Source organism: Bordetella petrii (assembly GCF_017356245.1).
GTDB lineage: Bacteria > Pseudomonadota > Gammaproteobacteria > Burkholderiales > Burkholderiaceae_B > Bordetella_A > Bordetella_A petrii_D.
Genome location: NZ_JAFMZZ010000001.1, coordinates 1,670,460 through 1,726,997 on the forward strand (window position 1 = coordinate 1,670,460; position 56,538 = coordinate 1,726,997).

Annotated in this window: 51 protein-coding genes (2 of these 51 running past the window's edge); 33 read left to right on the forward strand and 18 right to left on the reverse strand. The window is 66.8% G+C overall.

All coding sequences use genetic code 11. The features are described 5' to 3' along the window. The 16 genes from J2P76_RS08180 to J2P76_RS08255 form a co-directional block, all read left to right on the forward strand. Positions 1 to 189, forward strand: partial view of an NADH-quinone oxidoreductase subunit A gene (locus tag J2P76_RS08180; protein ID WP_207406090.1) — the 3' portion only. It extends 171 nt beyond the left edge of the window; only the last 189 of its 360 coding nucleotides appear in the window; its start codon lies beyond the left edge, outside the window; its stop codon occupies positions 187 to 189. A 29-nt stretch (positions 190 to 218) separates the two neighbouring features. Further along, positions 219 to 695 carry a NuoB/complex I 20 kDa subunit family protein gene (locus J2P76_RS08185; protein ID WP_006217960.1) on the forward strand — a complete coding sequence of 159 codons (477 nt, stop codon included), beginning with the start codon at positions 219 to 221 and terminating at the stop codon, positions 693 to 695. A gap of 67 nt (positions 696 to 762) precedes the next feature. Beyond that, positions 763 to 1,392: an NADH-quinone oxidoreductase subunit C gene (locus J2P76_RS08190; protein ID WP_207406092.1), complete on the forward strand. Its 630-nt coding sequence runs from the start codon at positions 763 to 765 to the stop codon at positions 1,390 to 1,392. Between the two features lie 3 nt (positions 1,393 to 1,395). Beyond that, positions 1,396 to 2,652 carry an NADH-quinone oxidoreductase subunit D gene (locus J2P76_RS08195; RefSeq protein WP_207406095.1) on the forward strand — a complete coding sequence of 419 codons (1,257 nt, stop codon included), beginning with the start codon at positions 1,396 to 1,398 and terminating at the stop codon, positions 2,650 to 2,652. 39 nt (positions 2,653 to 2,691) lie between these two features. Further along, the gene (gene nuoE, locus J2P76_RS08200) at positions 2,692 to 3,186 is read left to right on the forward strand and encodes an NADH-quinone oxidoreductase subunit NuoE (RefSeq protein WP_207406097.1); all 495 of its coding nucleotides are present in this window, start codon (positions 2,692 to 2,694) and stop codon (positions 3,184 to 3,186) included. Further along, a complete protein-coding gene (nuoF, locus tag J2P76_RS08205) occupies positions 3,183 to 4,550 on the forward strand; it encodes an NADH-quinone oxidoreductase subunit NuoF (RefSeq protein ID WP_207406099.1) in 1,368 nt (455 codons plus the stop codon). Before nuoE ends, nuoF begins: the two co-directional genes overlap by 4 nt. Positions 4,551 to 4,565: 15 nt before the next feature. Further along, positions 4,566 to 6,893: an NADH-quinone oxidoreductase subunit NuoG gene (gene nuoG / locus J2P76_RS08210; RefSeq protein WP_207406101.1), complete on the forward strand. Its 2,328-nt coding sequence runs from the start codon at positions 4,566 to 4,568 to the stop codon at positions 6,891 to 6,893. Between the two features lies 1 nt (position 6,894). Continuing rightward, positions 6,895 to 7,968 carry an NADH-quinone oxidoreductase subunit NuoH gene (gene nuoH / locus J2P76_RS08215; protein ID WP_207406102.1) on the forward strand — a complete coding sequence of 358 codons (1,074 nt, stop codon included), beginning with the start codon at positions 6,895 to 6,897 and terminating at the stop codon, positions 7,966 to 7,968. 21 nt (positions 7,969 to 7,989) lie between these two features. Beyond that, positions 7,990 to 8,478: an NADH-quinone oxidoreductase subunit NuoI gene (gene nuoI / locus J2P76_RS08220; RefSeq protein ID WP_026640288.1), complete on the forward strand. Its 489-nt coding sequence runs from the start codon at positions 7,990 to 7,992 to the stop codon at positions 8,476 to 8,478. Between the two features lie 17 nt (positions 8,479 to 8,495). After that, a complete protein-coding gene (locus J2P76_RS08225) occupies positions 8,496 to 9,143 on the forward strand; it encodes an NADH-quinone oxidoreductase subunit J (RefSeq protein ID WP_207406103.1) in 648 nt (215 codons plus the stop codon). Continuing rightward, positions 9,140 to 9,448: an NADH-quinone oxidoreductase subunit NuoK gene (gene nuoK, locus J2P76_RS08230; RefSeq protein WP_012248610.1), complete on the forward strand. Its 309-nt coding sequence runs from the start codon at positions 9,140 to 9,142 to the stop codon at positions 9,446 to 9,448. Before J2P76_RS08225 ends, nuoK begins: the two co-directional genes overlap by 4 nt. 17 nt (positions 9,449 to 9,465) lie before the next feature. After that, on the forward strand, positions 9,466 to 11,490 hold the full coding sequence (gene nuoL / locus J2P76_RS08235; RefSeq protein WP_207406105.1) for an NADH-quinone oxidoreductase subunit L: 2,025 nt from the start codon (positions 9,466 to 9,468) through the stop codon (positions 11,488 to 11,490). Further along, the gene (locus tag J2P76_RS08240) at positions 11,487 to 12,989 is read left to right on the forward strand and encodes an NADH-quinone oxidoreductase subunit M (protein ID WP_207406107.1); all 1,503 of its coding nucleotides are present in this window, start codon (positions 11,487 to 11,489) and stop codon (positions 12,987 to 12,989) included. Before nuoL ends, J2P76_RS08240 begins: the two co-directional genes overlap by 4 nt. 9 nt (positions 12,990 to 12,998) lie before the next feature. Next, a complete protein-coding gene (nuoN, locus tag J2P76_RS08245; RefSeq protein ID WP_207406109.1) occupies positions 12,999 to 14,483 on the forward strand; it encodes an NADH-quinone oxidoreductase subunit NuoN in 1,485 nt (494 codons plus the stop codon). Between the two features lie 13 nt (positions 14,484 to 14,496). Further along, the gene (locus J2P76_RS08250) at positions 14,497 to 14,820 is read left to right on the forward strand and encodes a DUF2818 family protein (protein ID WP_207406111.1); all 324 of its coding nucleotides are present in this window, start codon (positions 14,497 to 14,499) and stop codon (positions 14,818 to 14,820) included. A gap of 190 nt (positions 14,821 to 15,010) precedes the next feature. Continuing rightward, on the forward strand, positions 15,011 to 17,236 hold the full coding sequence (locus tag J2P76_RS08255; protein WP_207409152.1) for a TonB-dependent receptor: 2,226 nt from the start codon (positions 15,011 to 15,013) through the stop codon (positions 17,234 to 17,236). Here J2P76_RS08255 and serB read toward each other — a convergent pair whose 3' ends face one another. Beyond that, a complete protein-coding gene (gene serB, locus J2P76_RS08260) occupies positions 17,237 to 18,094 on the reverse strand; it encodes a phosphoserine phosphatase SerB (RefSeq protein ID WP_207406113.1) in 858 nt (285 codons plus the stop codon). It lies immediately after the preceding gene. Positions 18,095 to 18,131: 37 nt separating this feature from the next. Then, entirely contained in the window at positions 18,132 to 21,596 is a 3,465-nt protein-coding gene (mfd, locus tag J2P76_RS08265; RefSeq protein ID WP_207406115.1) for a transcription-repair coupling factor, read from the reverse strand. 29 nt (positions 21,597 to 21,625) lie between these two features. Between mfd and ispD the strand changes: the two genes are divergently transcribed. Next, positions 21,626 to 22,303 carry a 2-C-methyl-D-erythritol 4-phosphate cytidylyltransferase gene (ispD, locus tag J2P76_RS08270; protein ID WP_207406117.1) on the forward strand — a complete coding sequence of 226 codons (678 nt, stop codon included), beginning with the start codon at positions 21,626 to 21,628 and terminating at the stop codon, positions 22,301 to 22,303. Then, complete coding sequence (ispF, locus tag J2P76_RS08275; RefSeq protein ID WP_207406119.1) at positions 22,300 to 22,788, forward strand: 2-C-methyl-D-erythritol 2,4-cyclodiphosphate synthase; 489 nt, start codon at positions 22,300 to 22,302, stop codon at positions 22,786 to 22,788. The genes ispD and ispF overlap by 4 nt, the downstream gene beginning before the upstream one ends. Positions 22,789 to 22,873: 85 nt before the next feature. On the opposite strand, the gene J2P76_RS08280 is transcribed toward ispF, so the two are convergent. From J2P76_RS08280 to risA, 4 genes are read right to left on the reverse strand one after another with little or no spacing between them, the layout of a single operon-like run. Next, a complete protein-coding gene (locus J2P76_RS08280; protein WP_207406121.1) occupies positions 22,874 to 23,392 on the reverse strand; it encodes a carboxymuconolactone decarboxylase family protein in 519 nt (172 codons plus the stop codon). Between the two features lie 55 nt (positions 23,393 to 23,447). After that, on the reverse strand, positions 23,448 to 23,996 hold the full coding sequence (locus tag J2P76_RS08285; protein ID WP_012248621.1) for a peroxiredoxin: 549 nt from the start codon (positions 23,994 to 23,996) through the stop codon (positions 23,448 to 23,450). Between the two features lie 58 nt (positions 23,997 to 24,054). Continuing rightward, positions 24,055 to 25,449 (reverse strand): sensor histidine kinase RisS, encoded by a 1,395-nt coding sequence (gene risS / locus J2P76_RS08290; protein ID WP_431603385.1) that lies wholly within the window; start codon positions 25,447 to 25,449, stop codon positions 24,055 to 24,057. A gap of 34 nt (positions 25,450 to 25,483) precedes the next feature. Then, entirely contained in the window at positions 25,484 to 26,218 is a 735-nt protein-coding gene (gene risA, locus J2P76_RS08295) for a response regulator transcription factor RisA (protein ID WP_012248623.1), read from the reverse strand. A gap of 129 nt (positions 26,219 to 26,347) precedes the next feature. Between risA and tsaB the strand changes: the two genes are divergently transcribed. Further along, positions 26,348 to 27,583: a tRNA (adenosine(37)-N6)-threonylcarbamoyltransferase complex dimerization subunit type 1 TsaB gene (gene tsaB / locus J2P76_RS08300; RefSeq protein WP_207406124.1), complete on the forward strand. Its 1,236-nt coding sequence runs from the start codon at positions 26,348 to 26,350 to the stop codon at positions 27,581 to 27,583. A gap of 116 nt (positions 27,584 to 27,699) precedes the next feature. Next, positions 27,700 to 28,578 (forward strand): uracil-DNA glycosylase, encoded by an 879-nt coding sequence (locus J2P76_RS08305; protein ID WP_207406126.1) that lies wholly within the window; start codon positions 27,700 to 27,702, stop codon positions 28,576 to 28,578. 26 nt (positions 28,579 to 28,604) lie between these two features. Here J2P76_RS08305 and lplT read toward each other — a convergent pair whose 3' ends face one another. Then, positions 28,605 to 29,918, reverse strand: a complete 1,314-nt coding sequence (lplT, locus tag J2P76_RS08310) for a lysophospholipid transporter LplT (RefSeq protein WP_207406128.1) — start codon at positions 29,916 to 29,918, stop codon at positions 28,605 to 28,607. A gap of 262 nt (positions 29,919 to 30,180) precedes the next feature. On the opposite strand from lplT, the gene smc reads away from it, so the two are divergent. The 3 genes from smc to ligA are packed head-to-tail and all read left to right on the forward strand — an operon-like array spanning position 30,181 to position 36,911. Next, positions 30,181 to 33,711, forward strand: a complete 3,531-nt coding sequence (gene smc / locus J2P76_RS08315; RefSeq protein ID WP_207406130.1) for a chromosome segregation protein SMC — start codon at positions 30,181 to 30,183, stop codon at positions 33,709 to 33,711. Positions 33,712 to 33,768: 57 nt separating this feature from the next. Then, complete coding sequence (locus tag J2P76_RS08320) at positions 33,769 to 34,818, forward strand: cell division protein ZipA C-terminal FtsZ-binding domain-containing protein (protein WP_207406132.1); 1,050 nt, start codon at positions 33,769 to 33,771, stop codon at positions 34,816 to 34,818. Beyond that, entirely contained in the window at positions 34,818 to 36,911 is a 2,094-nt protein-coding gene (ligA, locus tag J2P76_RS08325) for an NAD-dependent DNA ligase LigA (protein WP_207406134.1), read from the forward strand. Before J2P76_RS08320 ends, ligA begins: the two co-directional genes overlap by 1 nt. 66 nt (positions 36,912 to 36,977) lie before the next feature. Here ligA and J2P76_RS08330 read toward each other — a convergent pair whose 3' ends face one another. The 4 genes from J2P76_RS08330 to msrB are packed head-to-tail and all read right to left on the reverse strand — an operon-like array spanning position 36,978 to position 39,042. Further along, positions 36,978 to 37,754 (reverse strand): peptidylprolyl isomerase, encoded by a 777-nt coding sequence (locus J2P76_RS08330; RefSeq protein ID WP_207406142.1) that lies wholly within the window; start codon positions 37,752 to 37,754, stop codon positions 36,978 to 36,980. A 9-nt stretch (positions 37,755 to 37,763) separates the two neighbouring features. Then, the gene (locus J2P76_RS08335; RefSeq protein ID WP_207406144.1) at positions 37,764 to 38,042 is read right to left on the reverse strand and encodes a BolA family protein; all 279 of its coding nucleotides are present in this window, start codon (positions 38,040 to 38,042) and stop codon (positions 37,764 to 37,766) included. Positions 38,043 to 38,067: 25 nt separating this feature from the next. Beyond that, on the reverse strand, positions 38,068 to 38,643 hold the full coding sequence (locus J2P76_RS08340; RefSeq protein ID WP_207406146.1) for a septation protein A: 576 nt from the start codon (positions 38,641 to 38,643) through the stop codon (positions 38,068 to 38,070). After that, complete coding sequence (gene msrB / locus J2P76_RS08345; protein ID WP_207406148.1) at positions 38,644 to 39,042, reverse strand: peptide-methionine (R)-S-oxide reductase MsrB; 399 nt, start codon at positions 39,040 to 39,042, stop codon at positions 38,644 to 38,646. Between the two features lie 52 nt (positions 39,043 to 39,094). On the opposite strand from msrB, the gene J2P76_RS08350 reads away from it, so the two are divergent. The 7 genes from J2P76_RS08350 to J2P76_RS08380 all read left to right on the forward strand — a co-directional run bounded on the left by J2P76_RS08350 (position 39,095) and on the right by J2P76_RS08380 (position 46,097). Next, complete coding sequence (locus J2P76_RS08350) at positions 39,095 to 39,772, forward strand: energy-coupling factor ABC transporter ATP-binding protein (RefSeq protein WP_207406150.1); 678 nt, start codon at positions 39,095 to 39,097, stop codon at positions 39,770 to 39,772. Then, complete coding sequence (locus tag J2P76_RS08355; protein ID WP_207409153.1) at positions 39,772 to 40,365, forward strand: energy-coupling factor transporter transmembrane component T; 594 nt, start codon at positions 39,772 to 39,774, stop codon at positions 40,363 to 40,365. Before J2P76_RS08350 ends, J2P76_RS08355 begins: the two co-directional genes overlap by 1 nt. 43 nt (positions 40,366 to 40,408) lie before the next feature. After that, complete coding sequence (locus tag J2P76_RS08360) at positions 40,409 to 40,972, forward strand: biotin transporter BioY (protein ID WP_207406152.1); 564 nt, start codon at positions 40,409 to 40,411, stop codon at positions 40,970 to 40,972. A 205-nt stretch (positions 40,973 to 41,177) separates the two neighbouring features. Further along, positions 41,178 to 42,344, forward strand: coding sequence for an ABC transporter substrate-binding protein (locus tag J2P76_RS08365; RefSeq protein WP_207406156.1), 1,167 nt, complete (start codon positions 41,178 to 41,180; stop codon positions 42,342 to 42,344). Between the two features lie 137 nt (positions 42,345 to 42,481). After that, positions 42,482 to 43,519: a branched-chain amino acid ABC transporter permease gene (locus J2P76_RS08370; protein ID WP_207406158.1), complete on the forward strand. Its 1,038-nt coding sequence runs from the start codon at positions 42,482 to 42,484 to the stop codon at positions 43,517 to 43,519. Between the two features lie 5 nt (positions 43,520 to 43,524). Next, entirely contained in the window at positions 43,525 to 45,354 is a 1,830-nt protein-coding gene (locus J2P76_RS08375) for a branched-chain amino acid ABC transporter ATP-binding protein/permease (protein WP_207406160.1), read from the forward strand. Then, the gene (locus tag J2P76_RS08380) at positions 45,351 to 46,097 is read left to right on the forward strand and encodes an ABC transporter ATP-binding protein (protein ID WP_207406162.1); all 747 of its coding nucleotides are present in this window, start codon (positions 45,351 to 45,353) and stop codon (positions 46,095 to 46,097) included. Before J2P76_RS08375 ends, J2P76_RS08380 begins: the two co-directional genes overlap by 4 nt. 51 nt (positions 46,098 to 46,148) lie before the next feature. Here the strand turns inward: J2P76_RS08380 and J2P76_RS08385 are convergent, their stop codons facing one another. The 5 genes from J2P76_RS08385 to J2P76_RS08405 form a co-directional block, all read right to left on the reverse strand. Next, the gene (locus J2P76_RS08385) at positions 46,149 to 46,868 is read right to left on the reverse strand and encodes an IclR family transcriptional regulator (RefSeq protein WP_207406164.1); all 720 of its coding nucleotides are present in this window, start codon (positions 46,866 to 46,868) and stop codon (positions 46,149 to 46,151) included. A gap of 15 nt (positions 46,869 to 46,883) precedes the next feature. Then, a complete protein-coding gene (locus J2P76_RS08390; RefSeq protein WP_207406166.1) occupies positions 46,884 to 47,783 on the reverse strand; it encodes an NAD(P)-dependent oxidoreductase in 900 nt (299 codons plus the stop codon). 27 nt (positions 47,784 to 47,810) lie between these two features. Then, on the reverse strand, positions 47,811 to 49,241 hold the full coding sequence (locus tag J2P76_RS08395) for an aldehyde dehydrogenase (protein ID WP_207406167.1): 1,431 nt from the start codon (positions 49,239 to 49,241) through the stop codon (positions 47,811 to 47,813). Between the two features lie 66 nt (positions 49,242 to 49,307). Then, the gene (locus tag J2P76_RS08400) at positions 49,308 to 50,288 is read right to left on the reverse strand and encodes a Bug family tripartite tricarboxylate transporter substrate binding protein (RefSeq protein ID WP_207406169.1); all 981 of its coding nucleotides are present in this window, start codon (positions 50,286 to 50,288) and stop codon (positions 49,308 to 49,310) included. Then, a complete protein-coding gene (locus J2P76_RS08405; RefSeq protein WP_207406171.1) occupies positions 50,281 to 51,075 on the reverse strand; it encodes an aspartate/glutamate racemase family protein in 795 nt (264 codons plus the stop codon). Before J2P76_RS08405 ends, J2P76_RS08400 begins: the two co-directional genes overlap by 8 nt. 350 nt (positions 51,076 to 51,425) lie before the next feature. Here J2P76_RS08405 and J2P76_RS08410 point away from each other — a divergent pair, with 350 nt between their 5' ends. Genes J2P76_RS08410 through J2P76_RS08420 form a run of 3 tightly spaced genes read left to right on the forward strand, consistent with a single transcriptional unit; the run spans position 51,426 to position 54,660 of the window. Further along, positions 51,426 to 52,787, forward strand: a complete 1,362-nt coding sequence (locus J2P76_RS08410; protein ID WP_207406179.1) for an MmgE/PrpD family protein — start codon at positions 51,426 to 51,428, stop codon at positions 52,785 to 52,787. Between the two features lie 34 nt (positions 52,788 to 52,821). After that, on the forward strand, positions 52,822 to 53,814 hold the full coding sequence (locus J2P76_RS08415; RefSeq protein WP_207406181.1) for a Bug family tripartite tricarboxylate transporter substrate binding protein: 993 nt from the start codon (positions 52,822 to 52,824) through the stop codon (positions 53,812 to 53,814). A gap of 36 nt (positions 53,815 to 53,850) precedes the next feature. Then, positions 53,851 to 54,660: an N-acyl homoserine lactonase family protein gene (locus J2P76_RS08420; RefSeq protein WP_431603386.1), complete on the forward strand. Its 810-nt coding sequence runs from the start codon at positions 53,851 to 53,853 to the stop codon at positions 54,658 to 54,660. Here J2P76_RS08420 and J2P76_RS08425 read toward each other — a convergent pair whose 3' ends face one another. Together J2P76_RS08425 and J2P76_RS08430 are read right to left on the reverse strand one after the other, a co-directional pair. After that, a complete protein-coding gene (locus J2P76_RS08425) occupies positions 54,661 to 55,500 on the reverse strand; it encodes a branched-chain amino acid aminotransferase (RefSeq protein ID WP_207406185.1) in 840 nt (279 codons plus the stop codon). Between the two features lie 68 nt (positions 55,501 to 55,568). Further along, positions 55,569 to 56,538 carry the 3' portion of an ABC transporter substrate-binding protein gene (locus tag J2P76_RS08430; RefSeq protein ID WP_431603387.1) on the reverse strand. It continues 32 nt past the right edge of the window, so 970 of the gene's 1,002 nt are visible here — the last part of the coding sequence; its start codon lies beyond the right edge, outside the window — the gene reads right to left on this strand; the stop codon is at positions 55,569 to 55,571.

Below are 56,538 nucleotides of genomic sequence, written 5' to 3' on the forward strand. Positions count from 1 at the left end.
GATGTGCGCTATTACCTGGTCGCCATCCTCTTCATTCTGTTCGACCTCGAAATCGCCTTCCTGTTCCCCTGGGCCATTGCCCACGGCACGGTCGGCCTGGTCGGCTTCTGGACCGTCATGGTCTTCCTGGCGGTCCTCACGGTCGGCTTCATCTACGAATGGAAAAAGGGCGCGCTGGACTGGGAATAACCCACGTCTTTCCGCTATCAGAGACCAATATGGCTATAGACGGCATCCTCAAGCAAGGTTTTATCACTACCAGTGCCGACAAGTTCCTCAACTGGGCAAAAACAGGCTCGATGTGGCCCATGACCTTCGGCCTGGCCTGTTGCGCGGTCGAAATGATGCACGCCGGCGCGGCGCGCTACGACCTCGACCAGTTCGGCATCATTTTCCGCCCCAGCCCGCGCCAGTCCGACCTGATGATCGTGGCCGGCACGCTGTGCAACAAAATGGCGCCGGCGCTGCGCAAGGTCTACGACCAGATGCCCGAGCCGCGCTGGGTCGTGTCCATGGGCTCGTGTGCCAACGGGGGCGGGTACTACCACTACTCGTATTCGGTGGTGCGCGGCTGCGATCGCATCGTGCCGGTCGATGTCTACGTGCCGGGCTGTCCGCCCACGGCCGAAGCGCTGGTCTATGGGCTGCTGCAAATGCAGAACAAGATCCGCCTGACCAACACCATTGCCCGCTGACCGCACCGGCGCCGGCAATACGTTTGGCCGGCGCCCCGCGTCAGCATATCGGTTTACCTAAGCGATCATGACGATGACCAGGCTCGAAACCCTGAAACACAACCTGCAGGCCGCGCTGGGGGCGGAAATCGCCCTGACCGAAGCGCTCGGCGAATTCACGCTGGAAGTGCCGGCCGACCAATGGCTGGCCGTCTGCAACAAACTGCGCGCCGATGCCAGCCTGAGCTTCGAAACCTGCATCGACCTGTGCGGCGTCGACTACCTCACCTGGGGCAATGGCAGCCGCCAGGCCGGTGAAGAAAAGGTCGCCGGCGTGCAGCGTTCGCGCTACGCCGTGGTGGTGCACCTGCTGTCCATCGCGCACAACTGGCGCCTGCGCGTGCGCACCTGGGCCCCCGACGACGACTTCCCCATGGTGGGCTCGCTGATCGATTGCTGGCCCGGCGTGAACTGGTTCGAACGCGAAGCCTTCGACCTGTACGGCATTGTCTTCGAAGGCCACCCCGACCTGCGCCGCATCCTTACCGACTACGGCTTCATCGGCCATCCGTTCCGCAAAGACTTCCCCCTGTCGGGCACGGTCGAAATGCGCTACGACCCCGAACAGAAGCGCGTCATCTACCAGCCGGTCACCATCGATCCGCGCGAAATCACCCCGCGCGTCGTGCGTGAAGACTCCTACGGCCTGGGGCGTTAAATCATGGCAGAAATCAAGAACTACACCCTGAACTTCGGCCCGCAGCACCCGGCCGCGCACGGTGTGCTGCGCCTGGTGCTCGAGCTCGACGGCGAAGTCATCCAGCGCGCCGACCCGCACATCGGCCTGCTGCACCGCGCCACCGAAAAACTGGCCGAGCACAAGACCTACATCCAGGCGCTGCCCTACATGGACCGCCTCGATTACGTCTCCATGATGTGCAACGAGCACGCGTACGTCATGGCCATCGAAAAGCTGCTGGGCATCGAGCCGCCGCTGCGCGCGCAATACATCCGCGTCATGTTCGACGAGATCACGCGCCTGCTCAACCACCTGATGTCGCTGGGCTCGCACGCGCTCGACGTGGGCGCCATGGCCGTGTTCCTGTATGCCTTCCGCGAACGCGAAGACCTGATGGACTGCTACGAAGCCGTCTCGGGCGCGCGAATGCACGCGGCCTACTACCGGCCGGGCGGCGTCTACCGCGACCTGCCCGACGCCATGCCGCAGTACGGCGAAAGCAGCAAGTACCGCGGCGAGAAAGACATGCGCATCATGAACGACGCGCGTTCGGGTTCGCTGCTCGATTTCATCGAAGATTTCACCAACCGGTTCCCGGCCTGCATCGACGAATACGAAACCCTGCTCACCGACAACCGCATCTGGAAGCAGCGCCTGGTCGGCATCGGCGTGGTCGACCCCGAACGCGCCAAGGCGCTGGGCTTCACCGGCCCCATGCTGCGCGGTTCCGGCGTGGCCTGGGACCTGCGCAAGATGCAGCCCTACGAAGTCTACGATCTGGTCGAATTCGACGTGCCCGTCGGCGTCAACGGCGACTGCTACGACCGCTACCTGGTGCGCATCGCCGAAATGCGCGAAAGCAACCGCATCATCCGCCAGTGCGTCGAATGGCTGCGCAACAACCCGGGTCCGGTCATGATCGAGAACCACAAGGTTGCGCCGCCCAGCCGCACCGGCATGAAAACCAACATGGAAGACCTGATCCACCATTTCAAGCTCTTCACTGAAGGTTTCCACGTGCCGCCGGGCGAAGCTTTCGCCTCGGTCGAACACCCGAAAGGCGAATTCGGCATCTACCTGGTGTCCGACGGCGCCAACAAGCCTTACCGCCTGAAGATTCGGGCGCCGGGCTTTGCCCACCTGCAATCGCTCGATGAAATGGCGCGCGGCCACATGATCGCCGACGCCGTCACCATCATCGGCACACAGGACATCGTTTTCGGCGAAATCGACCGCTGACCACCAGCCCGAACGCCCCGCATAACCCGGATTCAAACTATGCTGCTTTCCGAACAGGCCTACCAGAAAATCGATCGGGAACTCGCCAAGTTCCCGGCCGACCAGCGGCAGTCGGCCATCATGGCTTCGCTTGCCATCGCGCAAGAAGAAAAAGGCTGGCTGTCCCCCGAAGTCCTTGAAGACGTGGCCAACTACATCGGCGTGCCGCCCATCGCGGTGCAGGAAGTCGCCACGTTCTACAACATGTTCGATATCAAGCCGGTCGGCAAGCACAAGATCGCGGTTTGCACGAACCTGCCCTGTGCCTTGCGCGACGGCGAAAAAGCCGGCGACTTCCTCAAGCGCAAGCTCGGCGTCGACTATCGCGAAACCACGCCCGACGGCCTGTTCACGCTGGTCGAGGGCGAATGCATGGGCGCCTGCGGCGATTCCCCCGTGCTCATCGTCAACAACAAGCATATGTGCGTGCGCATGACCGAAGAAAAAATCGATGCGCTGGTTCAGGGCCTGAAGGCCCAGGGAGAGTCGGCATGAACGCGCCCGACCTGTACAAGACCCTGGCGCAGGGGCTCGATCCCAACCCCCTGAACGACCTGTCCAATTCCATGTGCCTGCACGGCCGGCACATCGGGCCGCAGATCCTGGCCGACCTCGACGGCAGCAACTGGCACCTGCAAGACTACGTGCAGCGCGGCGGCTACGAGGCCTTGCGCAAGATCCTGTCGTCCGGCATGAAGCCCGAAGACGTCATCGCCGAAGTCAAGGCCTCGGGCCTGCGCGGCCGCGGCGGCGCGGGCTTTCCCACCGGCCTGAAGTGGAGCTTCATGCCGCGCGCCTTCCCGGGCCAGAAGTACCTGGTGTGCAATTCCGACGAAGGCGAGCCCGGCACCTTCAAAGACCGCGACATCCTGCGCTTCAACCCGCACATCGTGATCGAAGGCATGGCCATCGCCGCCTACGCCATGGGCATCAGCGTCGGCTACAACTACATCCACGGCGAAATCTTCGAAGTGTACGAACGCTTCGAAGAAGCCCTGGAAGAAGCTCGCGCCGCCGGCTTCCTGGGCGACAAGATCCTGGGTTCCGAGTTCAGCTTCCAGCTGCATGCCTTCCACGGCTACGGCGCGTACATCTGCGGCGAGGAAACCGCGCTGCTCGAATCGCTGGAAGGCAAGAAGGGCCAGCCGCGCTTCAAGCCGCCGTTTCCCGCCAGCTTCGGCCTGTACGGCAAGCCCACCACCATCAACAACACCGAAACCTTCGCGGCGGTGCCCTGGATCATCCGCAACGGCGGCCAGGCCTATCTCGAAGTCGGCAAGCCCAACAACGGCGGCACCAAGGTGTTCTCGATCACGGGCGACGTCGAACGTCCGGGCAACTACGAAATCCCGCTGGGCACGCCGTTCGCCAAGCTGCTCGAGCTGGCCGGCGGCATGCGCGGCGGCAAGAAGCTCAAGGCCGTCATTCCGGGCGGCTCCAGCGCTCCGGTGCTGCCGGCCGACATCATGATGGACACCACCATGGACTACGACGCCATCGCCAAGGCGGGCTCCATGCTGGGGTCGGGCGCGGTCATCGTCATGGACGAAACCCGCTGCATGGTGAAGTCGCTGCTGCGGCTGTCGTATTTCTATTTCGAAGAAAGCTGCGGCCAGTGCACACCGTGCCGTGAAGGCACCGGCTGGCTCTACCGCATGGTCCATCGCATCGAACACGGCCAGGGTCGCCAGGAAGACCTCGACCTGCTCGACAGCGTGGCCGGCAACATCATGGGCCGCACGATCTGCGCCCTGGGCGATGCCGCCGCCATGCCGGTGCGCGGCTTCCTCAAGCACTATCGCGACGAATTCGCGCACCACATCGAACACAAGTCGTGTGTGGTCCCGCAATATCTGTAGGTCTCAGGAACAGCAATGGTTGAACTAACCGTCGACGGCAATCAGGTCGAAGTCCCCGAGGGCAGCATGGTGATGCATGCGGCCCAGAAGCTCGGCCTGTATGTGCCGCATTTCTGCTACCACAAGAAACTGTCCATCGCGGCCAACTGCCGCATGTGCCTGGTTGAAGTGGAAAAGGCGCCCAAGGCGCTGCCCGCCTGCGCCACGCCTGCCACCAATGGCATGGTGGTGCACACCTGCTCTGAAAAAGCCAAGGCCGCCCAGAAGTCGGTCATGGAATTCCTGCTGATCAACCACCCGCTCGATTGCCCCATCTGCGATCAGGGCGGCGAGTGCCAGCTGCAGGATCTGGCGGTGGGCTACGGCGGCTCGACTTCGCGCTATCGCGAAGAAAAGCGCGTGGTCTTCCACAAAGACCTCGGCCCGCTGGTGTCGGCCGAAGAAATGGCCCGCTGCATCCATTGCACGCGCTGCGTGCGCTTCGGCCAGGAAATCGGCGGCCTGATGGAACTGGGCATGCTGGGCCGCGGCGAGCATTCCGAGATCACCTCGTTCGTGGGCCGCTCGGTCGAGTCCGAACTGTCGGGCAACATGATCGACCTCTGTCCCGTGGGCGCGCTGACCTCCAAGCCGTTCCGCTACACGGCCCGCACCTGGGAACTGGCGCGCCGCCGCGCGGTCAGTCCGCACGACAGCCTGGGCGCCAACCTGGTCATCCAGGTCAAGGGCGACCGCGTCATGCGGGTGGTGCCGTTCGAAGACGAAGCGCTCAACGAGTGCTGGATCAGCGACCGCGACCGCTTCTCGTACGAAGGCCTCAACAGCGAAGACCGCCTGGCCGCGCCCATGATCAAGGGCGCCGACGGCCAATGGCAGGAAGCCTCGTGGGCCGACGCGCTGCAGGCCGTGGCGCAAGGCCTGTCGCGGGTGCGCGACAGCCATGGCGGCGGCCAGATCGGCGCCCTGGCGGCCGAATACGCCACCACCGAAGAATTCGCGCTGCTGGGCCGCCTGGTGCGCGCCCTGGGCTCCGAGAACATCGATTTCCGTCTGCGCCAAACCGATCCCGGCTTCGACGCGGCCCTGTCCGGCGCCCCCTGGCTGGGCATGCCGGTGGCCGATCTCGACGCGCTCGATCGCGTGCTGGTGGTGGGCTCGTTCCTGCGCAAAGACCATCCCCTGATGGCGCAGCGCCTGCGCCAGGCCGCCAAGCGCGGCACGCAGGTCCTGCTGGTCGACAGCGCGGCCGACGACCCCCTCATGCCGGTCGCTGCGCGCATCACCGTGGCGCCGTCCGGCCTGCCTCAGGCGCTGGCCCAGGTGGCCGTGGCGCTGGCCCAGGCCAAAGAACAGCCGGTGCCGGCCGAATTCGCCGGCGTCACGCCCGATGAAAACGCCAAGCTGGTTGCCGCCAGCCTGGCTTCGGGCTCGAACGTCGCCGTGCTGATGGGCAACATGGCCGTGGCCGCGCCGCAGGCCTCGCTGCTGGCCGCCAATGCGCGCAGCGTGGCCGACCTGGCCGGCGCGCGCTTCGGCTTCCTGACGTCGGGCGGCAATACGGTGGGCGGCTACCTGGCCGGCGCCGTGCCGGGGCAGGGCGGCAAAACCGCCGCCGCCATGCTGGCCGAGCCGCTCAAGGCCTACATCGTGCTGCACGCCGAGCCGTCCCTGGATGCCGACAACGGCCCGCAGGCCGTGGCCGCGCTGCGCGGCGCCGAGTTCGCCGTCGCCCTGACCCCGTACGCATCGGCCGCGCAAGACTGGGCCGACGTCATGCTGCCGGTTGCCCCGTTCACCGAAACCTCGGGCACCTTCGTCAATGCGCAGGGCCTGCCGCAGAGCTTCAAGGGCACGGTGGCGCCGCTGGGCCAGACCCGTCCGGGCTGGAAGGTGCTGCGCGTGCTGGGCAATGTGCTGCAGCTGCAGGGCTTCGAAGACGAAACTTCCGAATCGGTGCGCGATACCGCCCTGGCGGGCGGCGTCGAAAGCCGTCTGTCCAACGACATCAAGGCCGCGCGCGGGCTGGGGCAAGCCGCGGCGGGCCTCGAGCGCGTCGCCGACGTGCCCATCTACCGCAGCGATGCCATGGTGCGCCGCTCCGGGCCGTTGCAGGATGCGCCCGCCTCGCAGGCGCCCACCGCGCGCATGAACGGCGCCACGCTGGCCGGCCTGGGGCTGGCTGCCGGGGTCCGGGTGCGCGTTACCGGCCCGGCCGGCTCGGCCGAGCTCGAAACCGTGCAAGACGACGCCGTGGCCGACCGCGCGGTGCGCATTTCGGCGGCATTCGAGCAAACCGCCGCCCTGGGCGGCGCCTTCGGTGAAATCAGCGTGGAGCGTGCCTGACATGGAATGGCTCGATATTCTTGAAAGCCACGGTCAGGCCCTGCTGGGCCCGACGGTCTGGCTGGTGCTCTGGACGCTCGTCAAGATCGTCGTCATCGCGGTTCCCATCATCCTGTGCGTGGCCTATCTCACGTACTGGGAACGCAAGATGATCGGCTGGATGCACGTGCGCCTGGGCCCGACCCGCGTCGGCTTCCGCGGCCTGCTGCAGCCGTTCGCCGACGTGTTCAAGCTGCTCACCAAAGAAGTCGTGGTGCCCACGCAGGCCAACAAGGTGCTGTTCGTGGTGGCGCCGGTGGTCACCCTGATGCCGGCGCTGGCGGCCTGGGCGGTGGTGCCGTTCGGCCCCGAAGTCGTGCTGGCCAACGTCAATGCCGGCCTGCTGTACGTCATGGCCATCACCTCCATCGGCGTCTATGGCGTCATCGTGGCCGGCTGGGCGTCGAACTCCAAGTACGCGTTCCTGGGGGCGCTGCGCGCCTCGGCGCAGATGGTGTCGTACGAACTCGCCATCGGCTTCGTGCTGGTCACGGTGCTGCTGGTGTCGGGCAGCCTGAACATGTCCGAGATCGTGCTGGGCCAGACACGCGGCTGGTTCGCCGACCACGGCCTGACGTTCCTGTCCTGGAACTGGCTGCCGCTGCTGCCGCTGTTCGTCATCTACGTGATCTCGGCCGTGGCCGAAACCAACCGCCACCCGTTCGACGTGGTGGAAGGTGAATCCGAAATCGTGGCCGGCCACATGGTCGAATACTCGGGCATGGCCTTCGCGCTGTTCTTCCTGGGCGAATACGCCAACATGATCCTGCTGTCGTGCATGGCATCCATCATGTTCCTGGGCGGCTGGACTTCGCCGATCGACATCGCGCCGCTGAACTGGATCCCGGGCTGGATCTGGCTGGGCGTCAAGACATTCTTCGTGGTCTCGCTGTTCGTGTGGTTCCGTGCGTCGTTCCCGCGCTACCGCTACGACCAGATCATGCGTTTGGGCTGGAAGATATTCATCCCGCTGACCGGCGTGTGGCTGGTCGTGGTGGCGATCTGGATGCAGACGCCCTGGAACATTTGGCGCTGACGCGCCAAGCTGAGGCAGGATATGGAAGCGATCAAAGATTTCTTCGGCAGCCTGATGCTGGCCGAACTGCTCAAGGGCATGCGCCTGACGGGCAAGTACTTCTTCAAGCGCAAGGTCACCTTGCGCTACCCGATGGAAAAAACGCCGACCTCGGCGCGCTTCCGCGGGCTGCACGCATTGCGCCGCTACCCCAACGGGGAAGAGCGCTGCATCGCCTGCAAGCTGTGCGAAGCCGTCTGCCCGGCGCTGGCCATCACCATCGAATCGGACCAGCGCGACGACGGCACCCGCCGCACCACGCGCTACGACATCGATCTCACCAAGTGCATTTTCTGCGGCTTCTGTGAAGAAAGCTGCCCCGTGGACTCCATCGTGGAAACCCATATCCACGAATACCACGGTGAAAAGCGCGGCGACCTCTACTTCACCAAAGACATGCTGCTCGCCGTGGGCGACCGCTACGAAGCCGAAATCGCCCGCCGCCGGGCCGAAGACGCGCCATACCGCTGACGCCTAAGGTCTGATCCATGACATTTACCACTGTCCTGTTCTACATATTGGCCGCCGTCCTGGTGATCGCCGCGTTCCGCGTCATCACCGCGCGCAGTCCCGTCACCGCCGTCCTGCACCTGATCCTGGCCTTCGCCAACGCCGCCATGCTCTGGATGCTGCTGGGCGCCGAATTCCTGGCCCTGCTGCTGGTGCTGGTGTACGTGGGCGCCGTTATGGTGCTGTTCCTGTTCGTGGTCATGATGCTCGACATCCGCATCGACACGCTGCGCCACGGGCTCAAGACTTATCTGCCGCTGGGCCTCATCATCGGCGCCGTGCTGGTGGTCGAGATGTCGTTCGTGCTGGGCGCCACCTGGCACGGCGCCGGCCCGCAGGCGTCCATGGCCGCCGACTACAACAACACCCGCGCGCTGGGCGAGGCCATGTACACCCAGTACGTGTACGCCGTGGAAGTCGGCGCCGCGCTGCTGCTGGTGGGCATGATCGCCGCCATCTCGCTGACGCTGCGCCGCCGCCGCGACGCCAAGTACAACGATCCGGCCGCCGCGGTGCGCGTGCGCGCCAAAGACCGCTTCCGCCTGGTCAGCATGCCGGCGCAGAGCGACCGCGCCCAGGGCCGCGTGTCCACGCCGTCCGACGACGCCCAAGGAGAAAAAGAATGACGCTGACGCTGGCCCATTACCTGGTGCTGGGCGCGATCCTGTTCGCCATCGGCATCTTCGGCATCTTCCTGAACCGCCGCAACCTGATCATCCTGCTGATGTCCATCGAGCTCGTGCTGCTGGCCGTCAACATGAACTTCGTGGCGTTCTCCAGCTGGTTCGGCGACACCGCCGGCCAGGTGTTCGTGTTTTTCATCCTGACGGTGGCGGCCGCTGAAGCCGCCATCGGGCTGGCGATTCTGGTGCTGCTGTTCCGCAACCTGAACACGATCAACGTTGACGAACTCGATCGCCTGAAGGGCTGACGGGGTATTGGAAGAAAATGTCTAGCTCACCCAACCTGTACTTGCTGATCGCGCTGGCCCCGCTGGCCGGCGCGATTCTTGCCGGGCTGTTCGGCACCGGGTTCCTGGGCCGGCCGATCGGCCGCCGCGGCTCGCACGTCATCACCATCCTGGGGGTACTGATCTCCACGGTGGGGGCGGTCATCGTGCTGGGCGATGTGCTCAATGGCCACACCTACGACGGCACCGTCTACACCTGGAGCCTCATCGGCCAGACCAAGCTGGAAATCGGTTTCCTGATCGACCCGCTGTCGGCCATGATGATGGTGGTGGTCACCTCGGTGTCGCTGATGGTGCACATCTACACCATCGGCTACATGGCCGACGACCCCGGCTACCAGCGCTTCTTCGCGTACATCTCGCTGTTCACCTTCTCGATGCTGATGCTGGTCATGTCCAACAACATGGTTCAGCTGTTCTTCGGCTGGGAAGCGGTGGGCCTGGTGTCGTACCTGCTGATCGGCTTCTGGTACACGCGCCCCACGGCCATCTTCGCCAACATGAAGGCGTTCCTGATCAACCGCGTGGGCGACTTCGGCTTCGTGCTGGGCATCGGCCTGCTGTTCGCCTACGCCGGCACCATGCACTACGCCGACGTGTTCGCCCAGGCCGACAAGCTGGCCGGCGAAACCCTGCCGGGCACCGACTGGATGCTGCTGACCGTGGCCTGCATCTGCCTGTTCATCGGCGCCATGGGCAAATCGGCCCAGGTGCCGCTGCATGCCTGGCTGCCCGATTCCATGGAAGGCCCCACGCCGATCTCGGCGCTGATCCACGCGGCCACCATGGTGACCGCGGGCATCTTCATGGTGGCGCGCTTCTCGCCGCTGTTCGAGCTGTCCGACACCGCGCTGTCGTTCGTGATCGTCATCGGCGCCATCGGCGCGCTGTTCCTGGGCATCCTGGGCATCATCCAGAACGACATCAAGCGCGTGGTGGCGTATTCCACGCTGTCGCAGCTGGGCTACATGACCGTGGCGCTGGGCGCCTCGGCCTACTCGGTGGCCATTTTCCACCTGATGACGCACGCGTTCTTCAAGGCGCTGCTGTTCCTGGGCGCGGGCTCGGTGATCATCGGCATGCACCACGACCAGGACATCCGCAACATGGGCGGGCTGCGCAAGTACATGCCCATTACCTGGATCACGTTCCTGCTGGGCACGCTGGCCCTGGTGGGCACGCCGTTCTTCTCGGGCTTCTACTCGAAAGAGCACATCATCGAAGCCGCCGGCGCGGCCGATGTCTGGGGCGCCAGCTTCGCTTACTACGCCACGCTGATCGGCGTGTTCGTCACCTCGCTGTACTCGTTCCGCGTGTACTTCCTGGTGTTCCACGGCAAAGAGCGCTTCGACACCAGCGGCCACGGCCATGGCCACGACGACCATGCGCACGGCAGCCACGACGACCACGACCACCATGGCGGCACGCCGCACGAATCGCCCTGGGTCGTCACGCTGCCGCTGGTGCTGCTGGCCATTCCCTCGGTGATCATCGGCGCGCTGGTGGTCGATCCGATGCTGTTCGGCGGCTTCTTCGAAGGCGCGATCAAGGTGCTGCCGCAGCACCCGGCCATGCACGAGCTTGCCGAAGAATGGCACGGCTGGGTCGCCTTCGGCCTGCACGCCTTCCAGACCCTGCCGTTCTGGCTGGTGGTGGCGGGCGCCGTCATCTCCTGGTATTGCTACCTGATCAATCCCAAGGTGCCGGCCGCGATCAAGTCGGGCCTGTCGGGCGTGTACAAGCTGCTCGACAACAAGTACTACGTCGACTGGGTCAATGAACAGATCATCGCGCGCGGCGCCCGCTGCCTGGGCCATGGGCTGTGGCAGCGCGGCGACCGCGGCCTGATCGACGGCGTGCTGGTCAACGGCAGCGCCCGCGTGGTGGGCTGGGTGGCCGCGGTCAGCCGCCACTTGCAGTCGGGCTACATCTATCACTACGCGTTCGCGATGATCATCGGCATCATGGCGCTGATTACTTTCTTTGTGCTGATTCCCCAATGACGGCAAGCGACATGGCATCCAACACTTTTCCCTGGCTTACGCTTGCGATCTTCGTACCGATCGTATTCGGCCTGCTGGTGCTGGCCCTGGGCCGCGATGACCGTCCCGGGCTGACGCGCGGCCTGTCGCTGGTGGGCGCGCTGGCCGGCTTCGTAGTCACCATTCCGCTGTACACCGGCTTCGACGCCTCGACGGCAGCCATGCAGTTCGTCGAAAAGGCATCCTGGATAGAGGCGTTCAACGTCAACTACCACCTGGGCATCGACGGCATCTCGCTGTGGTTCGTGCTGCTGACCGCGTTCATCACCATCATCGTGGTGCTGGCCGGCTGGGAAGTCATCACCAGCCGCGTGGCGCAGTACATGGCCGCCTTCCTGATCCTGTCGGGCCTGATGGTGGGCGTGTTCGCGGCGCTCGACGGCCTGCTGTTCTACGTGTTCTTCGAGGCCACGCTGATCCCGATGTACATCATCATCGGCGTGTGGGGCGGCCCCAATCGGGTCTATGCGGCGTTCAAGTTCTTCCTGTACACGCTGCTGGGTTCGCTGCTCACCCTGGTGGCGTTCATCTATCTGTGGCATGCCTCGGGCGGCTCGTTCGACATCCAGACCTGGCACCAGGTCAAGCTGGGCTATACGCCGCAGGTGCTGATTTTCGTGGCGCTGCTGGCGGCTTTCGCGGTCAAGGTGCCGATGTGGCCGGTGCACACCTGGCTGCCCGACGCCCACGTCGAGGCGCCTACCGGCGGTTCGGTGGTGCTGGCGGCCATCATGCTGAAGCTGGGCGCCTACGGCTTCCTGCGCTTCTCGCTGCCCATCGCCCCCGATGCCTCGCACAGCCTGGCCGGCCTGATGATCGCGCTGTCGCTGATCGCCGTCATCTACATCGGCCTGGTCGCCATCGTCCAGGACGACATGAAGAAGCTGGTGGCGTATTCGTCGGTGGCGCACATGGGCTTCGTCACCCTGGGCTTCTTCATCTTCAATACGGCCGGCGTCGAAGGCGCCATCGTGCAGATGATCTCGCACGGCTTCGTGTCGGGCGCCATGTTCTTCTGCATCGGCGTGCTGTACGACCGCATGCATTCGCGGCGCATCGCCGACTACGGCGGCGTCATCAACGTCATGCCGCGCTTCGTCACGTTCTTCGTGCTGTTCTCCATGGCCAACAGCGGGCTGCCCGCCACCAGCGGTTTCGTGGGCGAGTTCATGGTCATCATGGGCGCCGTCGAACACAACTTCTGGATCGGCCTCTTGGCCGCGACGGCGTTGATCCTGGGCGCGTCGTATTCGCTGTGGATGGTCAAGCGCGTGGCGTTCGGCGACATCGCCAACGACCAGGTGCGCCAACTCACCGACGTCAACCGCCGTGAATTCCTGATCCTGGGCGTGATGGCCATTGCGGTGTTGTACATGGGTATCTATCCCAAGCCCTTTACCGACGTCATGCATGCCTCGGTTCAGGCCCTGCTGCAACACGTTGCCGTCTCGAAACTGTAAGACTGAACCATGATGCAATCTCACATCGATTTCGCCCTGGCCACACCCGAGATCCTGTTGCTGGTTTTCGGTCTGGCTATCCTGCTCATCGACGCGGTCAGCAGCCACCCCGAGCGCAAGCCCACGTTCATCCTGACCATGCTGGCGCTGGGCGTGCTGGTGGTCGTGTCGCTGGTGCAATGGAACAGCGGCGCCGTCGGCCGCACCTTCAACGGCCTGTATGTCGCCGACAACCTGTCGCACCTGCTCAAGGTGGCGTCGTACATCGCCGTGGCGGTCACGCTGATCTACGGCCGGGTCTATGCGCAGGCGCGCGACATGCTTCGCGGCGGCGAACTGTACGTGCTGACGCTGATGGCCCTGCTTGGCCAGATGGTCATGATCTCGGCGGGCAACCTGATCAGCATCTACCTGGGCCTGGAACTGATGTCGCTGGCCCTGTACGCCCTGATCGCCCTGCGCCGCGACGACGTGGTGGCCACCGAGGCCGCCATGAAGTACTTCGTGCTGGGCGCGCTGGCCTCGGGCTTCCTGCTGTACGGCATGTCCATGGTGTACGGCGCCACGGGGCAGCTCGACATCGCCGAGATTTCCAAGGTGGTCGCGGCCGGGCAGCAGAAGGAACTGGCGCTGGTGTTCGGCGTGGTGTTCCTGGTGGCCGGCCTGGCGTTCAAGCTGGGCGCGGTGCCGTTCCACATGTGGGTGCCCGACGTCTACCAGGGCTCGCCCACCGCGGTTACCCTGATCCTGGGCGCGGCGCCGAAGCTGGCCGCCTTCGCCATCACGCTGCGCCTGCTGGTCGAAGGCCTGCACGGCCTGGCGGCCGACTGGCAGCCCATGCTGATGATCCTGGCGGTACTGTCGCTGGCCATCGGCAACCTGACGGCCATTGCGCAAACCAACTTCAAGCGCATGCTGGCGTATTCCACCATTTCGCACGTGGGCTTCGTGCTGCTGGGCCTGATGTCCGGCGCGGTGGCGGGCAGGCCGGACGCCTCGGCCCAAGCCTACGGCTCGGCGCTGTTCTACATGCTGGTCTATGTGCTGACCACGCTGGGCACTTTCGGCATGATCCTGCTGCTGTCGCGCCAGGGTTTCGAGTGCGAGCAGATCGACGACCTGAAGGGCCTGAACCGCCGCAGCCCCTGGCACGCCGCCATCCTGCTGCTGCTGATGTTCTCGCTGACCGGCATTCCTCCCATGGTGGGGTTCTATGCCAAGCTGGCGGTGCTGCAGGTGCTGATCGACGCCGGCCATGTGGCGCTGGCGGTGGTCGCGGTGCTGTTCTCGCTGATTGGCGCGTTCTACTACCTGCGTGTGGTCAAGGTGGTGTACTTCGACGAGCCGGTGGCCGAAGTCGGCGCGGTGTCTGCATCGTGCGGCCAGCGCGGGGTGCTGTCGCTGAACGGCGCACTGATCCTGGTGCTGGGCATCCTGCCGGGCGGCCTGATGGCCCTTTGCGTGCACGCCATCCAGACCTCGCTGGGCCTGTAGCAGGGCAGGGGGCATGAACCAGACTCTTGCCGTCTGGCTGCTGATCGCGCTGGCGCTGGTCAGCGCCAACCTGCCGTTCCTGACCGAACGCGTGCTGGCCGTGCTGCCCTGGAAACGGGCAGGCGCGGCCAAGCCGTTCTGGCTGCGCCTGCTGGAACTGCTGGCGTACTACGGGCTGGTCATCGCCCTGGGCTTCGCCTTCGAGGCCGCGCTGGGCAACCCGTTCAAGCAGGGCTGGGAGTTCTACGCCATTACCCTCAGCCTGTACCTGGTGCTGGGGTATCCCGGCTTTGTCTACCGCTATTTGTTCAAGCGCCATCCCTCTTTGCGAAGCTGAAACTGCTTCGGAAAAAGCGCCTGCCACGCCAGGCGCTTTTTGCTTTTTAAGCGTTGTAATTCAGGGATTTGGCCGTTTATTCAGGCAATTGTCAGCTCTTCAGTAGAGAATCTAGCCCGATCAAAAAATAAGAATCGTTGCTATTTTCATTTTTGGAGAGGCTGTCTTGAAAGCACCGGAGTCGTACTCGATGAATTCCCTGGCCTCGTCGCTTGCCGCGGCGATGGTCGTTCCCGCCTTCTGCCTGGCGCCGCAGGCCGCCGCGCAGTCGAATGTGCCGCAATTGACGCCGGTGCAGGTTGAAGGGGAGTCGTCGCCGTATGACGTGCCGGTGTCCCAATCGCTGAAAATGACCGCGCCCTTGCTGGACACCCCGCGTACGGTGCAGGTGGTGCCCCAGCAAGTCATCCAGGACCAGGCCGCCACGTCGCTGCAAGATGTGCTGCGCAATTCGCCGGGCATCACCATGGGGGCCGGGGAAGGCGGGCGGCCCGGCGGCGACCTGCCGATCATCCGCGGCCAGAATTCGGCCGGCAGCATCTTCGTGGACGGCGTGCGCGACACCAGCACCCAGACCCGGGATACGTTCAACCTGGAGCAGGTGGAAATCATCAAGGGCCCGGATTCGGTGTATTCCGGGCGCGGCGGCGCCGGCGGCAGCATCAATCTAGTCACCAAGAAGCCCAAGGGGCACGATTTTGCCGAAGGCACGGTGCAGGTGGGCACCGACAACAACTATCGCGCCACGGCCGACGGCAACTGGCGCCTGGGCGACCAGGCCGCTTTCCGCCTGAACCTGATGGGCAACAAGGGCGATGTGCCGGGCCGCGACAGCGCGGTGGATTTCGAGCGCTGGGGCGTGGCGCCTTCGCTGATGCTGGGGCTGGGCACGCCCACCCGCATTACGCTGAGCTTCCAGCACTACCAGGACGACAGCATGCCCGATTACTCGATTCCGTACGATCCGGAATCGGGCCAGCCCGTCACCGAAACCCGCGGCGTCAGCCGCAAGACGTTCTACGGCCTGACCGGGCGCGACTTCATGAAGCAGCGCGACGACACCGGCACCCTGGACATCCAGCACGATTTTTCCGACACGCTGCAGCTGCGCAACGTGACGCGCTATACCCGCGCCACCATGGACTACGCGGCCACCAACCCCGATGACAGCAAGGGCAATGTGGTCAACGGCCTGGTGTACCGCGGGCTGAAATCCGGCTATTTCGCGACCAAGACCTTCACCAACCAGACTGACCTGACGGGCGATTTCGAGACCGGCAGCCTGAAGCACAGCTTCGACCTGGGCTTCGAGTACACCAACGTGGTGCAGGACAAGGACGGCTACAACGAGCTGGGCAAACCCGGAGGAAACAGCACCAATTGCTCGAATGCGCCGCTGGCGGGATCGGCATGGTGCACCTCGCTGTGGGACGCCGACCCGCACACCTACTACCCGGGCCGCCTGGAGCGCAAGGACGATCCGGCCACGTACACGACCAACACCATGGCCCTGTACGGCTTCGACACCATCAAGCTCAACGAACAGTGGCAGGCCAGCGTGGGGCTGCGCTGGGACAACTACAAGATCAGCGGCAAGAACATCGCCCCGGGCCGCGGCGCGCCGGCGGGCTCGCCGCATTACGACGCCGACCGCGAAGACAACCTGTTCAACTACCAGCTGGGCCTGGCCTACAAGCCGCTGCCCAACGGCACCATCTACGCCACCTACGGAACGTCGTCGACGCCGTCGGCGGTAGCCGGCAACAACGTGAACGACGTCGTCACCAACGACAGCGCCGACCTGGAACCCGAAAAGAGCCGCACCGTCGAGGTGGGCACCAAGTGGCAGGTGTTCGACAACCGCCTGATGCTGTCGGCCGCGCTGTTCCAGGACATCCGCAAGAACACCAGCGTGGAGATTTCGGACGGCGAAACGGCCCAGGTGGGCAAGGCCAAGGTGCGCGGGCTTGAACTGGGCTTCTCGGGCAGCATCACGCCCAAGTGGAACGTGTACGGCGGCTATACCTTCATGGACAGCGAGCTGGTGGAAGGCGCGTTCGACAGCGGTGCGGTGGGGCAGGACCTACCCAACACCCCGCGCAACGCCTTCAGCCTGTGGACCACCTACAAGATGCTGCCGCAGCTGACGGTGGGCGGCGGCGCCTACTACGTGGACAAGGTGTACGGCAACGCCGATGACGGCCACAATGCCGACGGCACGCCCAAGTCGCGCTGGGTGCCTTCGTACTGGCGCTTCGACGCGATGGCGGCGTATGAGTTCAACGACCACGTCACCGCGCAGCTGAACGTCATCAACCTGTTCGACAAGACGTACTACACCAAGGCTTACGGCGCGCACTATGCCGCGCTGGGCACGGGCCGCGCGGCGCTGCTGTCGCTGAACGTGAAGTACTGATCAGCCTTCGAACCAGTTCAGCACGCCGTCCAGCCCGGTGACGTTCAGGGCGTACGGCGTCTGTTGCCGCACGATGGGCTTGGCGCGGTAGGCAACCGCGTAGCGGGCCGCGCCCAGCATTTTCAGGTCGTTGGCACCGTCGCCCAGGGCGATGGTTTGCTCGGGCGTGGCGCCGTGGGCCTGCGCGAAGGCGCGCAGGTGCGCCAGCTTGGCATCGGCGTCGAGGATATCGCCCAGCACCTTGCCGGTGAGCACGCCATCGCGGATTTCCAGCGTATTGGCGTGCGCGCTGTCGAGCTGCAGCCGTTCGCGCAGCCGCTCGGTGAAGAACGTGAAACCGCCGGACACCAGCAGCACCTTCAGGCCCGCGGCGCGAGCCGTGGAGACCAGGCGTTCGGCGCCCGGGTTCAGGCGCAGCTTGTCGGCATACACCTGTTCCAGCGCGGCCGCCGGCGTGCCGGCCAGCAATGCCACGCGGCGCCGCAGGCTTTCGGCGAAGTCCTTGATTTCGCCGCGCATGGCGGCTTCGGTGATTTCGGCCACTTTCGGCTTTACGCCCGCCACGCCCGCGATCTCGTCGATGCATTCGATGTTGATCAGCGTGGAATCCATGTCCATCGCCAATACCCTGCATTGCGACAGGCGCGCGCCGGCCGGCACGAAGGCGGTGTCGACGCCATGCTGTTCGCCCCAGGCCGTGACCTGCGCGCGCAGTGCGTCATCCTGGCCGACGTCGAGCAGCCGGGCCGCCGTGGCGCCGAGCTGCATGACGCCCTGGGCCTGGGCCAGGGCGGCGAGCTGCTCGGTCTGGGCGGCGCTCAGGGCGGGGGACTGGATGACGAGATGGTGCGTGGACATGTAGAGGCGGGAGTAATGAGCCGGGATCGGCGGGATATTACTTCAGGGAGCGCAGCACGGCACGCACCGCGTCGGCGCGGGCGGGCACCTGGGGCGCCTTGAATTCGATGCGCAGTTTGTCCTGGCCGGCCAGCCGGATGTGCCGCTGCTTTTGCACCAGTTCGATGATGCGCAGCGGATCCACGGCGGCCTTGGGGCCGAATTGCAGCAGCGCCTGGGTTTCGCTGGCGTCGATCTTGACGATGCCCAGCGGCTGCGCGGCCAGCCGCAGCCGGTGCGTGGTCAGCAGGGTCTGGGCGGCCTCGGGCAGCTTGCCGAAACGGTCGATCAACTCTTCCTGGATGCGGATCAGGTCGTCTTCGTTGGCGGCATGCGCCAGCCGCTTGTAGATGCCCAGGCGGGCATGCACGTCGGCGCAATAGTCGGCCGGCAGCAGGGCGGGTGCGTGCAGGTTGACTTCGCAGGCCAGGTTGAAGGGCGCGTCGAGGTCGGGTTCTTCGCCCGCCTTGAGCGCCCGCACCGCTTCGTTGAGCATCTCGTTGTACATCGAGAAGCCGATTTCCTGGATATTGCCCGATTGCGATTCGCCCAGCACTTCGCCGGTGCCGCGGATTTCCAGGTCGTGCATGGCCAGGTAGAAGCCCGAGCCCAGTTCTTCCATGGCCTGGATGGCTTCCAGGCGCTTCTTGGCATTGGCCGTGATGGCGTCTTCGCCCGGCGTCAGCAGGTAGGCATAGGCCTGGTGGTGCGAACGGCCCACGCGTCCGCGCAGTTGGTGCAGCTGCGCCAGGCCGAAGCGGTCGGCGCGGTGGATGACGATGGTGTTGGCGGTGGGCACGTCGATGCCGGTTTCAATGATGGTGGTGCACAACAGCACGTTGTAGCGCTGCTGGTAGAAGCCTTTCATCACCTGTTCGAGCTCGCGCTCGGGCATCTGCCCGTGCGCCACGGCGATGCGGGCTTCGGGCACCAGCTCTTCCAGGCGGGCCCGGCGGTTGTGGATGGTCTCGACTTCGTTGTGCAGGAAATAGGCCTGGCCGCCGCGCTTGAGCTCGCGCAGCAGCGCCTCGCGGATGGTGCTGCCGTCTTCGCGGCGCACGAAGGTCTTGATGGCCAGGCGCTTCTGCGGCGCGGTGGCGATCACGGAAAAATCGCGGATGCCTTCCAGGGACATGCCCAGGGTGCGCGGGATCGGGGTGGCCGTGAGGGTCAGCACGTCGACCTCGGCGCGCAGCGCTTTCAGGGCCTCTTTCTGGCGCACGCCGAAGCGGTGTTCTTCGTCGATGATGACCAGGCCCAGGCGCTTGAAGCGCACGTCTTTGGACAGGAGCTTGTGCGTGCCGATGACGATGTCGACGCGGCCGTCGTTGATGCCCTGCACGGCGTCGGCCACCTCTTTGGACGAGCGGAAGCGCGACAGCTCGACCACGCGCACCGGCCAGTCGGCGAAGCGGTCGGCGAAGGTCTGCGCGTGCTGCTCGGCCAGCAGGGTGGTGGGACACAGCAGCGCCACCTGCTTGCCGTTGGCCACGGCCAGGAAGGCGGCGCGCAGCGCGACTTCGGTCTTGCCGAAGCCCACGTCGCCGCACACCAGGCGGTCCATGGGGCGGCCCGAGGTCATGTCGGCGATGACGGCCTGAATGGCGGCGCTCTGGTCGGCGGTTTCTTCAAAGCCGAAGCCTTCGGCAAACGCTTCGTAGTCGTTGAGCGGCAGCTTGAACACATAGCCTTCGCGCGCGGCCCGCTGCGCATACAGGGCCAGCAGCTCGGCGGCGGTGTCGCGCACCTGGCGCGCGGCCTTGCGGCGGGCCTTGTCCCACTGGCCCGAACCCAGCTGGTGCAGCGGCGCGGCCTCGGGGTCGGCGCCGCTGTAGCGGGCGATGACATGCAACTGCGACACGGGCACGTACAGCGTGCTGCCATTGGCGTATTCGAGATGCAGGAATTCCATCTCGCCTTCGCCCATGTCCATGTTGACCAGGCCGTGGTAGCGCCCGATGCCGTGCTGCGCATGCACGACCGGGTCGCCGGCGCGCAGCTCGGACAGGTCGCGCACCATGGCCTCGACGTTGCTGGCGCCTTCCTGGTCGCGCCGCCGGCCGCGGCGCGTGGCGCCGGCATGGCCGGGATACAGGTCGTTCTCGGTCAGGAAGGCCAGGCGCGCCGACGGAATGCCGAAGCCCGCCGACAGCGGCGCGGCAGCCAGCGCGAACGCGGCCTGCGAGGCCAGGAAGGCCTGGATGGACTCGGGCTGCTCGTCGGGCGCCAGGCCGAATTCGGCCAGCATCTGCACCAGCGTTTCGCGGCGGCCGGCCGAATCGGCGCACAGCAGCACGCGCGATTCGCCGCGCGCCAGCAGGGCGCGCAGGCGGGCGACCGGGTCTTCGGCGCGGCGGCTGACGCTGACGTCGGGCACGGCCGAGAAATCGGGGTGGGCGGCGCCATCGGCAAGGGCCAGCCGGGCGAATGCCTTGAAGTGCGCGTGCAGGGCTTCGGCGTCGAGGAACAGCGCCTGCGGCGGCAGCACCGGGCGCTCGCGGTCGCTTTTCAGGAATCCGTAGCGGCTGGCGGTGTCCTGGGTGAAGCGCTGCACGGCGTCATCGATGTCGCCCAGGGTGACGGCGATGGCCTCGGCCGGCAGATAATCGAACAGCGTGGCGGTGTCGTCGAAGAACAGCGGCAGATAGTATTCGACGCCCGCGAACGGGATGCCGTTGCCGATGTCTTTGTACGGCAGCGCGCGGGACGGATCGCCTTCGAATTCTTCGCGAAAGCGCGCGCGGAAGCGGTTGCGCGCGGCCTCGTCCATGGGGAATTCGCGGCCGGGCAGCAGTTGCACTTCGCGCACCGGGTACAGGCTGCGCTGGGTATCCACGTCGAAACTGCGGATGGATTCGATTTCGTCGTCGAACAGGTCCAGCCGGTAGGGCACCGCCGAGCCCATGGGGAACAGGTCGATCAGGCCGCCGCGCAGGCAGAATTCGCCCGGCGCCGTCACCTGCGTGACATGGGTGTAGTTGGCCAGGGTCAGCTGCGCGCGCAGCGCGGCTTCGTCCAGGCGGTCTTTCTGCTTGAACGAAAACGTGTAGGCGGCCAGGAACGACGGCGGCGCCAGCCGGTACAGCGCCGTGGTCACCGGCACCAGCAGCACGTCCACGGTGTGCTGCATCAGCGCGTGCAGGGTGTGCAGCCGCTCGGACACCAGGTCCTGGTGCGGCGAGAAAGCGTCGTAGGGCAGGGTTTCCCAGTCGGGCAGCTGGCGCACCCGCAGTTCGGGGGCGAATTGCGGAATTTCGTCGGCCAGGCGCTGGGCTTCGAGCGGCGCGGCGGCCAGCACGACCAGCGGGCGCGCCGCCTGGCGGGCAAGGTCGGCCAGCAGCCAGGCATCGCCCGAGCCGGGCGGGCGCGGCTGGACATAGCGGGCGCCGGGTTTCAGGGCGGACAGCGTGGCGGCAGTGGCGGGTACCCGCGGAGCCGCGTCGAGAAGAGAGGAATCGGACATCAGGCCGAAGATTATAAAATCTCCCGGCCATGACTGATTCTTTGATCGCTATCGTGCCCGCGGCCGGCGTGGGCCAGCGTGCCGGCCGGCCCGGCGCGCCCGACCTGCCCAAGCAATACCGGATGCTGGCCGGCCAGCCCATGCTGCGGCGGGCGGTGGCCGCGCTGCTGGCCGATGCGCGCATCGGCCAGGTGCGCGTGGCGGTCTCGCCCGGCGACGAACGGGCCGGGCCCGCCCTGGCCGGCCTGCCGCGCACGGTGTGCCGGCCCTGCGGCGGCCCGACGCGCGCCGCCACGGTTGCCGCGGCGCTGGCCGACAGCGGCGCCGCCGACGGCGACTGGATCCTGGTGCACGATGCCGCGCGGCCGGGCCTGCCGCCCGATGCGCTGGCGCGCCTGATCGACGCCTGCCTGGCCGATGCGGTGGGCGGCCTGCTGGCCCTGCCGGTGGCCGATACCGTCAAGGCGGGCGGGCCGCGCGTGCGGGCCACGCTCGACCGCGACGGCCTGTGGCTGGCCCAGACCCCTCAGATGTTCCGCGCGGGCGTGCTGCGCGCCGCCCTGGCCGCGGCGGCCGGCGGCGCGGTTACCGACGAGGCCTCGGCCATCGAGGCGGCCGGCCATGCGCCGCTGCTGGTGCCGGGCGCCATGCGCAACTTCAAGGTCACCTGGCCCGACGATTTCGAACTGATGGAAAAATGGCTATGACTGTTCCTTTTCGCGTCGGGCAAGGCTACGACGTGCACGCCCTGGTCACGGGCCGGCCGCTGATCATAGGCGGCGTCACGATTCCGCATACCCACGGGCTGCAGGGGCATTCCGACGCCGACGTGCTGCTGCACGCGGTGACCGACGCCCTGCTGGGCGCGGCGGGCCTGGGCGACATCGGCCGCCACTTTCCGGACACCGATCCGGCCTATCGCGGCGCCGATAGCCGCGTGCTGCTGCGCGGCGCCGTTGCCAAGGTGCGCGCGGCCGGCTGGGCGCCGGTAAACATCGACGCCACCGTGCATGCGCAGGCGCCCAAGATCGGGCCGCACGCGGCGGCCATGGCGGCCAATATCGCGGCCGACGTGGGCATCGACGGCGCGGCGGTCAACATCAAGGCCAAGACCAACGAAGGGCTGGGCTACCTGGGCCGCAAGGAAGGCATCGCGGCCACCGTGGTGGCCCTGCTGGCGCAAGTGCCATAACGCACAAGCCCGGCACAGGGCCGGGCTTGCATGAGGCAGGTGCCTGACACCCCATAGAAGTGTCAGACACCGGGGGCGCTGCTGCTTACTTGCCCTGCGCCGCCAGCGACAGGGCCGCGGCGTTGACGACCGCCGCAATGCGGCCGACGTCGCGCAGCTGCTCGACGCTGAGGCCGTCGTTCTTCAGGTTTTCGTAGTGCGACTGCACGCAGAAGTGGCACTTGCCAATAATGGATGCGGCCAGCGCGAACAACTCGAAGCGCTTCTTGTCCACGCCGCCGTGGGTGGCGTAGGCATTCATGCGCAGCTGGGCCGGCAGGCTCTTGAGCTGGGCATCGCCGCTCATTTCGACATACGGGTACCAGACGTTGTTCATGCCCATCAGGGCCGACGCGGTCAGGGCGGCGTTGGCGTCGGTTTCCGACAGGCCGCTCTTGAAGGCTTCGATCAGCACCGGGCTGCGCGCCGCGAAGGCGGCCGACAGGGCGGCGCCCACCGCGTCTTCCGGGGCCAGCGTGGAACGGGCGATGACGCCATCCAGATTCAGGCGGATATCTTTGGCCCAATCCGGCAGCTGTTCTTTGATCGCTGAAAGGAATTCCATAGTTTTTACCTATAATCTGGAGCAGGAAAGGCCCGGACGAACCGGGCCGGGGGTATTACAGCGTCGCGCCGCCCACGGTGCGGTTGCACGGGCAGAGCTCATCGGTTTGCAGGCCGTCGAGCAGGCGCAGCACTTCTTCGGGGTTGCGGCCGACGTTCAGGTTGTTCACCGACACGTGCTGGATGGTGTTGTCCGGGTCGACGATGAACGTGGCGCGCAGGGCGACGCCTTCGTTCTTGTCGCGCACGCCGAGCTGGTCAACCAGCGAACCGGTGGTGTCGCCGAATTGATAGTGACCCAGCTTGTTCAGGTCGGGGTGCTCGCGGCGCCAGGCCAGCTTGACGAATTCGTTGTCGACCGAACCGCCCAGCAGGACGGCGTCGCGGTCTTCGAAATCTTTGGCCAGCTTGTTGAAGCCGACGATTTCGGTGGGGCAGACGAACGTGAAGTCTTTCGGGTAGAAGTAGATCACCTTCCACTTGCCGGGAAACGAGCTTTCGGTGATGTCTTCGAACGCCGAAACGCCGTTTTCTTCGTGCTGGTTGAAGCCGGGTTTGACGCCGGTGACCTTGAAGGGCTCGAGTTTATCGCCAACAGTTTTCATGAGTACTCCCGTAGTTGTTGGGTGGATGAAGGCACTGCCTCAAACCCCAAATTCTACGCTATTGGCTATCGCTGTCTAATTGATAATTTCTAAATTTGGCTTTGGGGATCTCTATGCGCGCGGTCAGTCCGCCGCCGGGCCGCGCCAGCATTTTCAGCGAGCCGCCCACGTGCTTGAGCAGGCGCTCGACGATGGCCAGGCCCAGGCCGGCGCCGCTGACGCCGGTGCGGGCGGCCTCGCCGCGCGAGAACGGCCGCAGCAGGCGGTCGACCTCTTCGGGCGCGATGCCGGGCCCGCGGTCGGACACTTCGATGACCAGGGTGCTGCCCTCGGCATGCAGGCTCATGCTCAGATGCGCCTGGCCGTCGGTAGAGCGGCCGTAGCGGCGGGCGTTTTCGATCAGGTTGCTGACCACCCGTTTCAGGTCCAGGGCGGTAATGCGGGCGCGCAGGCCCGGCTCGATGGCCGCGTCGAGCTCGCCTCCCATGGAGGCGGTGTGGCTGCGTTCGCGCTCGTACAGGTCGGCCAGCACGGCCGAGATGTCGGTGGCCATTTGCGGCAGGGTGCCGGCCGGGCGGGCGTATTCCATCAACTGCCCGATGCTGTGGTCGATTTGCCCGAGGTCTTCGTCGATGGCCTGCCGGGCGTCTTCCGAGACGCCGCTCATTTCGATTTCCAGGCGCATGCGCGCCAGCGGCGTGCGCAGGTCGTGCGAAATGCCGGCCAGCATCAGTTCGCGGTCGGCCTCGGTTTGCCGCAGGTCTTTGGCCATGCGGTTGAATGATGCGTTCAGGTCGCGGATTTCGAGCGGCCCCTGCTCGGGCAGGGGGGCCGGCGTCTCGCCGCGCGACAGCACCTGCGCGGCCCGCGCCAGGCGCGACAGCGGCCGGTTGACGAACCCCACGCTGACCGCGGCGCCCACCAGCGACAGCAGCAGGGCGGTGGCGCCCCAACCCAGCCATTCGATGCCGCCGGTCAGGCCGATCTGTTCCCGTTCGAAGACCAGCCAGTACAGGTCCTGGTTGATCTGGAAGCTGACCCAGAAGCCCGGTACCTGGTTCACCCCCCAGGAAATCTGGGTTTCGGGGCCGAACCGGGTACGTATGTGCTGGGCGACCCGCTGCCAGTAGTTGTCGTCGGGCAGGGCTTCGGTGAAGTCGGTGACTTCGCGCGGATAGACCTGGATGCCTTCGTTGGTGGCCAGGTCGAGCAGCAGTTTGCTGCGCTCGGCGTCGTTGGAATAGATGAGGGCCGTGCGCGTGATGTTGACGGCCGTGATGACCCGCTGCGCCATCTGGTTGGCGCGCGGGCCCAGCTCCATGCTGAAGAACACCTGCAGCCAGGCGCCCAGGCTGACCAGCATCAGGGCGGCCAGCAGCAGGAAAGTACGGCCGAACAGACCCAGCCTGAGGCGTGAGGTCAGGTTCCGGAATATCTTGCGCAAGCTGGGCACGAGACGTCGCTCTTGCCCCGGTCGGGCGGGATGATCAGCTACCGCCATCCGGGACGAATACGTAGCCCAATCCCCAGACCGTCTGGATGAACACCGGCTTGGACGGGTTGGGTTCGATCAGCTTGCGCAGACGCGAAATTTGCACGTCCAGGCTGCGATCGAAGGCTTCGTATTCGCGGCCGCGGGCCAGTTCCATCAGTTTGTCGCGGGACAGGGGGATCTTGGGGTGGCGTGCGAACACCTTCAGGACCGAGAACTCGCCGGTGGTGATGGGCACCTGTTCGCCGTTGCGCGTGAGCGTGCGGGTGGACAGGTTGAGCACGTACGGCCCGAAAGCGATGGATTCGTTTTCCTGGCTGGGCGCGCCCGGGTGTTCTTCGGTGCCGCGGCGGCGCAGGATGGCGTTGATGCGGGCCAGCAGTTCACGCGGGTTGAACGGCTTGGACAGGTAGTCGTCGGCGCCCATTTCGAGGCCCACGATGCGGTCGATTTCTTCGGCCTTGGCCGTGAGCATGATGATGGGCGTGTTGTCGTGGCCCCCGCGCAGGCGGCGGCAGATCGACAGGCCGTCTTCGCCCGGCAGCATCAGGTCGAGCACCAGCAGGTCGAAGTGTTCGCGCTGCCAGAGCTTGCCCATTTCCTTGGCGTCTTCGGCGACGAAGACGTTGAACCCTTGTTCCGACAAGTAGCGGCGCAGCAGGTCGCGCAGGCGCGGGTCGTCGTCGACGACGAGGATCTTGCGGATGGGATTGGTGTTTTGCGTGTTCATGGCCGGAAATGTAACAGTGACAAGAACCAGCGGCTAGTGCCTATTCACAAGATATTACACATTGCGAAGTAAGGTTGAAATCCCCCGTTTCCCCTGGGGAAAGTCGTTGATTTCGTACAATCTGCCGCTATGGATTTGAACCTGCTGGCCCTCGAGACCTCTTCCTCGCGTTGCGGGGTGGCCCTTTTGCGCGCGACGCCCGCCGGCGCCGTGGTCAGCGTGCTGGAGCACGACGGCGCCCAGGAGCACGCCGAGCGCCTGCTGCCCATGGCCGGCGAGCTGCTGGCCCAGGCGGGCCTGGCGCCCGGCGACCTGCATGCGGTGGCGTTCGGCCAGGGGCCGGGCGGCTTCACCGGGCTGCGGGTGGCGTGCGGGGTGGCGCAGGGCATGGGCCTGGCCCTGCAGGTGCCGGTGGTGCCGGTGGTGTCCCACCTGGCGGTGGCCGAACAGGCGCAGGCCGGGCCGGGCGATATCGTGGTGGTGGCCCTGGACGCGCGCATGAACGAGGTCTATCTGGCGGTCTACGAACGCGGCGCGGATCCCGCCGCGCCCTGGCTGACGCGCCAGGCACCGATGCTGATCGCCGCCGGCGAGGCGGTGGCCTGGGCGGCCCACCACCTGCCGGCCTGGTCGGCGCTTGCCCCGTGCGTGGCGGGCGACGCCTGGGACGTGTACGCCGCCGACATGGCCGTGCCGGCCGGCTGGCGCCGCAGCGCCGCCCAGCGGCCGCAGGCCGGCGCGGTGGCGCAGCTGGCGCGGCTGGCGTGGCTGCGCGGCGAGGCGGTGGCGCCCGAGCTGGCGGCGCCGCTGTATGTGCGGGACAAGGTTGCGTTCACCACTGCCGAGCGCGAACTGGGGCAGGGCGGCAACCCCAAGGCGGCGCCCGCCTGGCCGCCCGCGGGGCCCGTGCTGGCTGCCATGGCCGAGGCCGACCTGGACGAGGTGGCGGCGCTGGAAGCGCAAGTACAGGCGTTTCCCTGGACCCGCGGCAATTTCGCCGACGCCCTGGCGGCGGGCTACGAGGCCAGGGTGCTGCGCCAGGATGGCCGGCTGGCCGGGTTCTGCGTGGCCATGCTGGCGCCCGATGTGGCGCACCTGCTGGTGATTGCGGTGGCCCGCTCGCGCCACCGCCAGGGGCTGGGCACCCAATTGATCGACTGGTGCGAGCAGTGCGCGCGCCAGCGCGGCCTGCCGGCCCTGCTGCTCGAAGTGCGGCCGTCCAACCGGGCGGCGCTGGCGTTCTATGAGCGCCGCGGCTTCCAGCGCATCGGCATGCGGCGGGGCTATTATCCGGCAGGCAAGGGCCAGCGCGAGGATGCGCTGGTCATGCAGAAAACCCTTGTCCGCGACGGAGGCCAGCCATGAGCCCGCCGGGCCGCCCCAAGGGCGAATACCGGAGTGCGCAGCATGAAGGTCAACCAACGAGCCCGCCGGGCCGCCCCAAGGGCGAATACCGGAGTGCGCAGCATGAAGGTCAACCAATGAGCCCGACGGACGCCGCGCCGACGGCGCCCCGCATCAACGCGCTGCAGAAGTTCTGGCTGCGCGAGATCGGCATCGAAAAAACCTGGCTGCAGGCGGCCGAGCCGCCGCCGGCGGCGCCTGCCCGGCCGGCCGCCGCGCCGGCCGTGGCCGCGGCTCCAGAGGCGCCGGTGGCGCAGGCCGCCCCGACAGCGCCGGCGGCCCGCGCCGTTGCGGACGCGGCGCCCGCTGCGTCGCCGCGCCCGGCGGCGCGCCCCGCCGCGGCCGCGCCCGCCGCGCGCGCGCAGCCGGCGCCGGAGGCGCAGCCGGTGGTGGCCGCCCACGATTTCGACGCGCTGCGCGAGCAGGTTGTCCAGTGCACGGCCTGCGGCCTGTGCAACGGCCGCCGCCATGCGGTGTTCGGCATGGGGGCCCGCCCGGCGCGCTGGATGGTGGTGGGCGAAGCTCCCGGCGAGCAGGAAGACCGCCAGGGCCTGCCCTTTGTGGGAAGGTCGGGCCAGTTGCTGGACGCCATGCTGGCGGCGGTGGGCCTGAGCCGCGAAAAAGACGTCTTCATTGCCAATGTCATCAAGTGCCGCCCGCCCGGCAACCGCAATCCCAAGCCGGAAGAAATCGCGGCCTGCAGCCCATACCTGATGCGGCAGATCGAGCTGTTGAAGCCCGAACGCATCCTGGTGCTGGGCCGCTTCGCCGCCCAGACCCTGCTGGGCACCGACGCCACCATCGGCAGCCTGCGGGGGCGCCGGCACACGCTGGCGGCCGACGACGGGCGCAGCATTCCGGTGGTGGTCAGCTATCACCCGGCCTATCTGCTGCGCAGCCCGGTCGAAAAGGCGCGCGCCTGGCAGGATCTGCGCCTGGCCATGGCGCTGGGCTGAGCCCCGCCGGCCACGGGCCGGGGGTTTCAGTGAGGCGTCTTGAGCGCCTGGCCGTGGCCGGTCTGGCCGATCTGTTCGTGCAGCGCCGGGTCGGCCGACATGTTGCGGCGGCTCCAGCGCATGAAGATGATCATCAGCACCGCCACCAGCAGGCCGAACAGCACGATGATGGTGTTGATGGCCATGTCCAGCCACAGCAGCACGGTATACACCGCCACCATCAGCAGGATGTTGAGCTGCTCGTTGAAGTTCTGCACGGCGATGGAATGGCCGGCCGACAGCAGCACGTGGCCCCGATGCTGCAGTAGGGCATTCATGGGCACCACGAAGAAGCCGGCCAGGCCGCCGGTGATCAGCAGCAGGATGTAGACGCTCCAGGTCGAGTGCACCAGGGGCATCAGCAGCACCACCAGGCCCATCGCCACGCCCACCGGCAGCACGCACAGCGCCTTGCGCAGCGGGATGCGGCCGGCCAGGATCGAGCCGGCCACGGTGCCCAGGGCGGCCACGCCCATCAGTATCGACGATTCATCGAGCCGGTAGCCCAGGTGGCGGCGGCCCCATTCGATGACGATCAGCTGCAGCACCGCGCCGGCGCCCCAGAACAGCGTGGTGACCGCCAGCGAGATCTGGCCCAGCTTGTCGTGCCACAGCACGCGCACGTAGCTGGCGAAGGTCAGGGTCAGGCGCACCGGGTTTTTCTGCTGGGGGGGATAGCGCACGTGCGTATGGGGAATCAGCAGGTTGCAGAGCGCGGCCAGCAGGTAGACGAAGGCGATCACCAGAATGGCGGCCTCGGCCGGCGTGCGCACCAGCAGGCCGATATGGGCGTGCTTGAGCAGCAGCGCCGAGGCCGCCGGCGAGATCAGCACCCCGCCCAGCACCGTGCCCAGGATGATGGAAAACACGGTCAGGCCCTCGATCCAGCTGTTGCCCTTGACCAGCATGTCGGGCGGCAGCATCTCGGTGACGATGCCGTACTTGGCCGGCGAATAGGCCGCCGCGCCCACGCCCACCAGGCCATAGGCGGCGCACACCAGGTAGGTCTGGTGGGTGGCCGGAATGCCCAGGTTGGCGTACATGAACATCAGCAGACAGCCGGTCACCTTGAGCGCGTTGGTGGCGAACATCACGCGCCCCTTGGGGAAGGAGTCGGCCAGCGCGCCCACGAAGGCCGCCAGCACCACGTAGGCCAGGGCGAACGACCACTTCATCACGGGAGCCATCCAGTCGGGGCCGTGCAGTTCCAGTATCAGGGCGATCGCCGCGATGAATAGCGCGTTGTCTGCCAGGGACGAGAAGGCCTGCGCAGCCATGACCAGATAGAACCCGCGTTTCAAAAGTGAATCCCCGGTGGCTGCCGCAATGTGCCGCAGCATTGAAAAACGTGTTTCGTATGGAAAAAAGTGTCAGCGAGTATAGCGTCCGGCATCCAGGGCAAGGGTTTTTACGCGCTTCGAGGGGGGCGGACCGCCGGTGGGCCGGCCGGCCGCCTGGGGTATCATACGATCCGCATCTACCGGCCCCCGGGGGCCGTCTGCAATCCGTGCGGCAGGTCCGTTCAACGCCTTTCGTTCAACCCCACCCGTCCGTCATCGTACTGTGCGCCTGACTCAACTAAAACTCGCCGGCTTCAAATCGTTCGTCGACCCCACCGTCATTCCCGTGCCCAGCCAGCTGGTGGGCGTGGTGGGCCCCAACGGTTGCGGCAAATCCAACATCATCGACGCGGTGCGGTGGGTGCTGGGCGAGGCCAAGGCGTCGGAGCTGCGCGGCGAGTCCATGCAGGACGTCATTTTCAACGGCTCGGGCAACCGCAAGCCGGCGGCGCGCGCTTCGGTCGAAATGGTGTTCGACAATTCCGAGGGCCGTGCCGCGGGCCAATGGAGCGCCTATTCCGAGATCGCGGTGCGGCGCGTGCTGACGCGCGACGGCACCAGCAGCTACTACGTCAACAACCAGCAGGTGCGGCGCCGCGACATCCACGACATTTTCCTGGGCACCGGCCTGGGCGCGCGCGGCTACGCCATCATCGGGCAGGGCATGATCAACCGCCTGATCGAGGCGCGGCCCGAAGAACTGCGGGTGTTCCTCGAAGAGGCCGCCGGGGTGTCGCGCTACAAAGAGCGGCGCCGCGAAACCGAAAACCGCCTGTCCGACACGCGCGAGAACCTGACGCGGGTCGAAGACATCCTGCGCGAGCTGGGCTCGCAGCTTGAAAAACTGGAAGCCCAGGCCGAAGTGGCCCGCCAGTACCGCGAGCTGCAGGCCGATGGCGAAAAGAAGCAGTTCGCGCTCTGGCTGCTGAAAGAAACCGGCGCGCGCGACGAGCGCCAGCGCAAAAACCAGGACATGGCGCAGGCCCAGACCAACCTCGAAGCCGCCATCGCCAGCCTGCGTTCGGGCGAAGCCGAGCTCGAATCGCGCCGGCAGGCTCATTACGCCGCCGGCGACGCGGTGCATGCCGCGCAGGGCCAGCTGTACGAGGCCAACGCGCAGGTCAGCCGCCTGGAAGCCGAAATCCGCCATGTGGTCGATTCGCGCAACCGCCTGCAGGCCCGCCGCGAGCAGCTGCAGCAGCAGATTGCCGAATGGGACACCCAGCAGACTCATTGCGTCGAGCAGATCGCCCAGGCCGAAGACGACCTGGCCACGGGCGCCGCTCGCACCGAAGAGGCGCGCGCCCGCGCCGAAGAGGCCCAGGCCAGCCTGCCGGCCACCGAGGCCCGCGTGCGCGATGCGGCCGCCTCGCGCGACGACATGCGCGGCTCGCTGGCGCGGGTCGAGCAGAACCTGGCGCTGGCCGCGCAGACCCAGCGCGACGCCGACCGCCAGCTGCAAAACCTGGAACAGCGCCGCGAGCGCCTGCAGCAAGAACTGCGCGAGCTCCAGGCGCCCGATCCGGTGCGGCTGGAACAGCTGGCGGGCGACCGCGCGCAAGGCGAAGACCAGCTCGAAGAGGCCCAGCACGAACTGGCCACCCTGGAAGCCCGGGTGCCCGAGGCCGATGCCGAGCGCAGCAGCGCCCACGCGTCGGCCCAGCAAGACGCGCAAAACCTGGCCCGCCTCGAGGCGCGCCTGGCGGCCCTGGTCAAGCTGCAGGACGACGTGCAGAAGCAGGGCGCGCTGGAACCCTGGCTGGCCAAGCACGAACTGGCCGGCCTGGGGCGCCTGTGGCAAAAGCTGCACATCGAGCCCGGCTGGGAAAACGCCCTGGAATCGGTGCTGCGCGAGCGCATGGCCGCCATGGAGGTGCGCAACCTGGATTGGTCGCGCGCCTTTGCCGAAGACGCGCCGCCGGCCCGCCTGGCGTTCTACCAGGTGCCGGCCGCCGCGCCCGCTCCGGCCGCGCCGCAGGGGCTGACGCCGCTGGCCAGCCTGCTGCGCATCACCGACCCCGATCTGCGCACGCTGCTCAACGACTGGCTGCGCAACATCTACACCGCCGCCGACCTGGGCCAGGCTCTGGCCGCGCGCGCCACCCTGCCGGCCGGCGCGGCCTGCGTGGTCAAGGCCGGCCACCTGGTGGACACCCACAGCGTGCGCTTTTATGCGCCCGACTCCGAGCAGGCCGGCCTGCTGGCCCGCCAGCAGGAAATCGAGAACCTGCAGCGCGAGATCAAGGCGCAGCAGCTCATTGCCGACCAGGCCCGGGCGGCGGTGGCGCGCGCCGAGGCCGCCTGGCAGCAGGTGTCGCAAGCGGTGGCGCCGGCCCGCCAGCGCGTGGCCGAGGTCACGCGCCGCGTGCACGACATCCAGCTCGAACACTCGCGCCTGCAGCAGCAGGCCGAACAGTCCGGCGAACGCGCCGCGCGGCTGCGCCAGGACCTGGAAGAAATCTCCGCCCACGAAGAAGACCTGCGGGCCACGCGCGAAGAAGCCGAAGCCCGCTTCGAGACGCTGGACGCCGAGCTGGCCGAGCACCAGTCGCGTTTCGCCGATGCCGAGATCGCCGGCGAAGACCTGGCCGCCCAGGCCGAGGCCGCCCGCGCGAGCCTGCGCGAACTCGAGCGCGCGGCCCAGGAAGCCGAATTCGCCGAGCGCGGCGTGCAGTCGCGCATCGCCGACCTGCAGCGCAACCGCCAGCTGGCCGCCGATCAGAGCCAGCGCGCCGTGGTTGAACTCGAACAGTTGCAGGCCGACCTGGCCGAACTCGACGCCTCGGCCTCGCAGGCCGGCCTGCAAGACGCCCTGGAAGCGCGCGCGGAACGCGAAGAAGCGCTGTCGCGCGCCCGCCAGGAACTCGACAACCTGTCGGCCCTGCTGCGCGGCGCCGACGAAGAACGCATGCAGCAAGAGCGCGCGCTCGAGCCGCTGCGCGCGCGCATTACCGAACTGCAGCTGCAAGAGCAGGCGGCCCGCCTGGCCGAAGAGCAGTTCACCGAGCAGCTCAACGCCCGCGAGGTCGACCGCGAGGCGCTGGCCCAAGAGCTCTCGGCCATGCCCGATGAATGGCGGCGCGCCAATTGGCTGCAGTCCGAAGTCGGGCGCATCTCGCGCCAGATCGATTCGCTGGGTTCGGTGAACCTGGCCGCGCTCGACGAGCTCAACGCCTCGCGCGAACGCAAGGAATTCCTCGATTCGCAGCAGCAGGACCTGCTTACCGCCATCGACACCCTGGAAGACGCCATCCGCAAGATCGACCGCGAAACCCGCGAGTTGCTGCAGGCCACTTTCGACACCGTCAATGGCCATTTCGGCGAACTGTTCCCCAAGCTGTTCGGCGGCGGCGAAGCCAAGCTGACCATGACCGGCGACGAAATCCTGGATGCGGGCGTGCAGGTCATGGCCCAGCCGCCGGGCAAGCGCAACAGCACCATCCACCTGTTGTCGGGGGGCGAAAAAGCCCTGACCGCCACCGCGCTGGTGTTCGCGCTGTTCAAACTGAACCCGGCGCCGTTCTGCCTGCTCGACGAAGTCGACGCGCCGCTGGACGACGCCAATACCGAACGCTACGCGAACCTGGTCAGCAACATGAGCGAGCAGACCCAGTTCCTGTTCATCTCGCATAACAAGATCGCCATGCAGATGGCCAAGCAACTGGTCGGCGTTACCATGCAAGAGCAGGGGGTTTCGCGTATCGTTGCCGTAGACATTGATTCGGCCGTGCAAATGGCCGCCGAAGCCGCATAAACCGACCGGGCCTTTAGACCCTAGAATGGCGCTGTCTTGCCGGCGCAGGATTGACACATGAGCGACTTGCAGATCGGGCTGATTGCCCTGGGTGTGCTGCTGATTTTGTTGGTGCTGGGTTTCAACTGGTGGCAAGACCGCCGCGCGCGAAACCGCATGCAGGCGCATTTCCCGGCCTCCGACCAGGACCCCCTGCTGGGGGCGAACGAGGGCCGCCAGGGTGGCGCTGAACCGTCGCGCCGCGAACCGGGCATGAACATGCCGGCCGCCGCCCAGGCGGCCGCGCCCGATGCGGACGCCGACGACGCCGAAGAGCCCGATCCCGCCTGCGAGATCGTCATCGAGGTCAACTTCGGCGAACCGGCGCGCGGCGCCGACCTGCTGCCCTATATGCAGGGCCTGCGCCAGGTGGGCCGCAAGCCCATGCGGGTGTTCGCCGCCACCGAGGCGGGCCGGCACCGGGCCCGCGTCCATGCGGGTGAATCGTATGCTGCGCTGCAGCTGGCGGTGCTGCTGGCCAACCGCAGCGGCCCCCTGACCGCCATCGAATGGTCGCAGGCCTGGGCGCGCGCGCAAGACCTGGCCGAGCGCTTCGAGGCCACCATCGAGGGGCCCGACCAGCAGGTCGTGCTCGAGCGCGCGGCCAAGCTCGACGACATGTGCGCGGCGCTGGACACCCAGGTGGGCCTGACCCTGCTGCTGGGGGCGCCGCGTTCGGTCGCCGAAGTCGTGGGCGTGGCGCGCGAGCTGGGCTTCGCGCCCGACGGCCCGCGCCTGGCCTGGCTGGCCGACAACGGCGCCACGCGCTTCACCCTGTCGCGCGGCGACGGGGCCGCGTTCGACGCCGGCACGTCCCCGGTCGAACACCTGCTGCTGCTGCTCGACGTGCCATGCGCCCCGGCCGACCCGCGCGCCTTCGGCCGCATGGTCGACGTGGGCCGCGACCTGGCCGCCCGCCTGCAGGCCGAACTGGTCGACGACCAGGGCAAGCCGCTGGTCGACGGGGCCGAAACCGTCATCGACGAACGCCTGCAGGTGCTGTTCGGCCAGCTTGACCAGGCCGGCCTGCCGGCGGGCAGCCCGCGCGCGCAGCGGGTGTTTGCCTGATGGCCTCAGAGGCCAGGCAGGCGGCGCAGCGGGCCGCCGCGCTGCGCAACGAAATCGAGCAGCACAACGTGCGCTATTACGTGCACGACGAGCCCAGCATCCCGGACGCCGACTACGACGCGCTGATGCGCGAGCTGATCCAGCTCGAAACCGATCACCCCGAACTGGTCACGCCCGAATCGCCTACCCAGCGCGTGGGCGCGGCGCCGCTGTCCGCCTTTGGCAGTGTGCGCCACGCGGTGCCCATGCTGTCGCTGGGCAATGCCTTCGAGCCCGACGAAGTGCATGCGTTCGATCGGCGCGTGTCCGAAACGCTGCGCGGCGCGGGCTTGCTGCGCGCCGACCAGCAGCCCGAATACTTCTGTGAGCTGAAACTCGACGGCCTGGCCATCAGCCTGCGCTACGAAGACGGCCTTTTGGTGCAGGCCGCCACGCGCGGCGACGGCCAGACCGGCGAAGACGTCACCTCCAATGTGCGCACCATCCGCGCCGTGCCGCTGCGCCTGAAGGGCGAGGCGCCGCGGGTGCTGGAAGTGCGCGGCGAAGTGCTGATTAACCGAGCCGAATTCGAGCGCCTGAACCGCAGCCAGGCCGCGCGCGATGAAAAGGTCTTCGTCAATCCGCGCAATGCGGCCGCCGGCAGCCTGCGCCAACTCGACCCGCGCATTACCGCGCAGCGCCCGCTACGCTTTTTCGCCTACAGCTGGGGCGAAGTGCACGGCCTGCCGGGCCGCCAGGCCGCGCTGTTCGACGAGCCGGCGCCCGGCACCAGCCAGGAATCGACGCTGCCGCACGACACCCATGGCGCCATGCTCGACTGGCTGGCCGGGCTGGGCCTGCCCGTCAATACCCGCCACAACCGCCGCGTGCGGGGCGCCGAGGGCCTGCTGGCCTATTACGAGCAGGTGGGCCGCGACCGCCCGCAGCTGCCGTACGACATCGATGGCGTGGTCTACAAAGTCGACTCGCTGCCGGCCCAGAAAGTGCTGGGTTTCGTGGCGCGCGCGCCGCGCTTTGCGCTGGCGCACAAGTTTCCCGCCGAAGAAGCCACCACCCGCCTGCTGGATATCGAAGTGCAGGTGGGCCGCACCGGCGCCATCACGCCGGTGGCGCGCCTGCAGCCGGTGTTCGTGGGCGGCGTGACGGTCACCAATGCCACCTTGCACAACGAAGACGAGGTGCGCCGCAAAGACGTGCGCATCGGCGACACGGTCATCGTGCGCCGCGCCGGCGACGTGATCCCGGAAGTCGTGGGGCCGGTGCCGGGCAAGCGCCCGGCCGACGCGCGCGAATTCGTGATGCCGACATCCTGCCCGGTGTGCGGCTCGGCCATCGAGCGCACCGAAGACGAAGCCATTGCCCGCTGCACCGGCGGGCTGTTCTGCGCGGCGCAGCGCAAGCAGACGCTGCTGCATGCGGCCGGACGCAAGGCCCTGGATATCGACGGCCTGGGCGAGAAGCTGGTCGACCAACTGGTCGAAAGCGGCCGGGTGAAGTCGCTGGCCGACCTGTACAGCCTGAACGCCTTCGAGCTGGCGGCGCTGGACCGCATGGGCAAGAAGTCGGCCGACAACCTGGTGGCCGCCATCGACAAGGCCCGCACGCCGTCGCTGGGACGGCTGTTGTTCGCCCTGGGCATCCGCCATGTCGGCGAAACCACCGCCCGCGACGTGGCGCGCCACTTCGGCAGTATCGAAGGCATCATGGATGCCGACGAAGAAGCCCTGGCCGGCGCGCCCGACGTGGGGCCCGTGGTAGCCGGCTCGATCCGGCGGTTTTTTGCCGAGCCGCACAACCGCGAGATCATCGACCTGCTCAAGGCCCAGGGTGTGCACCCCGTGGCCGAGGCCGGCCCGCAGGGCAATGCCCTGGCGGGCAAGACCTTCGTGCTGACCGGCACCATGCCCAACTGGACCCGCGACGACGCCACCCGCCACATCCTGGCCGCGGGCGGCAAGGTCAGCGGTTCGGTCTCGAAGAAAACCGCCTACGTGGTGGCCGGCGAAGACGCGGGCAGCAAGCTGGCCAAGGCCCAGGAACTGGGCGTCACCGTGCTGGACGAAGACGGCCTGAAGGCGCTGCTGGGCCTGTAGCGGCACAGAAAAATGCCCGCCGGGTCGAAACCCGGCGGGCATTTTTTTGCGTGCGTGTAGCGGGCCTTACTTGATGGTGGCCTTTTCGCGCAGTTCTTTCTGGTATGCCGTCAGGGTTTGCTGGCGCAGCATTTCTTCGAGCTGCGGGCGCACCTGGTCGAGCGGCGGGAATTCCACCGGACGGGTGTCTTCGACTTCGATGATGTGCCAGCCGAACTGCGTCTGCACCGGCTTGTCGGCCAGTTGGCCCTTCTTCAGGCCGCTGACGGTGTCGGCGAACGGCTTGACGTAGTTGGTGGGCGCAGCCCAGCCCAGGTCGCCGCCCTTGGCGGCGCTGCCCGGGTCTTTGGAGTTTTTCTTGGCCAGGTCGGCGAACTTGCTTTTGTTGCTCTTGATCTGGGCCAGCAGGTCGTTGGCGGTTTTTTCGTCTTCGACCAGGATATGGCGAACCTTGTATTCCATCTGGCCGGCCTGCTGCTTCTTGGCCTTGTCGTACTCGGCCTGGATCTGCTGGTCGGTGACGGGGTGCTTCTGCAGGTAGTCGGCCATCAGGGCGCGCACCAGGATGCCCTGGCGGGCCAGCTCGATTTCGGTCTGGACGTCGGCCTGCTTGGCGACGCCGTCTTTCTCGGCCGCCTGCACGAAGATCTGGCGGTTGATCATTTCCTGCTTGACCTGTTCGCGCAGCTGCGGCGAGTCGGTGGCACCCTGGCTGACCAGCAGTTTCACGAACTGATCGAGGCTTTGTTGCGAAATGGCCTTGCCATTGACGGTGGCGACGTTTTGCGCAAAGGCCGGCAGCGCGACCGCGCAAGCCGCGGCCAGCATCACGATGCGTTTCATGGATTTCCTTTAGGGGTTTGACTTGGGAGCTTGGGCATCGAGCGCAAGCGCATGAACGGGATGGGGGATCAAATCGTGCAAAAGATCATACACCAGGCGATGGCGGGCAACCGGCGACAGGCCGGTGAAACGGGCTGCCACGATATGCACATGGTAATGGCCCGCGCCGCCTTGCGCGCCGGCGTGCCCGGCATGCAGGTGGGAGTCGTCGCGGATGTCGAGGACAACGGGGTCCAGCGCGGCCAGGCGCGCGCGTATCAGGGCAATGCGGTCGGTATCGTCGGGCATGGGCGGGATGCGGGAAACAGGCGGGTCAGTCTTTGCCGGCGTCGTTGCCGGCCTCGGGTTGGCGCGGCTGCTGCATATGGCGGCCCAGCCACAGCGACTGGCCGATCACGAAGGCCAGCAGCAGGCCCATCAGGCCGAACACCTTGAAGTTGACCCATTGCGATTCGGTGAAATGGCCGGAAAAGGCCACATACAGATTGACGGCGCCGGCGGCCAGGAAGAACAGCGCCCAGCTGAGGTTGAGCTTGTCCCAGGCGGCATCGGGCAGTTCGATTTGCGTGCCCAGCAGGCGCCGCATCAGGTTGCGCTTGAACAGTACGCGCGCGCCCAGCAGGGCGCCGCCGAACAGCCAGTACAGCACTGTGGGCTTCCATTTGATGAAGACATCGCTGTGCAGCCAGAGCGTGGCGCCGCCGAAGATGACGATGACCGACAGGTTGATCCAGTGCGTGGCCTCGATGCGCTTGCCGGTGGCCCGCAGCCAGATGAACTGCGCCACCGAGGCGGCGATGGCCACGGCCGTGGCGGTGTAGATATCGGCGAACCGGTACGCGATGAAGAAAAGGATCAGCGGGAACAGGTCGAGCAGGAATTTCTTCATTCAGTCTTCAAGCGGTTCGAATTTGAGCGACACCGAGTTGATGCAATAGCGCAGGCCGGTGGGTTCGGGGCCGTCGGGGAAGACGTGGCCCAGGTGGGCGTCGCAGATGTTGCACAGTACTTCGGTGCGGACCATGCCGTGCGTAGTGTCTTGCTCTTCGCGCACGCGCGCGGGGTCGAGCGGCTCGAAGTAGCTGGGCCAGCCGCAGCCGGCATCGAATTTGGTGTCGGAGGCGAACAGCGGGGTGCCGCAGCCCACGCAGCGGTAGATGCCGTGGGTGGTGGTGTTCCAGTAGCGGCCCGTGAAGGGACGCTCGGTGCCTTTTTGGCGCGCCACGGCGTATTCTTCGGGGGTCAGTTGGGTACGCCATTCGGCGTCGGTTTTGCGTACTTTTTCCATATGCACTATTGGAGTCCCGCTCCGTGAAATGGTTCGGGCATAATCCCGCCCCATGTTAATCGAGTTTGACCAGGCGGTTGTGGCCACGCCGCATTCCCAGGCGCTCAAGGGGGTCAGCCTGACCCTCTCGCAGCGCCGCGTCGGCGTGGTCGGCCCGAACGGGGCCGGCAAAAGCACCCTGGCCAAGCTGCTGAACGGCCTGGTGCTGCCCACCTCGGGCCGGGTACTGGTCGACGGCCTGGATACCCGCCGCGACCCGAAGGCGGTGCGCCGGCGGGTGGGGTTCGTGTTCCAGAACCCCGAAAATCAGATCGTTTACCCCATCGTACGCGAAGACCTGGCTTTCGGGCTGAAATCGCTGGGCCTGGGGGCGGCCGAATGCGCGCGCCGGGTCGGCGCCCGCCTGGACGAACTGGGCGTGGCCCACCTGGCCGACCGGGCCAGCCACACGCTGTCGGGCGGCGAGTGCCAGCTGGTGGCGCTTGCTTCGGTGCTGGTAATGGAGCCGGCCATGGTGGTGTTCGACGAGCCCACCACCCAGCTCGACCTGCGCAACCGCAACCGCGTGGCCCGGGCCATCGCCGCGCTGGACCGCCCGGCGCTGGTGGTCAGCCACGATCTTGAACTGCTGCACGATTTCGACCGCGTGCTGGTCGTGGCCGACGGCCGCATTGCCGCCGACGATGCGCCCGGCCCCGCGCTGCGGTGGTACCGCGAGCACTGCGCATGATGATCGAACCCCTGTATATCAATGGGGCCAGCCCGCTGCACCGGCTGCCGGCCGCCCTGAAGCTGGCGCTGCTGGTGGCGGCCGGGGCCGGCCTGGTCGCGGTGCGCGATGTGCGCTGGCTGGGCCTGGCGGCGGCGCTGGCGGCGCTGCTGGTCTGGTCCTCCGGCGTGGGCGCGGCCGCCCTGTGGCGCCAATTGCGCGGCCTGCTGTGGGCGCTGGCGGCCATCGGCATCTTCGCCGCGGCCTTCCAGGGCTGGCTGGCGGCCGCTGCGGTGCTGCTGCGCATAACCGCCCTGGTGGGCCTGGCCCTGGCGGTGACATTGTCCACCCGCAGCTCCGACCTGATCGCCGTCTGCGAACGGGCCTTGCGGCCCCTGCAGCGCCTGGGGCTGCTGGACGCCGGCAAGGTGGCCCTGGCGCTGGCCCTGGCGCTGCGCTTCGTGCCCGAGATCTGGCGCCACTACCAGGAAATCCGCGAAGCCCAGGCCGCGCGCGGCCTGGGCCGGCATCCGCTGGCATTGATCGTGCCGCTGGTCGTGCGTACGCTCAAGCGGGCCGAGCAGGTGGCCCAGGCCATCGACGCGCGCAGCTGAGGCGCGCCCGTCTTCCCCCGACGATTTTCCCCAGGAGCCTTCAATGAAGACCCGAGACACCGTGCTGATCGCGTTGTTCGCCGCGCTGATCGTCGTGCTGAGCCTGATGCCGCCGATTCCGCTGCCGGCCATTCCCGTGCCCGTCACCCTGCAGACGCTGGGCACCATGCTGGCCGGCGCCATGCTGGGGCCGCTGCGCGGCGGGCTGGCCTGCCTGCTGTACCTGCTGCTGGCCGCCATCGGCCTGCCGGTGCTGCCGGGCGGGCGGGGCGGGCTGGGGGTGTTCTTCGGACCCACCGGCGGCTTCCTGGTGGGCATGGCGCTGGGCGCCTGCGTGACGGGCTGGCTGGCGCGCCGGGCCGTCCTGCGGGCCCGCAACGCCGGGCTGGCGGTGGCGGGCTATGTGGCCGCCTGCGTGGTGGGCGGCATCGCGGTAGTCTACGCGGTGGGCATCCCGTGGCTGGCCGTGGTCACGCAGATGGAATGGGGCAAGGCGGCGCTGGCCGTGGCGGCGTTCGTGCCCGGCGACCTGGTCAAGGCGGTGGTGGCAGCCTGGGTGGCCTGGCGGGTCGAGCGGGTGTGGCCCGTGCTTCGGGAATCCCCTTAATGACGCATACGGCCAAGTTCGGCAAGATTTGTTAATGTCAAATGCGTTCGATTCTTGCGTGACTGAACTAGGGAAGTCACGGGGGTTTATTTGAAGGGTATTTGATACACTTCAAACGCTAATATTGATTTTTCTGTATGACGTTCAACCGGGCCCGCCATCCCCATACGGGGCAAGAACAAGGGCCCACACAGGAGACAACAACATGACGCGCAAGCATTCCGGCTTGTCTGCGGCCGCCGCGGCCGTTGCCCTGAGCCTTCCGCTGCTCGCCAGTGCGCAGGTCAAGGTGGGTGTCACCATCGCCAGCACCGGCCCCGCCGCTTCGCTGGGCATCCCCGAACGCAACACGGTGAGCCTGCTGCCCACCGAGGTGGCCGGCCAGAAAATCGAGTGGATCGTGCTGGACGACGCCACCGACACGACTCAGGCCGTGAAGAACTCGCGCAAGCTGGTGTCCGACGACAAGGTCGACGTGCTGGTCGGCACCTCCATCACGCCGGGCTCGCTGGCCATGGTGGACGTGGCGGCCGAGGCCAAGGTGCCGATGATCAGCGTTGCCGCCAGCGCCAAGATCGTCGAGCCGGTCGATGACAAGCGCCGCTGGGTATTCAAGACCCCGCAGAATGATGCGCTGATGGCCAGCGCGCTGGCTGACGCCATGGCCAAGGGCAAGATCAAGACCCTGGGCTTCATCGGGTTCGCCGACGCCTACGGCGACAGCTGGCTGGCCGTGATGCGCGACGCCGTCAAGGGCAAGGGCATCGAGATCACCGCGGTCGAAAAATACGGCCGTACCGACACCAGCGTGACCGGCCAGGTGCTCAAGCTGATCAGCGCCAAGCCGGACGCGATCCTGATCGCCGGCGCGGGTACGCCGTCGGCGCTGCCGCAGAAAGAACTGCGCGCGCGCAATTACCAGGGCATCATCTACCAGACCCACGGCGCGGCCAATAACGACGTGCTGCGTGTCTGCGGCAAAGACTGCGAAGGCATGCTGCTGCCCGCCGGCCCGCTGCTGGTGGCCGAACAGCTGCCCGACAGCAACCCGGTGAAGAATTCGGCGCTGGCCTACACCAAGGCCTACGAGGCCAAGTACGGCGACGGTTCCACCAACACGTTCGGCGGCCATATGTGGGACGCCGGCCAGCTGATCGTGCACGCCGTGCCGGTGGCGCTCAAGAGCGGCGCCAAGCCGGGCACGCCGGAATTCCGCGCCGCCATGCGCGATGCGCTGGAAGGCATCAAGAACCTGCCCGCTTCGCAGGGCGTGTTCAACATGAGCCCCACCGACCACGCCGGCTTCGACGAGCGCGCGCGCGTCATGGTGAAGGTCGAGAAGGGCAAGTGGGTGTACCAGCCCAACCTGTAAGCCTCATGCCGCCGGCGAGGCTGCCCAGCCCGCCGGCATCACCACGCACCGGCCGCCAGGCCGGTGTGTCGCATTCGCAGCATTGCCCCGCCGGCGGCGCCGGCAATGCCAAGGCATCCCCTTAAGGTAGTGGTTCGATGGATTTCACGATAGCGCTCATCCTGCTGCAGGACGGCATCGTCAACGGCGCCATCTATGCGCTGCTGGGCATGGCGCTGGTGCTGGTCTTCACTGTCACCCGCGTCATTTTCATTCCGCAGGGCGAGTTCGTGGCGTTCGGCGCCCTGACGCTGGCCATGCTGGTCAACGGCCGGGTGCCGGGCACCGCCTATTTGCTGCCGCTGCTGGGCGCCATCGTGCTGGTGCTGGAAATCCTGCGGGCCCTGCGCACCGGCGCCTGGTCGGCGCTGCCCAAGGTGCTGCTGACTTGCGTGGCCGTGCCGCTGGCCCTGCTGTGGCTGACCGCCGGCTATGCCGGCGAAGGCAATTCGCTGTGGCTGAACATGCTGCTGACGCTGGCGCTTATCGTGCCGATGGGGCCCATGGTGTATCGCATCGTCTACCAGCCGCTGGCCGAAGCCTCGGTGCTGGTGCTGCTGATCGTATCGGTTGCCGTGCACTTCGCCCTGACCGGCCTGGCGCTGGTGTTTTTCGGGGCCGAGGGCTGGCGCACGCCGGCCTTCGTGAGCGGGCAGATCAACATCGGCCCCGCCACCTGGTCGGCGCAGAGCCTGTTCGTGGTGGGTACCTGCATCCTGCTGATCGTGGCCCTGTGGCTGTTCTTCGATAAGACTCTGTACGGCCGCGCGCTGCGCGCCACCGCCGTCAACCGGCGCGGGGCGCGGCTGGTGGGCATCAGCACCAGCATGTCGGGCAGCCTGACTTTCACCCTGGCGGTGGCCATCGGCGCCATGTCGGGCATGCTGATCGCGCCCATCACCACGGTCTACTACGACACGGGGTTCCTGATCGGCCTGAAGGGCTTCGTGGGCGCCATCATCGGCGGGCTGGGCAGCTACCCGGTGGCGGCCGCGGGCGCGGTGCTGGTGGGCGTACTGGAATCATTCTCGTCGTTCTGGGCCAGCGCCTACAAGGAAGTGATTGTGTTCACGCTGATCATCCCGGTCCTGGTGTGGCGATCGTTCAGCAGCCACCATGCTGACGACGAGGAATAAGCACCATGAACCGCATCCTGCTTATCGCATTCATCGCGCTGTTGGCCGTCTTGCCGATGGCGCCGGCCACGCCGGAATTCTGGATTACGCAGCTCAACTACATCGGGCTGGCGGCCCTGGTGGCGCTGGGCCTGGTGCTGCTGACTGGCGTGGGCGGCCTGACCTCGTTCGGCCAGGCGGCCTTCGTGGGCCTGGGCGCCTATACCACCGCCGTCATGACCAGCCACTTCGGCGCATCGCCTTGGCTGGCCCTGCCCGTGGGGCTGCTGCTGACGGCCGTGGTGGCGTACCTGCTGGGCATCATCACGCTGCGGCTGTCCGGCCATTACCTGCCGCTGGGCACCATCGCCTGGGGCCTGTCGCTGTATTTCCTGTTCGGCAACCTGGACTGGCTGGGCAAGCACGACGGCATCGCCGGGCTCGAGCCGATCAGCGTGTTCGGCTTTTCGCTGGCCAGCGGCCGGCACATTTATTACCTGATCTGGCTGTGCCTGCTGTTGTCGTTGTGGGCCACCAGCAACCTACTCAGCTCGCGCCCCGGGCGCGCCATCCGCGCGCTTAAAAGCGGCGCCGGCATGGCCGAGTCGATGGGCGTGAACACGGCGGCCTACAAGGTGGTGATCTTCGTCTGGGCGGCGCTGCTGGCCTGCCTGTCGGGGTGGATCTACGCGCACATGCAGCGCGCCGTCAGCCCCAGCCCGTTCGGCCTGAACTACGGCATCGAGTATCTGTTCATGGCGGTGGTGGGCGGCGCCGGCCATGTCTGGGGCGCGGTGGTCGGCTCGGCGGTGATCCTGGGCCTGAAAGATCAGCTGCAGAATCTGCTGCCGGCGCTGCTGGACACCGACGCCAACTTCGAACTGATCGTGTTCGGCGTGCTGCTGATCCTGGTGTTGCAGTATGCGGCCAATGGCTTGTGGCCCATTCTGTCGTCTGGCTGGGCGCGCCTGACCGGCGGCGCCGGCTCGCGCCGCAATCTGGCGCCGCCGCCCGCCGCGGCGGCCCTGGCGCAGCGCGAGCGTCCGCAGGGCGGCGCGCTGGTGCTGGAAGTGGACGCCATTCGCAAAGAGTTCGGCGGCCTGGTGGCGGTCAACGACATCTCGTTCAAAGTGCGGGCCGGCGAGATCGTCGGCCTGATCGGCCCCAACGGCGCCGGCAAGAGCACCACCTTCAACCTGATCAGCGGTGTGCTGCCGGCCACCCGCGGCCAGGTGCGCTTTCTGGGCGAGCGCATCGACGGCCAGTCGGCGCGCGAGATCGCGCGGCGCGGCGTGGGCCGTACTTTCCAGCACGTGCAGTTGCTGCCTGGCATGTCGGTGCTGGAAAACGTGGCGCTGGGCGCGCACATGCGGGCTGACGTGGGCGTGCTGGCCGGCGCGTTGCACAGCGACCGCGCGCAAGAAGCGCGGCTGCTGCACGAAGCCGCCACCCAGCTCAAGCGGGTCGGCCTGGGCGATTACCTGTACGAGCAGGCCGGCAATCTGGCGCTGGGCCAGCAGCGCATCCTGGAAATCGCCCGCGCGCTGGCCAGCGATCCGGTGCTGCTGCTGCTGGACGAGCCCGCCGCCGGGCTGCGCTACAAAGAAAAGCAGGAACTGGGCCAGGTGCTGGAACAGCTGCGCGCCGAAGGCATGAGCATCCTGCTGGTGGAACACGATATGGATTTTGTCATGCGCCTGACCAACCACCTGGTGGTGATGGATTTCGGCACCAAGCTGGCCGAAGGCGTGCCCGCCGAGGTGCAGCAGAACCCCGCCGTGCTCGAGGCATACCTGGGCGGCATCGACGACGACCTGCCGGATGCTGCCGCCCCGGCAACCGGGAGCGCCCAATGAGCCAGGATCCGATTCTCGACGTGCGCGGGCTGAGCGCCCGTTATGGCAAGGTGGGGGCGCTTAGCGAGGCGACCCTGACAGTCGCGCCCGGCAGCATCGTGACTGTGATCGGCGCCAACGGCGCGGGCAAGTCGACCATGCTCAACGCCATGATGGGCGCGCTGCCAGGCACCGGCCACGCATCTGGCGCCGTGCGCTATGCAGGCACCGATGTGTCGGGCTGGACAGTCGAGCGGCGCGTGGCGGCCGGCATGTCGCTGGTGCCCGAGCGGCGCGAGCTGTTCGGCAGCATGTCGGTAGAAGACAACCTGCTGCTGGGCGGATTCCGCCGCTACCGGGCGCGCGAAAGCGGCTGGCGCGGCACGCTGGACGAGGTGTTCGAGCTGTTTCCGCGCTTGCGCGAACGGCGCCGCCAGGAAGCGGGCACGCTATCGGGCGGCGAGCGGCAGATGCTGGCCGTGGGCCGGGCCCTGATGGCCAAGCCGCGCCTGCTGATGCTGGACGAGCCCAGCCTGGGGCTGGCGCCGCGCATCGTGCGGGAAATTTTCCACATCATTGCGCGGCTGCGCGAAACCGGCGTGGCGATCCTGCTGGTCGAGCAGAACGCGCGCGCCGCCCTGCAGGTGGCCGACTATGGCTATGTGCTGGAAACCGGCGAGGTGATTCTGCACGGCCCGGCGCGCGACCTGGCCGGCAACCCGCGCGTGATCGAAAGCTACCTGGGGTTGGGCAAGACGGCTTGAGGGGCGCTTCGGGGCCAGGCACCGTGCGTGGCGCCTGATCCCTGGCGTTGCCTAGGCTTTGCCGCCGGGCCAGCGGCCGCCCAGCGCCTGGGTGGCCGCGGCGGCTGCCGCGCCGGCCAGCTGCGACATTTTCTTGATGGCGGCCGGCGTGAAGCGTTCTTTGGGGCCCGACAGGGAAATGGCTCCGCACATTTCGCCATCGGGGCCGAACACGGGGCAGGCCACCGCCGCGCAGTTGGGGTCGCGCTCGCCCATCGAGATCAGCGCCAGCCCGGCCTGCGCCGGCGGCTGGTGCTTGACCAGGTAGGCGGTCAGCAGCCGTCCGGCTGCGCCCTTGTCGAGCGGCAGCAGGTCGCCCACGCGGATGCGGTCGAGGGTGGAATGATGCGAATCGACGCGCAGCAGGCACACGCGCGACTGGGCATCGTGATAGGCGTGGAACGACGCGCTTTCGGTGCCCTGGTCGACCAGCTGGCGCAGCAGCGGCTGCACGGCCTCGGTCAGGCGGTAGGTGGCTTCGTAGGCGCGCCCCAGGCGATGCGCGTAGGGGCCCAGCGCATACCGGCCATCGGCGCGCCGCACGACCAGGGCGGATTTTTCGAGCGAGGCAATGAGCCGCAGCAGCGTGCTTTTGTAGAACCCCGTGGCCCGGGACAGGTCGGCCAGGCTGATGGCGTCGGTGCGTTGGGCGATGGCATCGACGATGGCCAGGGCGCGTTCGACGGCGGCAACGCCGTCGGAAGAGGGCTCGGATTGGGGGCTGCGGCTCATGGGTCGGGCAGGAAGTTAATCGGGGTCGGCCGGGCCGGCATCGATGCTGCGGCTGATGACCGGGAAGTAGCGGTCACCCTGGCCCTGGTCGATGGCGGCGGCGAACCAGCGCTCGACGTTGCGGGCCCCCGATGCATCCACGCCGGTTTGCGCGGCCAGAGCCAGCGCGTAGCGCAAGTCTTTGCGGGCGTACTCGACCGAGAAGGCTTTCTCGGGAAAATCCCCGGGCAGCATAGCCTTTAAGCCATGGTTGCGCAACGCGAAGCTGTCCGCCGACCCGCGGGTGAAGGTCTCGAGCAGCAGTTGCGGGTCGACGCCCGAACGCCGCGCGATGGCGCGGGCTTCGGAAAGCGCGGTCACGGTCTCGAACAGCACCATGTTGTTCAGGATCTTCACCACCTGCCCGCTGCCCACCGGACCGCAGTGCGTGATTTCGGAGGCGAACGTCGCGATCAGCGGCTGCACCCGCGCAAACACGGCCGCATCGCCGCCCACCATCACCGACAGCGTGCCTGCCTCGGCGGCGGCGCGCGTGCGGGCCACCGGGGCGTCGATGAACAAGGCTCCCCTGGCGGCGAATTCCGCGGCCAGGGCGCGCGTCGTGTCGATGGGCGAGGTGCTGGTGTCGACGATTATCTGGCCCTGCCGCGCATGGGCCAGCAGGCCCTGCGGACCGCGCGCCACGTCGGCCACCACTTCGCCGGAAGGCAGCGACAGGAACAGGATGTCGCACTGCTGCGCGACTTCGGCCACCGAGGCGGCGGCGGCCACGCCGTGCGCGGCCAGGCGCTGCAGAGGGGCCGGGTTGCTGTCATAGCCCAGCACCGGCAGCCCGCATTTCTGGGCCAGGTTGCGGCAGATGGGTTCGCCCATTACGCCCATGCCGATGAAGCCGGCATGCTTGAAATCTGTCATGTGTATGGTCTCCGGAACGTGAGGGGCTTACATGCCCCAGTAAATGCCTTTCGATTGCTGGTACAGGCGCAGCCCCGACAAGCCCTTCTCGCGGCCGATGCCGCTTTGCTTGAAGCCGCCGAACGGCGTGGCGATGGACAGCTGCTTGTAGGTGTTGATCCAGACGCTGCCGGCCTCGAGCTGCCGGGCCACCCGCCAGGCGCGCCGGTAATCGGCGGTCCAGATGCCCGCGGCCAGGCCGTAGGCGCTGTCGTTGGCCTGGTCGACCAGATCGTCTTCGTCGTCGAACGGCAGCACGCACAGCACCGGGCCGAAGATCTCTTCGCGCACCACGTGGGCGTCGCGTCCGAGGCCGCCCAGGATGGTGGGCAGGTAGAACGCACCCGCCTGCAGGGCCGCGGCATCGGGGCGCCGGCCGCCCAGCAGCACTTCGCCGCCCTCGGCCAGCGCGGTGCCGACCATGCCTTCGATCTTGTCGCGGTGACCGAACGAGGCGATGGGGCCCATCTGCGCGCCGTCGGCGTCGGGCAGGTCGATTTTCAGCTGCGCCGCGCGCGCCACCAGCTGCTCGATGAACGCCTGGGCGATGCCGCGCTGCACATACAGGCGCGAGCCGGCCACGCACGATTGGCCGCTGCCCTCGAAGATGCCGCCGATCACGCTTTCGATGGCGGCCTGCTGGTCGGCATCGCCGAACACGATATGCGGCGACTTGCCGCCCAGTTCCAGCGCCACCGGCATCAGCTTGTCGGCCGCGGCGCGGGCGATGGCCCGGCCGCTGGCGGTGCCGCCAGTGAACGACACCATGCGCACACCGGGATGTTCCACCAGGCGCTTGCCGGCGGCGGCGCCCAGCCCGGTGACCACGTTCAGAATGCCCGGCGGCAGGCCGGCTTCGAGCGCGATGCGGCCCAGCTCCAGGGCCGGCGACGAGGTGACCTCCGACGGCTTAAGGATGACGGCATTGCCAGCCGCCAGCGCCGGCGCCACCTTCTGCGCTTCCATGGTCATGGGGGAATTCCACGGCGTGATGGCCGCCACTACGCCATAGGGCTCGTACTGGGTCATCGATAAATAGTTGCCGCGGGACGGCGTGACTTCCGCGTTGAGGGTTTCGCAGACCCCCGCGTAATAGCGGAAAGTGGCGGACGCGCTGGCCACCTGGGCCTGGCATTCGCGCCAGACCTTGCCGTTCTCGATCATCTGCAGCCGCGCCAGCGTGTCGGCGTTGCGGTCCATGCCGTCGGCGATGGCGCGCAGCAGAGCGGCGCGCCTGTGCGGCAGCATGTCGCGCCAGGCGGGCTGGCGCACGGCGCGCCAGGCGGCGTCCACCGCCTGATCCACCTGTGCCTCGCCGGCCGCGCTGATCAGGAAGTTGGGCTGGCCGGTGGCGGGGTTGATGGACTCGAAGGTCGAATGCGCGTCCGCGACCCAGTTCGAGCCGATCAGCATTGGCATGGTCTGAGAGGAGGAAGATGTCTTGGTTGCTGGCATGGCGGATGGACTAGTGGTTGAAGGTGGCTGTTATTTATGAACGGCGACACCGGCCTGCGTCGCCACGGTTTTCCAGCGCTGCAGTTCATCTTGCAGAAACTGCCGGAAGTCGGCACGCGTAGAATTGGTCATCGGCTCGATGCCTGCCTCGGCCAACTGTCTGACGGTGTCGGGGTCGTGCGCGGCCTTTGTGAATGCCGCGTGCAGCTTGTCGGCAATCGCGGCTGGCGTTCCCTTCGGCGCCACCACGGCAAACCAGTTCGAAGCAGCTACCTGGGGCAGGCCGAGTTCGGCGGTGGTGGGTAGATCCGGCAGGGCAGGCGACCGTTGCTTGCCGGCCACCGCCAGTCCGCGCATCCGGCCTGACTCGATGAAGCTGCGCAATGGCGGAAGATCCATGATGATGCCGTCCACGTGCCCGGCGACCACGTCGGTCGCGGCGGGCGCACCACCCTTGTATGGTACGTGGGTTACGTTTACATGGGCGGCCGTCTTGAACAATTCGATCGCCAGGTGTGGCAGCCCGCCGGTGCCGGAAGACGCCATGGTCAGGTTCTGCTTGCCGGCCAGGCGGATGAACTCGTCCAGTGTGTGCGCAGATACGGCAGGGTTGATGGCGATGACTTCAGGCGTCATGGCAACGGTACCGATACCTTCGAAATCGCGCAACGGGTCGTAGCGGATCTCCGCCACTGTGTGTGGATTGATGGCGAGCGTGCTGGCGCTGCCCAGCAGCAGCGTGTAGCCATCGGGCGCGGCGTGCGCGACCAGATCGCTGGCGATGGCGCCATTGGCGCCGGGCCGGTTTTCCACGACCATCGGCGCGCCGAGCAGCTGGCTGGCTTTGGCGGCGACGATGCGCGCCACTACATCGTTGGACCCTCCAGCCGCGAAACCCAGTACCAGCCTCACAGGTTTGTCGGGGTAGGAAGAGGCCGCGCTGGCCGCGGCGGCCGAGAACAGGGTTCCAGCCAGCAGGCCGCTCAGGCCCAGGCGCACGAGGTTACGCATGGCTGTTCTCCGATTGCAGGATGCCGTACGAGTTACGGACACTGTTGACGACGTCCCGGGGCGGGGTACGGAACGGCGAATGAATGTGCTGGCTCTTGGCAAGGCCGATAGAGCGTTTCAGGCTGACCAGCGTCTGTGCGAATTTCAGGCCGCAGGCGGTCGTTTCGATGACGGGCACGCCGGTGTTGGCGATGCTGTTGAAGTTGTGCTTGACGAACGCCGGGCCGAACAGCTGGCCGCCGGCGATGATGACGTCCGCGCCATCGGCGATGCATTCGCGGGCGGTCTTTTCGAACTCAACCAGGAATTCGTCGTCTTTGCCTTCCAGGCAGCGCACGAAGTTGTCGTAGGTCATGCCGAACTTGCGCACCGGACGCGTGGCAATAGCCTTGTCCTGGAGCCCGTAGGTGCGAATGTTGTGCTCGATGATGGGCACATAACCTTCGTGCACCGTCAGCATGGCGAACCGGCGCCCTAGCGTCGCCGCCAGCATCATCGCCGATTCGCCCGGCCCCGCCACGGGAATCGAGGCCGCCTCGCGCGCCGCGTATAAGCCGGGGTCCCAGTGGCCGCCGACAATGGCGCCGTCGATGCCCTGTTCTTCCATTTTCAGGATGTCATTGATGACATAAACGTCGTTGATCGTGCCCAGATACAGCGACGAGAGCAATGACGTTGTTTTTTCCAGCCAGCCGATGGTGACGGACACATCGGGACCCATGACGTGTCGCGTATAGGCCTGCAGGGTTTCATCCAGCAGGTCGCCACGCGGCGTTCGATCAGGCATTGCCTTACTCAACCCAATGGGCCAATACAGTTTCATTTTTTCACCAGACATGATGGGAGTCTCCTCTTGTAGGTTGGTCTGTGAGTGCTGCAATCCGGCCGGCCATGACTCGCGGTTTTATCGTTCTGTTAGATAGAACGTATATTCTGTTATTGGCCATTCTGAGCCGATGGACACAGGCTTGTCAAGCATTTGCGGCCTGGCGTCGATGCCTCGCGGCCCACGCCCGCGCAGGCAGATGAATTTGAAGAGAGGCGTTGCATCCTGGGTTCAGGCAGGATAGGATTGCTTCATAAAGAGAATGACTGTTCTGTTAGAAAGAACGATAAGCAATAGGAGCTGAATAGGAAATGGCGAGCACCGATCAAGGCTTAGTAGCGCAGGACATGGCGCATTTCGCGGTCGACGCGGCATGGGACAGCCTGCCGGAACCAGTGCGTCGCGAGGCGGCCAGGGCGTGGTTGAACTGGGTGGCGTGCGCGATCGGTGGCGCTCGCACCGCGACGATGGACGCGGCCGTGCGAGGCTCGCAATCGATGCAGGCGCATGGTGATGTGCCGGTCCTGGGGCGCCTCGAGCGGACGAGCGTGACGGATGCGGCATTGCTCGGGTGCCTGAGTTCTTCGACGCACACCTACGATGACACTCATCTCGCCACCATCACACACCCCACGGGTCCGGTGGCGTCTGCCGCGCTTGCCGTCGCGGCCAGGTTGTCCGCCCAGGGAAGGCCGGTGCAAGGTGCGCATCTTCTGGCGGCACTGGCCGTGGGGCTGGAGTTGACTTGCCGCACCAGTTGCGCCATTGCCGGACGCAGCAGCAAGGGTTGGTACATGACTGGTTTGTCCGGCGGCATCGGGGCCGCCGCGGCCGCTGGCCGCCTGCTGGGGCTGGACCGCGAACAAATGGAGGCGGCGATCGGCCTGGCGGCTGCGCAAGGGTGCGGTTTTCGGGCCACGCACGGCAGTATGGCCATCGCGTATGTGCCTGGGCTGGCGGCGCGCAACGGAGTGGCTGCCGCCTACATGGCGGCCGGCGGCTTCGAATGCAGCACCCATGCCGTGGATGGCAAATATGGCCTGCTGGACGTGCTGACGGGCGGCACCGATGCCGGGCCGATCCGGGATGGGCTCGGTCGGCGCTATGAGTTCCTGAACAACACGTACAAACCCTATCCGTGCGGCATTGTGATCCATCCAACCATCGATGCCTGCCTGGCGTTGTATCGCGAAGATGGAGTGCGGCCCGAAGACATTATTGGCGTCGAGCTGCGCGTGCACCCGGACGCGCTCAACCTGACATGGCGGAAGTTGCCCGACACCGTGCTCGATGCGCAGGTAAGCCTGTTCCATTGGGCCGCTGTGGTATTGGCGCGCGGCGCCGCGGGCGTCGCCCAAGGCGAAATCGATTGCGTCATGGACAGCCAGGTTCGCGGCCTGCAATCGAACATGCATGCCGAGGCAGACCCAGACCTGGCCGATAACCAGGCCATGGTGGTGGTCCGGCTGCGCAATGGAAAGGCCCGCGAACGGTTCACGCGGAACGCCATCGGCAGTGTCACCAATCCGATGACCGACGCGCAATTGGCCGGCAAATTCAGCGAATTGGTCACGCCGGTGCTGGGCGAGGCGGCCTCGGCACGATGGCTGCAGGCTTGCGTGGCGATCGAACAGGCCGCTGATGCGGCCGAGATCGCCCAGCAGGCACATTGAACACCTCACAACTACATATTCTCAGGAGACAGTCATGAATTGGTTTCGTATCCGTTCCTGGCGCGCGGCGGCGCTGGCCGGCGCCGTGTCGTTGGCGCCAATGGCTTCCGCGGGCGCACAGCCGGATCATTTTCCCGACAGGCCAATCACGCTGGTGGTGGGTTTTTCCGCTGGCGGGTCGAACGATATCGTCGCGCGTGCGATTTCGCAGCCGCTGGGGCGAATACTGGGTGTGCCCGTAGTGGTTGAAAACCGTGTGGGCGCAGCAGGCATGATCGGCACGGCCCACGTGGCCAAGGCCGATCCCGACGGCTACACCCTGATGGTGGCCAGCGCCAGCCCCGTAGTCGTCTCGCCCCATACTCAAGCCCACATGGCGTACGATGCCAAGAAAGACTTCGCTGCAATCAGCCTGGTTGGCATCACTCCCGAAGCGCTGGCGGTACACCCCAAGTTTCCCGCCAAGAATCTGGCCGAACTGATCGCGCTGGCCAAGACCCGGGAAATCACGCTGGCTTCGTCGGGCAGCGGAGGGTTGCCGCATCTGGCGATCGAACTCTTCAAGAGCGCCGCGCCGGATACGAAGATCATCCATGTGCCCTACAAGGGCGCCGCGCCCGCGGTTGCCGATACTCTGGCAGGGCATGTCGACGGCGTCGTCGTGGATTTGCCGGCCGTCTACAACCATATCCTGGGCGGACGATTGCAGGGCATTGCGCTGGCCAATGACGCCAGGTCGGAGTTCTTGCCAGACCTGCCCACTTCGGGTGAACAGGGCCTGCCGCGCTTCGTGGCCGTCAACTGGATAGGCCTGCTGGCGCCGGCCAGGACGCCAGGGCCGGTCATCGACAAGTTGCACGCCGCGTTGCTGGCCGTGATGAAGCAGCCGGAAGTCAGGCAAACCCTGGCGCAATCGGCCGTGCAGGTGTCGGTAAGCGATTCGCCGGCCGCGTTCCAGAAATTCTTGAATGACGAATACGAAAAATGGGGCGAGGTCGTGAAGGCATCTGGCGCGAAAGCCGACTGACCAGCGCCGCCGGGCAAGCCAGACAGGAGAACTCCCTTGATCATGCCGGAATACGAAGTCTACGCCATCCGCTATGCGCGCATGGACCGGTCGCGCGTCGCCAACTTCCTGGGGGGAGATCCGCACGACGGCCCCATGCCGATGGATTTCTTCGTCTGGCTGGTGCGAGGCGCCGGCCGGTGCGTCCTGGTCGACACCGGGTTTTCCGCCGAGACCGCCGCGCGTCGCCAGCGTGAGATGCTGCGCTGCCCACTGGACGGGCTGGCAAGGCTGGGCGTGAAGCCGGAACTGATCAGCGATGTCGTGCTGACTCATCTGCACTACGATCACGCTGGCAACCTGGCAAAGGTGCCACACGCCCGGCTGCATGTGCAGGATGATGAAATGGACTACGCCACCGGGCGCTGCATGTGCCATGGCGCCTTGCGCCATGCCTACGAAGTCGAGGACGTGGTTACCCTGGTGCGCCGCGTCTATGACGATCGCGTGGTGTTTCACGATGGCGACGCCGTGCTGTATCCCGGCATCGAACTGCTGAAGATCGGCGGGCATACCAAGGGACTGCAAGCCGTGCGGGTGCACACCGGGCGCGGCTGGGTGGTGCTGGCGTCCGATGCCAGCCACTACTATGAAAACATGGATAGCGGCCGGCCATTTCCCATTGTGTTCAACGTGGCAGACATGCTGGCTGGCCACGTGCGTGTGCGGCAGGCCGCCAGTAGCGCCGCACACGTGGTGCCGGGACACGATCCGCAGGTATTGGCGCGTTACGGCCGCTACCAGAATGACCCTGACATCGCCGTCTTGCACCAGCCGCCGGTTCAGGACGGCACGGCCCGGTCCTGACTATTTGCCGCCGCGCGCATACTCCATGTACAGCCCGTGCGCGCGGCGCGCCAGCGGCCCATAGGGCAGGCCGCGGTCTTCGACCCGGTTGACGTGCACCACCTTGCCGTAGTTGCCGGTGGAAAACACTTCGTCGGCCTGTTCGATATCGGCGCGCGTCAGCGCGCGTTCCTGCACGTCGACGCCGTCGGCGCGCAGTAGGGCCAGCACGCGCTGGCGCGTGATGCCGTTCAGGAAGGTGCCGTTGTCGGCGGGCGTGGCCACCACGCCGTCCTTGGCGATCCACAGGTTGGCGGTGGCGAATTCGGCCACGTGGCCGTCGCCGTCCAGCATGATGGCATTGTCGTAGCCCTTGGCCATGGCTTCGCGGATGGCGCGCTGGCCGTTGGGGTACAGGCACGATGCCTTGGCGTCGGTGGGCGCCATGTTCGACCAGGCGCGCGCGAAGCTGGAAAAGCAGGCCGAAAAGCCCTGTTCGCCCGGCATGGGCACCTTGAAGACATGCAGCACGAACTGCGTCTTGTCGGCTTCGGGCAGCAGGAAGCCGTCGGCGCAGAAGAACATGGGCTTGAGATACAGCGCCTCGCCGGCCGGGAAGCGCTCCACGGCCTGCAGGCACAGGTCGCGGATCTGCTGCCAGCCCAATTGGGGCTTCATCAGCATCTTCTCGGCCGAGCGCACCACGCGCTGGCAGTGCAGGTCGAGGTCGGGCGTCAGGCCGCCGAAGGCGCGCGCGCCGTCGAACACCATGCTGGCCATCCAGAAGGCGTGGTCGGCGGGGCCCAGCAGTTTGGGGTTTTCAGTAGTCCATTGGCCGTCGTGCCAGTAGAGCGCATCCATGTGGTCATTCCTTGAATCGGGGCGCGCCGGCGGGCGCATTGCCTGCGCAGCATACACCCGCGGGCCGGCTACAGGCCGGCCTGCACCCGGTCGGCGACTTCGGCGGGCACCCACTTGCGCCAGACGTCGGGGTACTTGCGCAGGAAGTACTGCGCGGCGTCCTCGGGCTCCGCGCCCTGGTTCTCAAGCCAGCCCAGCGTGTCGTCGATGGCCGGGGCCGGCACGCTGAGCTTGTCGAAGAATGCCTTCAGCCGGGGCGCCTGGCGGGCGAATTCGGCGTTCAGGCCCGTGACCACCTTGTTGGCCTTGAATTCGGTGGGCACCGGGTTTTCGCACTTCGGATCGGTCATGCAGGTATAGGCGGCCTGGTCGAAGGGCGGCAATTGCAGCTTGACCAGGTCCAGCGCGCCCACCAGCGCGGTGGGCGTCCAGTAATAGAACACGATGTCGCGCTTGCGCTTGTAGGCCGATACGATGGCGGCCTTCTGCGCGGCGCCCGAGCCAGGGGCGAACATCGTGTACTGGCCGTCGAGCTTCAGCGCCTTGAGCAGGTTGGTGTTCAGGGTGCCGCAGGCCCAGCCCGCGGGGCAGCCGTAGATGCGGCCGCGGGCCGGGTCTTCGGGGTCGGCGAACACTTTGGTGTAGCGGGCCAGGTCCGCCGCGCTTTTCAGGTCGGGATGGCGTTCGGCCGTGTAGCGGGGGATATACCAGCCTTCGCCGGCGTCGTATACGTGGCCCGCCGCCAGCACCTTGCCCGACTTCAAGGCCTTGTCCCAGGCCACTTCGATCTGGCCGGGCCAGACTTCGGGCGTGACGTCGACATCGCGGCGCTGCAGGGCGGCCAGCATGGCCAGGGTCTCGCCGATTTCCACCGAGGTGGCGCAGCCGTAGCCGTGCTCGACGATAAAGCGCTCGATGCCGGCCAGCACCAGGTTGGATTCCCAGTTCAGGCCGCTGAAGCGCACCGGCTGGTCGATTTCGCATTGGGCCGCGGCCGCGGCGGGCGCTGTCCAGAGCAGGGCCGTGGCGGCGGCCAGC

Bases quoted from the DNA above. Each gene is read 5' to 3' on its own strand.
- J2P76_RS08250 (WP_207406111.1), top strand. From the start codon at position 14,497: ATGAACCAGACTCTTGCCGTCTGGCTGCTGATCGCGCTGGCGCTGGTC.
- J2P76_RS08360 (WP_207406152.1), top strand. From the start codon at position 40,409: ATGAAGACCCGAGACACCGTGCTGATCGCGTTGTTCGCCGCGCTGATC.
- J2P76_RS08370 (WP_207406158.1), top strand. From the start codon at position 42,482: ATGGATTTCACGATAGCGCTCATCCTGCTGCAGGACGGCATCGTCAAC.
- nuoE (WP_207406097.1), top strand. From the start codon at position 2,692: ATGCTGCTTTCCGAACAGGCCTACCAGAAAATCGATCGGGAACTCGCC.
- J2P76_RS08405 (WP_207406171.1), bottom strand. From the start codon at position 51,075: ATGCCTGATCGAACGCCGCGTGGCGACCTGCTGGATGAAACCCTGCAG.
- J2P76_RS08425 (WP_207406185.1), bottom strand. From the start codon at position 55,500: ATGGATGCGCTCTACTGGCACGACGGCCAATGGACTACTGAAAACCCC.
- J2P76_RS08330 (WP_207406142.1), bottom strand. From the start codon at position 37,754: ATGAAACGCATCGTGATGCTGGCCGCGGCTTGCGCGGTCGCGCTGCCG.
- J2P76_RS08305 (WP_207406126.1), top strand. From the start codon at position 27,700: ATGAGCCCGACGGACGCCGCGCCGACGGCGCCCCGCATCAACGCGCTG.
- nuoK (WP_012248610.1), top strand. From the start codon at position 9,140: ATGACGCTGACGCTGGCCCATTACCTGGTGCTGGGCGCGATCCTGTTC.
- nuoL (WP_207406105.1), top strand. From the start codon at position 9,466: ATGTCTAGCTCACCCAACCTGTACTTGCTGATCGCGCTGGCCCCGCTG.
- J2P76_RS08400 (WP_207406169.1), bottom strand. From the start codon at position 50,288: ATGCGTAACCTCGTGCGCCTGGGCCTGAGCGGCCTGCTGGCTGGAACC.
- J2P76_RS08195 (WP_207406095.1), top strand. From the start codon at position 1,396: ATGGCAGAAATCAAGAACTACACCCTGAACTTCGGCCCGCAGCACCCG.
- J2P76_RS08190 (WP_207406092.1), top strand. From the start codon at position 763: ATGACGATGACCAGGCTCGAAACCCTGAAACACAACCTGCAGGCCGCG.
- mfd (WP_207406115.1), bottom strand. From the start codon at position 21,596: ATGTCCGATTCCTCTCTTCTCGACGCGGCTCCGCGGGTACCCGCCACT.
- J2P76_RS08240 (WP_207406107.1), top strand. From the start codon at position 11,487: ATGACGGCAAGCGACATGGCATCCAACACTTTTCCCTGGCTTACGCTT.
- J2P76_RS08410 (WP_207406179.1), top strand. From the start codon at position 51,426: ATGGCGAGCACCGATCAAGGCTTAGTAGCGCAGGACATGGCGCATTTC.
- J2P76_RS08320 (WP_207406132.1), top strand. From the start codon at position 33,769: ATGAGCGACTTGCAGATCGGGCTGATTGCCCTGGGTGTGCTGCTGATT.
- J2P76_RS08185 (WP_006217960.1), top strand. From the start codon at position 219: ATGGCTATAGACGGCATCCTCAAGCAAGGTTTTATCACTACCAGTGCC.
- J2P76_RS08395 (WP_207406167.1), bottom strand. From the start codon at position 49,241: ATGCCAATGCTGATCGGCTCGAACTGGGTCGCGGACGCGCATTCGACC.
- J2P76_RS08280 (WP_207406121.1), bottom strand. From the start codon at position 23,392: ATGGAATTCCTTTCAGCGATCAAAGAACAGCTGCCGGATTGGGCCAAA.
- J2P76_RS08415 (WP_207406181.1), top strand. From the start codon at position 52,822: ATGAATTGGTTTCGTATCCGTTCCTGGCGCGCGGCGGCGCTGGCCGGC.
- J2P76_RS08225 (WP_207406103.1), top strand. From the start codon at position 8,496: ATGACATTTACCACTGTCCTGTTCTACATATTGGCCGCCGTCCTGGTG.
- serB (WP_207406113.1), bottom strand. From the start codon at position 18,094: ATGTCCACGCACCATCTCGTCATCCAGTCCCCCGCCCTGAGCGCCGCC.
- J2P76_RS08365 (WP_207406156.1), top strand. From the start codon at position 41,178: ATGACGCGCAAGCATTCCGGCTTGTCTGCGGCCGCCGCGGCCGTTGCC.
- J2P76_RS08255 (WP_207409152.1), top strand. From the start codon at position 15,011: ATGAATTCCCTGGCCTCGTCGCTTGCCGCGGCGATGGTCGTTCCCGCC.
- J2P76_RS08385 (WP_207406164.1), bottom strand. From the start codon at position 46,868: ATGAGCCGCAGCCCCCAATCCGAGCCCTCTTCCGACGGCGTTGCCGCC.
- nuoN (WP_207406109.1), top strand. From the start codon at position 12,999: ATGATGCAATCTCACATCGATTTCGCCCTGGCCACACCCGAGATCCTG.
- ispD (WP_207406117.1), top strand. From the start codon at position 21,626: ATGACTGATTCTTTGATCGCTATCGTGCCCGCGGCCGGCGTGGGCCAG.
- J2P76_RS08335 (WP_207406144.1), bottom strand. From the start codon at position 38,042: ATGCCCGACGATACCGACCGCATTGCCCTGATACGCGCGCGCCTGGCC.
- J2P76_RS08390 (WP_207406166.1), bottom strand. From the start codon at position 47,783: ATGACAGATTTCAAGCATGCCGGCTTCATCGGCATGGGCGTAATGGGC.
- nuoG (WP_207406101.1), top strand. From the start codon at position 4,566: ATGGTTGAACTAACCGTCGACGGCAATCAGGTCGAAGTCCCCGAGGGC.
- nuoF (WP_207406099.1), top strand. From the start codon at position 3,183: ATGAACGCGCCCGACCTGTACAAGACCCTGGCGCAGGGGCTCGATCCC.
- ligA (WP_207406134.1), top strand. From the start codon at position 34,818: ATGGCCTCAGAGGCCAGGCAGGCGGCGCAGCGGGCCGCCGCGCTGCGC.
- J2P76_RS08355 (WP_207409153.1), top strand. From the start codon at position 39,772: ATGATCGAACCCCTGTATATCAATGGGGCCAGCCCGCTGCACCGGCTG.
- J2P76_RS08285 (WP_012248621.1), bottom strand. From the start codon at position 23,996: ATGAAAACTGTTGGCGATAAACTCGAGCCCTTCAAGGTCACCGGCGTC.
- nuoH (WP_207406102.1), top strand. From the start codon at position 6,895: ATGGAATGGCTCGATATTCTTGAAAGCCACGGTCAGGCCCTGCTGGGC.
- tsaB (WP_207406124.1), top strand. From the start codon at position 26,348: ATGGATTTGAACCTGCTGGCCCTCGAGACCTCTTCCTCGCGTTGCGGG.
- J2P76_RS08340 (WP_207406146.1), bottom strand. From the start codon at position 38,643: ATGAAGAAATTCCTGCTCGACCTGTTCCCGCTGATCCTTTTCTTCATC.
- J2P76_RS08375 (WP_207406160.1), top strand. From the start codon at position 43,525: ATGAACCGCATCCTGCTTATCGCATTCATCGCGCTGTTGGCCGTCTTG.
- risA (WP_012248623.1), bottom strand. From the start codon at position 26,218: ATGAACACGCAAAACACCAATCCCATCCGCAAGATCCTCGTCGTCGAC.
- ispF (WP_207406119.1), top strand. From the start codon at position 22,300: ATGACTGTTCCTTTTCGCGTCGGGCAAGGCTACGACGTGCACGCCCTG.
- J2P76_RS08350 (WP_207406150.1), top strand. From the start codon at position 39,095: ATGTTAATCGAGTTTGACCAGGCGGTTGTGGCCACGCCGCATTCCCAG.
- msrB (WP_207406148.1), bottom strand. From the start codon at position 39,042: ATGGAAAAAGTACGCAAAACCGACGCCGAATGGCGTACCCAACTGACC.
- J2P76_RS08380 (WP_207406162.1), top strand. From the start codon at position 45,351: ATGAGCCAGGATCCGATTCTCGACGTGCGCGGGCTGAGCGCCCGTTAT.
- nuoI (WP_026640288.1), top strand. From the start codon at position 7,990: ATGGAAGCGATCAAAGATTTCTTCGGCAGCCTGATGCTGGCCGAACTG.